General features: G+C 36.2%; 50 protein-coding genes (1 of these 50 cut by a window edge). 25 read left to right on the forward strand and 25 right to left on the reverse strand.

What is annotated here, in order from left to right:
* The first annotated feature begins 193 nt into the window (after positions 1–193).
* Both ACQUQZ_RS19905 and ACQUQZ_RS19910 read left to right on the forward strand, forming a co-directional pair.
* Positions 194–823 (forward strand): NAD(P)-dependent oxidoreductase, encoded by a 630-nt coding sequence (locus tag ACQUQZ_RS19905; RefSeq protein WP_435356838.1) that lies wholly within the window; start codon positions 194–196, stop codon positions 821–823.
* 111 nt (positions 824–934) lie between these two features.
* Positions 935–1,081 (forward strand): hypothetical protein, encoded by a 147-nt coding sequence (locus ACQUQZ_RS19910; protein WP_435356839.1) that lies wholly within the window; start codon positions 935–937, stop codon positions 1,079–1,081.
* Positions 1,082–1,084: 3 nt separating this feature from the next.
* On the opposite strand, the gene ACQUQZ_RS19915 is transcribed toward ACQUQZ_RS19910, so the two are convergent.
* Complete coding sequence (locus ACQUQZ_RS19915; RefSeq protein WP_435356840.1) at positions 1,085–2,740, reverse strand: LlaJI family restriction endonuclease; 1,656 nt, start codon at positions 2,738–2,740, stop codon at positions 1,085–1,087.
* 31 nt (positions 2,741–2,771) lie between these two features.
* Complete coding sequence (locus tag ACQUQZ_RS19920) at positions 2,772–3,137, reverse strand: hypothetical protein (protein ID WP_435356841.1); 366 nt, start codon at positions 3,135–3,137, stop codon at positions 2,772–2,774.
* An 88-nt stretch (positions 3,138–3,225) separates the two neighbouring features.
* On the opposite strand from ACQUQZ_RS19920, the gene ACQUQZ_RS19925 reads away from it, so the two are divergent.
* A complete protein-coding gene (locus ACQUQZ_RS19925) occupies positions 3,226–3,459 on the forward strand; it encodes a helix-turn-helix domain-containing protein (RefSeq protein ID WP_435356842.1) in 234 nt (77 codons plus the stop codon).
* 4 nt (positions 3,460–3,463) lie between these two features.
* Here the strand turns inward: ACQUQZ_RS19925 and ACQUQZ_RS19930 are convergent, their stop codons facing one another.
* Genes ACQUQZ_RS19930 through ACQUQZ_RS19945 form a run of 4 tightly spaced genes read right to left on the reverse strand, consistent with a single transcriptional unit; the run spans position 3,464 to position 5,222 of the window.
* Positions 3,464–4,234: an HNH endonuclease gene (locus tag ACQUQZ_RS19930; protein ID WP_435356843.1), complete on the reverse strand. Its 771-nt coding sequence runs from the start codon at positions 4,232–4,234 to the stop codon at positions 3,464–3,466.
* Positions 4,235–4,255: 21 nt separating this feature from the next.
* Entirely contained in the window at positions 4,256–4,651 is a 396-nt protein-coding gene (locus ACQUQZ_RS19935; RefSeq protein ID WP_435356844.1) for a type II toxin-antitoxin system VapC family toxin, read from the reverse strand.
* Positions 4,651–4,875, reverse strand: coding sequence for a hypothetical protein (locus tag ACQUQZ_RS19940; RefSeq protein ID WP_435356845.1), 225 nt, complete (start codon positions 4,873–4,875; stop codon positions 4,651–4,653). The genes ACQUQZ_RS19935 and ACQUQZ_RS19940 overlap by 1 nt, the downstream gene beginning before the upstream one ends.
* A gap of 11 nt (positions 4,876–4,886) precedes the next feature.
* The gene (locus tag ACQUQZ_RS19945; RefSeq protein ID WP_435356846.1) at positions 4,887–5,222 is read right to left on the reverse strand and encodes a helix-turn-helix domain-containing protein; all 336 of its coding nucleotides are present in this window, start codon (positions 5,220–5,222) and stop codon (positions 4,887–4,889) included.
* 213 nt (positions 5,223–5,435) lie between these two features.
* On the opposite strand from ACQUQZ_RS19945, the gene ACQUQZ_RS19950 reads away from it, so the two are divergent.
* From ACQUQZ_RS19950 to ACQUQZ_RS19965, 4 genes are all read left to right on the forward strand, one after another.
* A complete protein-coding gene (locus ACQUQZ_RS19950) occupies positions 5,436–6,461 on the forward strand; it encodes a glycoside hydrolase family 43 protein (RefSeq protein ID WP_435356847.1) in 1,026 nt (341 codons plus the stop codon).
* Between the two features lie 110 nt (positions 6,462–6,571).
* Positions 6,572–7,225: a carbohydrate-binding protein gene (locus ACQUQZ_RS19955; RefSeq protein WP_435356848.1), complete on the forward strand. Its 654-nt coding sequence runs from the start codon at positions 6,572–6,574 to the stop codon at positions 7,223–7,225.
* A 1-nt stretch (position 7,226) separates the two neighbouring features.
* Entirely contained in the window at positions 7,227–8,087 is an 861-nt protein-coding gene (locus ACQUQZ_RS19960) for an alpha/beta fold hydrolase (RefSeq protein ID WP_435356849.1), read from the forward strand.
* Positions 8,088–8,181: 94 nt separating this feature from the next.
* The gene (locus ACQUQZ_RS19965) at positions 8,182–8,586 is read left to right on the forward strand and encodes a hypothetical protein (RefSeq protein ID WP_435356850.1); all 405 of its coding nucleotides are present in this window, start codon (positions 8,182–8,184) and stop codon (positions 8,584–8,586) included.
* 62 nt (positions 8,587–8,648) lie between these two features.
* Here ACQUQZ_RS19965 and ACQUQZ_RS19970 read toward each other — a convergent pair whose 3' ends face one another.
* Complete coding sequence (locus tag ACQUQZ_RS19970) at positions 8,649–11,804, reverse strand: PVC-type heme-binding CxxCH protein (protein WP_435356851.1); 3,156 nt, start codon at positions 11,802–11,804, stop codon at positions 8,649–8,651.
* Positions 11,805–11,920: 116 nt separating this feature from the next.
* Positions 11,921–12,781, reverse strand: a complete 861-nt coding sequence (locus tag ACQUQZ_RS19975; RefSeq protein WP_435356852.1) for a ThuA domain-containing protein — start codon at positions 12,779–12,781, stop codon at positions 11,921–11,923.
* A 218-nt stretch (positions 12,782–12,999) separates the two neighbouring features.
* On the opposite strand from ACQUQZ_RS19975, the gene ACQUQZ_RS19980 reads away from it, so the two are divergent.
* Positions 13,000–13,509: a CAP domain-containing protein gene (locus ACQUQZ_RS19980; RefSeq protein WP_435356853.1), complete on the forward strand. Its 510-nt coding sequence runs from the start codon at positions 13,000–13,002 to the stop codon at positions 13,507–13,509.
* 113 nt (positions 13,510–13,622) lie between these two features.
* On the opposite strand, the gene ACQUQZ_RS19985 is transcribed toward ACQUQZ_RS19980, so the two are convergent.
* Entirely contained in the window at positions 13,623–14,489 is an 867-nt protein-coding gene (locus tag ACQUQZ_RS19985) for a LysR substrate-binding domain-containing protein (protein ID WP_435356854.1), read from the reverse strand.
* 149 nt (positions 14,490–14,638) lie between these two features.
* On the opposite strand from ACQUQZ_RS19985, the gene hutH reads away from it, so the two are divergent.
* From hutH to ACQUQZ_RS20005, 4 genes are all read left to right on the forward strand, one after another.
* Positions 14,639–16,144: a histidine ammonia-lyase gene (hutH, locus tag ACQUQZ_RS19990; RefSeq protein WP_435356855.1), complete on the forward strand. Its 1,506-nt coding sequence runs from the start codon at positions 14,639–14,641 to the stop codon at positions 16,142–16,144.
* 24 nt (positions 16,145–16,168) lie between these two features.
* Positions 16,169–17,860 carry a urocanate hydratase gene (hutU, locus tag ACQUQZ_RS19995; protein WP_435356856.1) on the forward strand — a complete coding sequence of 564 codons (1,692 nt, stop codon included), beginning with the start codon at positions 16,169–16,171 and terminating at the stop codon, positions 17,858–17,860.
* Between the two features lie 112 nt (positions 17,861–17,972).
* Complete coding sequence (hutI, locus tag ACQUQZ_RS20000; protein ID WP_435356857.1) at positions 17,973–19,202, forward strand: imidazolonepropionase; 1,230 nt, start codon at positions 17,973–17,975, stop codon at positions 19,200–19,202.
* A gap of 3 nt (positions 19,203–19,205) precedes the next feature.
* On the forward strand, positions 19,206–20,174 hold the full coding sequence (locus ACQUQZ_RS20005) for a formimidoylglutamase (RefSeq protein WP_435356858.1): 969 nt from the start codon (positions 19,206–19,208) through the stop codon (positions 20,172–20,174).
* On the opposite strand, the gene ACQUQZ_RS20010 is transcribed toward ACQUQZ_RS20005, so the two are convergent.
* The 4 genes from ACQUQZ_RS20010 to ACQUQZ_RS20025 all read right to left on the reverse strand — a co-directional run bounded on the left by ACQUQZ_RS20010 (position 20,171) and on the right by ACQUQZ_RS20025 (position 24,365).
* Positions 20,171–21,178: a bifunctional heptose 7-phosphate kinase/heptose 1-phosphate adenyltransferase gene (locus ACQUQZ_RS20010; RefSeq protein ID WP_435356859.1), complete on the reverse strand. Its 1,008-nt coding sequence runs from the start codon at positions 21,176–21,178 to the stop codon at positions 20,171–20,173. The two genes, ACQUQZ_RS20005 and ACQUQZ_RS20010, sit on opposite strands and share 4 nt — an antisense overlap.
* 87 nt (positions 21,179–21,265) lie before the next feature.
* Positions 21,266–22,156 (reverse strand): hydroxypyruvate isomerase family protein, encoded by an 891-nt coding sequence (locus ACQUQZ_RS20015; RefSeq protein WP_435356860.1) that lies wholly within the window; start codon positions 22,154–22,156, stop codon positions 21,266–21,268.
* Between the two features lie 121 nt (positions 22,157–22,277).
* Complete coding sequence (locus tag ACQUQZ_RS20020; RefSeq protein WP_435356861.1) at positions 22,278–22,955, reverse strand: hypothetical protein; 678 nt, start codon at positions 22,953–22,955, stop codon at positions 22,278–22,280.
* A 141-nt stretch (positions 22,956–23,096) separates the two neighbouring features.
* The gene (locus ACQUQZ_RS20025) at positions 23,097–24,365 is read right to left on the reverse strand and encodes an AGE family epimerase/isomerase (protein WP_435356862.1); all 1,269 of its coding nucleotides are present in this window, start codon (positions 24,363–24,365) and stop codon (positions 23,097–23,099) included.
* Between the two features lie 172 nt (positions 24,366–24,537).
* Between ACQUQZ_RS20025 and ACQUQZ_RS20030 the strand changes: the two genes are divergently transcribed.
* Both ACQUQZ_RS20030 and ACQUQZ_RS20035 read left to right on the forward strand, forming a co-directional pair.
* Positions 24,538–24,696: a hypothetical protein gene (locus ACQUQZ_RS20030; protein WP_435356863.1), complete on the forward strand. Its 159-nt coding sequence runs from the start codon at positions 24,538–24,540 to the stop codon at positions 24,694–24,696.
* Positions 24,697–25,104: a type II toxin-antitoxin system VapC family toxin gene (locus tag ACQUQZ_RS20035; RefSeq protein ID WP_435356864.1), complete on the forward strand. Its 408-nt coding sequence runs from the start codon at positions 24,697–24,699 to the stop codon at positions 25,102–25,104.
* 93 nt (positions 25,105–25,197) lie between these two features.
* Here ACQUQZ_RS20035 and ACQUQZ_RS20040 read toward each other — a convergent pair whose 3' ends face one another.
* The 6 genes from ACQUQZ_RS20040 to ACQUQZ_RS20065 all read right to left on the reverse strand — a co-directional run bounded on the left by ACQUQZ_RS20040 (position 25,198) and on the right by ACQUQZ_RS20065 (position 32,843).
* Complete coding sequence (locus ACQUQZ_RS20040) at positions 25,198–26,220, reverse strand: hypothetical protein (protein WP_435356865.1); 1,023 nt, start codon at positions 26,218–26,220, stop codon at positions 25,198–25,200.
* A 271-nt stretch (positions 26,221–26,491) separates the two neighbouring features.
* Positions 26,492–27,295 carry a 2-oxo acid dehydrogenase subunit E2 gene (locus ACQUQZ_RS20045; protein ID WP_435356866.1) on the reverse strand — a complete coding sequence of 268 codons (804 nt, stop codon included), beginning with the start codon at positions 27,293–27,295 and terminating at the stop codon, positions 26,492–26,494.
* Between the two features lie 17 nt (positions 27,296–27,312).
* The gene (locus ACQUQZ_RS20050; RefSeq protein ID WP_435356867.1) at positions 27,313–29,466 is read right to left on the reverse strand and encodes a TIM-barrel domain-containing protein; all 2,154 of its coding nucleotides are present in this window, start codon (positions 29,464–29,466) and stop codon (positions 27,313–27,315) included.
* 24 nt (positions 29,467–29,490) lie between these two features.
* Positions 29,491–30,657 (reverse strand): alpha/beta hydrolase family protein, encoded by a 1,167-nt coding sequence (locus tag ACQUQZ_RS20055; RefSeq protein ID WP_435356868.1) that lies wholly within the window; start codon positions 30,655–30,657, stop codon positions 29,491–29,493.
* A 28-nt stretch (positions 30,658–30,685) separates the two neighbouring features.
* On the reverse strand, positions 30,686–31,030 hold the full coding sequence (locus ACQUQZ_RS20060; RefSeq protein WP_435356869.1) for a cupin domain-containing protein: 345 nt from the start codon (positions 31,028–31,030) through the stop codon (positions 30,686–30,688).
* Positions 31,031–31,181: 151 nt separating this feature from the next.
* Positions 31,182–32,843 carry an FAD-dependent oxidoreductase gene (locus tag ACQUQZ_RS20065; protein WP_435356870.1) on the reverse strand — a complete coding sequence of 554 codons (1,662 nt, stop codon included), beginning with the start codon at positions 32,841–32,843 and terminating at the stop codon, positions 31,182–31,184.
* A gap of 199 nt (positions 32,844–33,042) precedes the next feature.
* On the opposite strand from ACQUQZ_RS20065, the gene ACQUQZ_RS20070 reads away from it, so the two are divergent.
* On the forward strand, positions 33,043–36,183 hold the full coding sequence (locus ACQUQZ_RS20070; RefSeq protein WP_435356871.1) for a S41 family peptidase: 3,141 nt from the start codon (positions 33,043–33,045) through the stop codon (positions 36,181–36,183).
* A 223-nt stretch (positions 36,184–36,406) separates the two neighbouring features.
* Positions 36,407–36,904, forward strand: coding sequence for an REP-associated tyrosine transposase (locus tag ACQUQZ_RS20075; RefSeq protein ID WP_435356872.1), 498 nt, complete (start codon positions 36,407–36,409; stop codon positions 36,902–36,904).
* A 44-nt stretch (positions 36,905–36,948) separates the two neighbouring features.
* On the opposite strand, the gene ACQUQZ_RS20080 is transcribed toward ACQUQZ_RS20075, so the two are convergent.
* From ACQUQZ_RS20080 to ACQUQZ_RS20090, 3 genes are all read right to left on the reverse strand, one after another.
* Positions 36,949–40,635: a PVC-type heme-binding CxxCH protein gene (locus ACQUQZ_RS20080; RefSeq protein ID WP_435356873.1), complete on the reverse strand. Its 3,687-nt coding sequence runs from the start codon at positions 40,633–40,635 to the stop codon at positions 36,949–36,951.
* A gap of 128 nt (positions 40,636–40,763) precedes the next feature.
* Positions 40,764–41,879, reverse strand: coding sequence for a Gfo/Idh/MocA family protein (locus ACQUQZ_RS20085; protein WP_435356874.1), 1,116 nt, complete (start codon positions 41,877–41,879; stop codon positions 40,764–40,766).
* Positions 41,880–41,884: 5 nt separating this feature from the next.
* A complete protein-coding gene (locus tag ACQUQZ_RS20090) occupies positions 41,885–42,697 on the reverse strand; it encodes a sugar phosphate isomerase/epimerase family protein (RefSeq protein WP_435356875.1) in 813 nt (270 codons plus the stop codon).
* A 229-nt stretch (positions 42,698–42,926) separates the two neighbouring features.
* Between ACQUQZ_RS20090 and ACQUQZ_RS20095 the strand changes: the two genes are divergently transcribed.
* Positions 42,927–43,793, forward strand: coding sequence for an AraC family transcriptional regulator (locus tag ACQUQZ_RS20095; protein WP_435356876.1), 867 nt, complete (start codon positions 42,927–42,929; stop codon positions 43,791–43,793).
* 11 nt (positions 43,794–43,804) lie between these two features.
* On the opposite strand, the gene ACQUQZ_RS20100 is transcribed toward ACQUQZ_RS20095, so the two are convergent.
* Entirely contained in the window at positions 43,805–44,893 is a 1,089-nt protein-coding gene (locus tag ACQUQZ_RS20100; RefSeq protein ID WP_435356877.1) for a M43 family zinc metalloprotease, read from the reverse strand.
* Positions 44,894–44,898: 5 nt separating this feature from the next.
* Complete coding sequence (locus ACQUQZ_RS20105) at positions 44,899–45,927, reverse strand: hypothetical protein (RefSeq protein ID WP_435356878.1); 1,029 nt, start codon at positions 45,925–45,927, stop codon at positions 44,899–44,901.
* Between the two features lie 264 nt (positions 45,928–46,191).
* Here ACQUQZ_RS20105 and ACQUQZ_RS20110 point away from each other — a divergent pair, with 264 nt between their 5' ends.
* Positions 46,192–48,078 carry a beta-N-acetylhexosaminidase gene (locus tag ACQUQZ_RS20110; protein WP_435356879.1) on the forward strand — a complete coding sequence of 629 codons (1,887 nt, stop codon included), beginning with the start codon at positions 46,192–46,194 and terminating at the stop codon, positions 48,076–48,078.
* Between the two features lie 108 nt (positions 48,079–48,186).
* Here the strand turns inward: ACQUQZ_RS20110 and ACQUQZ_RS20115 are convergent, their stop codons facing one another.
* Entirely contained in the window at positions 48,187–50,199 is a 2,013-nt protein-coding gene (locus ACQUQZ_RS20115; protein WP_435356880.1) for an LruC domain-containing protein, read from the reverse strand.
* Between the two features lie 422 nt (positions 50,200–50,621).
* On the opposite strand from ACQUQZ_RS20115, the gene sucD reads away from it, so the two are divergent.
* From sucD to gldM, 7 genes are all read left to right on the forward strand, one after another.
* Positions 50,622–51,497: a succinate--CoA ligase subunit alpha gene (gene sucD, locus ACQUQZ_RS20120; protein WP_435356881.1), complete on the forward strand. Its 876-nt coding sequence runs from the start codon at positions 50,622–50,624 to the stop codon at positions 51,495–51,497.
* Between the two features lie 151 nt (positions 51,498–51,648).
* The gene (locus tag ACQUQZ_RS20125) at positions 51,649–52,827 is read left to right on the forward strand and encodes a DUF4271 domain-containing protein (protein ID WP_435356882.1); all 1,179 of its coding nucleotides are present in this window, start codon (positions 51,649–51,651) and stop codon (positions 52,825–52,827) included.
* Positions 52,828–52,918: 91 nt separating this feature from the next.
* On the forward strand, positions 52,919–53,704 hold the full coding sequence (locus ACQUQZ_RS20130; RefSeq protein WP_435356883.1) for a uroporphyrinogen-III synthase: 786 nt from the start codon (positions 52,919–52,921) through the stop codon (positions 53,702–53,704).
* 161 nt (positions 53,705–53,865) lie between these two features.
* Positions 53,866–54,807, forward strand: coding sequence for a PorP/SprF family type IX secretion system membrane protein (locus ACQUQZ_RS20135; protein ID WP_435356884.1), 942 nt, complete (start codon positions 53,866–53,868; stop codon positions 54,805–54,807).
* Positions 54,808–55,198: 391 nt separating this feature from the next.
* On the forward strand, positions 55,199–56,287 hold the full coding sequence (locus ACQUQZ_RS20140; protein ID WP_435356885.1) for an SUMF1/EgtB/PvdO family nonheme iron enzyme: 1,089 nt from the start codon (positions 55,199–55,201) through the stop codon (positions 56,285–56,287).
* A 218-nt stretch (positions 56,288–56,505) separates the two neighbouring features.
* Positions 56,506–57,318, forward strand: a complete 813-nt coding sequence (gldL, locus tag ACQUQZ_RS20145; RefSeq protein ID WP_435356886.1) for a gliding motility protein GldL — start codon at positions 56,506–56,508, stop codon at positions 57,316–57,318.
* A gap of 119 nt (positions 57,319–57,437) precedes the next feature.
* Positions 57,438–57,671, forward strand: partial view of a gliding motility protein GldM gene (gene gldM, locus ACQUQZ_RS20150; protein ID WP_435356887.1) — the 5' portion only. It continues 1,359 nt past the right edge of the window; only the first 234 of its 1,593 coding nucleotides appear in the window; the start codon lies at positions 57,438–57,440; the stop codon falls past the right edge of the window.

Below are 57,671 nucleotides of genomic sequence, written 5' to 3' on the forward strand. Positions count from 1 at the left end.
AGAAGGTTCAAAATTAGATAAAAAATTTGGTAAAGTGCTTGCAAGAACTAAAAAACGACTAAATTTGAGACATTAAAATCTCTTTATAAAATATTGATTCGCTCATAAAGGCCCTTTGGCTTTTATAATTTTCGGTTTGTCGCTCCGACAAACACGAGATAATTGTGTATTATCAAATTTTATAAAGAAGAAAATGGAACAAATAACAAAAATCGCTATTCTTGGCGGTACAGGCAAATCAGGCAAATACCTTGTAAAGGCCTTAATAAAACAAGGTTTTCACTTCAAAATGCTTGTTAGAAATGCAGACTCTCGCCCAACAAGTAACCTTTCCACAGAAAATTCATTAGTTGAAATTCTCAATGGCGATGCCAATGATTATGAATCCATTCACTCATTGATTGAGGGTTGTGAGGCAGTTATTAGCACTTTAGGTAGTAGTCAAGCAAGCACACATCTGATTCGGGCAATGAATGAATGTCATATCAAACGTTACATTTTTTTGGCTGGCATTAATATCAATACACCTTTTGATAAAAAAAGCCCTAAAACGAAATTTGCTACTGATTGGATGTATGAAAATTACCCTATTCCAACAAAGAATAGGCAAATAGAGTATGAACTTGTAGCTGCCAGTAATCTTGATTGGACTTTAGTAAGGCTGCCATTAATTGAGCAAACTGATACAAGAAACACCATACAAACAAGTTTAGAAGATTGTGAAGGCGACAAAATCAGTGCAACAGATTTAGCTCATTTTCTGATTGAGCAGTTGAATGATAAATCTTTCATTCGACAAGCTCCTTTTTTGTGGAGTTTGTAGAGAATTTTGGCAGTGAGTCTTTTGGCTCACTGTTTTTTTTAGAGGTTTGAGTCGAAATTAAAATTTATAAAAATATGTTTTATATTTATATTAAATAAACTGCACCATACGATGAAAGATTTAACAAAAACAAAAACTTCAAATAAGGCTACTCATAGCATCAGAAAACCCGAAGGCTCTCCGAAAGTTATTTTCGGGGGTGGAAGAAATTTGGGTTATATATCTGATACGCTATTTGATGAAGATTTGAAAAATTGATTATCAAATACTTAAATCATAAAACTCAATCTTACAATTTTCTAAATCTCCAAACGCACTTGTTCCTTTTTCCACCGCCAGCAGTAGTTCATTTTCCCAACCTGCTGGGCGATAGATTTTGCCTTGTAACTTCCTAAAATTCTGCTCTACAAATTGCTCAATATCATCCGAAATGATTTTTTTGAACTCAAAATTCTTATTCAAATAAGCAATTAGTTTTATTCTAAAAACCGTTCTTGTATTTTTCTTAAAGAGTTCTTTTTGTGTTGTACTACTCTGAATATAAGCCGCTACCACAAACAAAAAATTGATATTATAGGCTTGCAGTATCAAGGTATCTCTATCAAAAAGTCGGTTGATGAAATGTTTATTACGCTTGAAATTTTCTTTAAAATCTAAACCATCATTCCGAAAATCAAGGTTGTCATTCACAAAGGCACTAATGAAGAAATTGGGTGTGATATTATAGCCTTCGGTGAGTTCGTCACAGTAGCGAACCTGCTTAGTATTTTCGCCCGAATTGAGCCAATTGATATTATACTGAATCACATTTTTGGCATACGTATATTGCTTTTCACGGTCATATTTGCTCAATTTGGCATTTGCTCCGTAATATTTACTATCTGCTATGTGATAAATGGTGTCTTGGTTGGTAAGCAAATCTTGATACTCATAAATATGGTCTAAAATCTTTCCATCGTCTTGTTCTTTCAAGCCTTTGGGTAGGTTTTCCTCCGCCAAAAGGCTATCAATCATGTCTTCAAACACAATATTAAAATCTCTGACCAGCAAGACTTCTTTAAACGATTTCTGAGCTTTAATTTTTTCGTTTCGTTCACAAAAAACGTATAACAAATGCCATAATTTCAACAATTTATCATTAAAATACTTGTATTTGATGCGTTTAAGAGTGCGAGTGCCATTATTGAAAAAATTCTTAAACTCAGCAACCGAGAGGGTTTTATAGAGCGAATTGATTGGTATTTTCAGAAAATATTTTTGGTTGAATGAATCCAATACACTCATAAAAAGTACAATCAACTCTTCATCGTAATGAACCATTTTTTGTTTATTGAGAGTATCGAGATAGTGAGGAGAACCATTCTGAAAATAGGCGGTTTTTCGGCTAATGGTTTTTGACCAATCGGTTTTGTGGTTTTGCGAACTATTTGTTTTCTTGATAAAAGTAAAAAGTTGTTGATGCTCTTGGTTGAAACGAATCAAACTCCGCATGATTTCGAGTTCAGAAATAGCCTGCTGACCAATATTTGAAACCACTTGGGCGAGGTCAGAGGTTTCGCTGATGCTACTCTGTGTATTGCGTTCTTTAAATTTTTTGATTGATAAAAACAGCCAAGTATTCATCTCGTACAGAAAACCCAGCTTATTTTCTGCTTTCAGAGCATTGCGTGTTTTTTCATTAGACATTAAATCTAAGAAATCGGTAGGGTTAAAATTACCAAATACTTTTCCCGAATCATCAAGAAAAACTTTTGGTAAAATCATCACTGGTTGTGCTTGGCGGCTGGCATCAAAATAATACCCTACGTAGTTGATTTTGCAACGAAAACCATCAGCCAAAGGCAAATAATAGCGTTCGCTCAAAATCGGCTCAAGTTGTGAGATTTCGTAATGATATTCTTCAAAAAGGATAATCATGCAATGATGCCATTAAATGTCAAAAAGCCTTTCAGTTTTTCCAAAACTTTGTTCGCCCTGTTTCTATATCCAACAATCTAAAAGCCGCCAACGAATAAAACTTTGTTTTTCCAAATTCATTCGTTAATTGTATTTTTATTTTGTTCGTATTAGCATTTATATCAAATTTGAATAACTCAACTAAATAAGACTTTCCCAAAGATATGCCGCCTTCTGCAATCTCATTCATGAGATGGATATTTTGAAACATCACATAAGTCAATAATGCTTCATAGTCTTTAGTGTCACGATAGATATTAAAAGTAAAACTTTCAATTATTTTTTCCTCAATTACTTTACCTGTTAAAGGTTCATAAATAGCCAGATTTTTGGTTACAATTACATTTTTGTGGTTCATAATAAGTTAAAATTTAAGATTCGGAAATTATTCCATTTTGGCATAACGCAAACTTATAAATAATTATTGCAAAATGGAATAATTATTTATGAAAAAAACTATTTATACAGAGCGAAGAAAATTTTTATCGGCAAGATTGATTGAAGCACGTGAAAGTGCAGGCTTGTCTCAACAAGAAGTAGCTAAGACTGAAATTATATCTCAAAGTGAAATATCGAAAATTGAAAATGGTCAGCGAAGAGTTGAGTTTTTATTACTTTTAGAATTAGCAAAACTATACTCAAAAGGTCTTGATTTTTTTATACCAAATGAAAATACATAAAGGTTTATTTAAAATTTTTCGACTCTAAATGTTTACGTAAAAATTCTTTACTTGGAAGAAATCGGTCAGGTAGATTTATAACTTTGCCTTCAAATCGTCCAAAAAATGGTTGATAGTAATCTCTTTTTATATTTCCTTTGAGTTCCGAAGAAATCAAAATTTTGTAGTTTTCATCAATCCCAATAAAACCTTTCTCAAAAGCTTTGTCATAAATTGAAGAAAGACAAATTCCATTTTCTGGATTTAGTCTTTCTTTTTCATGCTCAGCCCAAGGTAAAATATGACCCGCAACTAACATCTCTGAAATGTCAATACCGGAAATCGCACATTTTTTCTGATAAATTGAGAGAATAAGTTGTCTGAATAAATTTTGATTTACACGTGTTTTTACCTCTCGAATCTTAACTTCACCTTTCTTGTCTGATAAATCAACTAAAATAGGCTCATATTTTTTTTCTATTGTAGTTTCTTCATACTGAGTTAATAATCGTTCACTTTCAAAAAGCATTTCATCCCAATTATTAATAAATTCGTTGTATACTACTTCATCTAATTTACCCCCATTTGCCAAACCTTTCACTCCTCTTGCTTGATGATATGGGTCAAATCTTGCAAAATTACATAGCTTCATTGCAACTGCTCCAGCAGTTCTGTTTAAAAGCTTACTTAACTCTTGCACTTTGGGATTACTACCCGTAATAGTACCAAATGGAATTCTACAATATAAATTAAAAGCAACCAATAGTTCTTCTCGAGTCCAATTATTTCTTTGCATAGCTTAGAAAGTATATTATAATCAATTTTCAATCAATTGAATCTGAGAAGTATATTCTTTAAATTTCTCATCGGCAGAAATGATTGGAATATTCTCAATTAATGAAGTTGCAAGTAACAAACGGTCAAATGGGTCTCGGTGAGTATCTATTAGTTGTATTCTTTCATATGCTTCAATATGAGAATTTTTCAAACTCAAAATCTCAAAACCATCTTTCAGTAAACAGTTTATTAAATCACTTATTGATAAATCCAATTCTGAAAGCTTACCAATTTTTTGTTTGATGGCTATTTCGTAAAGACTTATCTGACTAACACCAATACTATTATTTTCTAAAATCTCTCGAACCTTAGAAAACAACTTATTTGGGGATATAATTGACCAAATAAGAATTTGAGTATCAATAATAAAGTCCATTACATGTAGTCTTTTAAATCATCTAAAGGTTCATTAAAATTATCGGGTATATTGTAGCCTTTTCCTGCTAAACTTCCCAGTTTTACACCTTTTTTCTTATTTTTAGGTAAAGTTTCTACTTCCTCCATAAACATAATTACTACTTTCGTTTTTTTGCTGGTCGGAGGAGTTTCGGCCAAAACAAATTGCCCGTTTTCGTAAATACCATTAATAGCCGTGTACATAAGCTTATTTTTTAAAACCCTAAAACACCCTGCACCGTATTTTTAGAGCGTATGTATTTAATTTTTTCTTCGGCAACTCTTAGCACTTGCTCAGAGTTGGTTTCACCCACAAGGTCATAGGCAACTCGGTCGGAGAGATACAGTACCAACAATTCTTGTTCGTCTAAGGCAAGCATATCGGCCAACTTCGTTATATGTTCACGGTTGGGGTGACGAAGGTTTTTCTCAAATTTGGCAAGCGTACTGGTATCAATATCTAACTGAGCTGCTACTTTCCGTAAAGGTAAATTTTGCTGTTCACGGTGCTGCCGTATTACTTCGCCAAACGTCTTTTTTATGGCATCCATAAGTTTTGGAATTTATATTTTGGACAAAATTTGTCAATAAAAACAATATTTCAAAATTTCACTTTGCTTTTTGCTAAAAAAATACCCAAATACAAAAACATACACACAAAATTACCCACAAATACCCAAATCATATTTTAGAGGCATTATAGGTTTAGGCAGAAATATCTCATAAATTAGCATGAATTTTACAACCTCAGCCAAGCAATAAAAATGCAAATCAAACCTAAACTATTCATTATTCTCTGTTTCTTATTTATTACTACCACAATCTCTGCACAAACACCAAAAACCACCTCAGGAAATCCAATTGTTGATGGTTGGTACGCTGACCCTGAAGGTGTGATTTTAAACAATGAATTTTGGATTTTTCCAACTTTCTCTGCTAAGTACAAAGACCAAGTATTTTTGGATGCTTTTTCTTCAAAAGACATGGTAAATTGGACAAAACACGCCAAAATTATTGATACTTCGGCCGTAAAATGGGCAAACAAGGCAATGTGGGCTCCGAGTATCGTCAAAAAAGATAAAAAATATTACTTATTTTTCTCAGCAAATGACATTCAAAGTTCGGAGCGTAAAGGCTTTGGAGCGAATAATCCTGAGAAAGATGATAAAATCGGAGGTATCGGTATTGGCGTGGCGTATCGTCCCGAAGGGCCTTATAAAGATTATTTGGGCAAGCCACTCATCAATCAGTTTTATAACAAAGCTCAACCAATCGACCAATATGTTTTTCAAGATAAAGACAAACAATACTATATCATCTACGGCGGTTGGGGACGCTGCAATATCGCCAAACTCAATAAGGATTTTACGGCTTTAGTGCCTTACGAAAATGGCGATTTGGTGAAAGAAATTACTCCAAAAGGCTATGTTGAAGGGCCAACGATGTTTATTCGCAAAGGAAAATATTACTTGATGTGGTCGGAAGGAGGCTGGACAAATGGTACTTATAAAGTAGCTTATGGTGTTTCGGACAATGTTTTTGGGCCTTTCGAGAAAAAATCTACTATTTTGGTGGCCAACGAAAAGGTAGCCACTGGTGCAGGGCATCACTCAGTCATCAATATTCCGAATAGTGATGAATGGTACATCGTTTATCACCGTCGCCCAATTCCGAACCTCGACCGTGACCATCGTGTGGTGTGCATCGACCGAATGTATTTTAATGAAGATGACACCATCAAAGATGTAAAAATGACATTTGAGGGTGTACAAAAAGTAATATTGAAGTAGGTATAAGTGTGGCAGGTCTTCGCATATTTTTCTAAAACATTGACAAATCTTAAGACGTGCCACACTTTATCCTCCTTTGCGGCAAAAAACTTAAAATACAAAGATATTCCATGAAAAACATTTTATTTTTTCTATCAATTTGCTTAATAAATCTCAACATATTTGCCCAAAAGCATTACAAAGGCAAACCTTGGGACGGAACTTTTCAAACCATTCCTGGAAAATTGGAATGTGAGAAATATGATTTGGGTGGTGAAAATATTGCCTATCATGATAAAGATAGCATCAATAATGGTAGCGGAAAACTCAACCCAAATGATGGTACTTTTTTAAATACTTTTCGCATCAAAGAAGGTGTAGATATTTCCTATACAAAGGCACGAGATATAGACAATAATCCATATAATGTGGTTGAACCGCTGATGCAACAATTATATGTAGGTTGGACAGAAGCAGGTGAATGGATAAAATATTCGATTGAAGTAAAGGAATCTGGTGAATACGAAGGTACTTTGATGTTCACAGCCAATGCAGACGCAAAAATCGCCATTGATATTGATGGAAAACCTTGGCTCGAACCAGTTTTAATTAAATCGACTTTTCATGAAAAAGAAACCATCCCTTGGCGGCAATGGCATCATTGGAATAAACAAGTAATTTTTAAAAGTCAAAAACTACGCAAAGGAAAGCACATTCTTACACTTAGAACCGTAGAAAAAGGTAATATGAATTATGATTTTATTGAGTTTATAAAAGTGAAATAATATGAAAACAACCCTTTTACTTACCCTATTCATATTTTGTTCTTTGCAAATACAAGCACAAAATGATATAGAAATCACCAAAGACATTGTGTTTGCAGAAGCTGATGGCAAAAAACTTCAACTCGATATTTATAAACCAAAAGCACCCAAAGAACCTTATTTGATTGTTTGGGTGCATGGTGGGGCATGGAATACTGGAAGCAAAGAAAATCCACCTTTGGGTCTATTGCCTTTTGGCTATGCTTTGGCAAGTGTTGATTTTCGGGCGAGTACCGAAAAACCTTTTCCTGCCGATGTACATGATATTAAAGCTGCCATTCGTTTTTTGAGAGCCAATGCCAGTAAATATGGTTATAAATCTGATAAAATCATCATTTGGGGAAGTTCTTCGGGCGGTCATTTGGCGGCATTGGTTGCTACGACCAACAATAATACTGTCTTAGAAGGTAATCTTGGCAATTTTACCAATACATCCTCCTCTGTGCAAGCTTGTATTGATTTTTTTGGTCCAACAAATTTCCTTACCATCCTCAATCAATCAACGCCACATGGCTTAAATGTGCGTTTGCCAGCATTGGCTATTTTGCTTGGAAAACCTTTAGACCAAGTGACTGAATTGGCAAAATCAGCAAGTCCTGTTTATCAAGTTGATGCCAACGACCCACCTCTTTTTATTGTTCATGGCGAACAAGATATTCAAGTGCCGATTAATCAATCCATAGAATTGATGAGTGCTTATAAAAGCAAAAACCTCAAAGTTCAAATTGAATTTATTCCCGATGCAGGGCATTCCAGTCCAGCTTATGCTAAAAAAGAATTGATGGAAAAGATTGATATTTTTTTAAAGGGAAGCGGTTTTTAAATAATTTTTATACAATTTTTTATTTACTTTACGCAACCTCATTTATTCAAATGCCGTATTGATTGCATAAATTTATTTAAAAAAACAGTTATTCATGAAAAAATTAGTAATTTTCTTCTCTTTCTTAACCATTCTAACAAGTTGTACTTCAAACGATGTAACTCCCAGCAATACTGGCATTAGTGGTATTTGGAAAATCAAATCATATATTGATAATAATAACCGTGATCGCACAAGTAGCTATACTGCATATAGTTTTGAATTTAAATCAACTGGTGAAATAATCGTTACAAGTAATGCTACCAAATACAATGGTACTTATGCAACAGTGATGGATAGTGGTAAACAAAAATACAATATCGTCATAGCTACTACTGATAATACATTGGCTGAAATAAACGAAGACTGGATTTTGAGCGAACAAACAGATACCACTCTCAAATTCACCAAATCAAGCGGTGGAAATGGTGGTGCTAAAACTTTGATTTTTGGCAAGTAATCAACAAAAAAAGGCACGTTTTAATAAAAACGTGCCTTTTTTATGCCTTTTACAAGAAATTTTTATTCCATCGGATGCTCTAAAAGCAATTTTGAAACATTATAAATATCTTTCTGTTTCACAACTGAAGCTCTCACTACTTTTACTTTTTCTGGCGAAATTGCGGAAGCTTTATTACCAAATGAGTTTCTTACATAAGTCAATACTGCTGCTACTTCTTTGTCATTAAGCAAGCCTTCAAATGGTGTCATTGGTACTTGGCCAGGGTATGTTTTACCATTGACGTCAATTTGTCCAAGCAAACCTTTCAGTACGATTTTGATCGCTCGGTCTTCATTGCCTGTTGCCCATTTTGTACCTGCTAATGGCGGAAATCCCGAAGCTGAAAGCCCATTTCCATCTGCCTGATGGCAAGTTGTACAATATCCTTCTTTGGCGTAAATTGTTTTCCCTAATTTAAAAAGAGCCAATTCTTCACCTTTTAAGACAGATACCACCTCAGCTTCTTTTTTCTTCATAACAGATTCGCCTTTTAGATGTGCAAGGGCAGTTTCGTAAGCATGAATCATCCAATCATCTAAAGGTTTCTTTTTGGCTTCTGCCAATATCGGTAAACCTTTTTCTTTGCCAATCCATGATGCTGCAACAATTGCATCTAAACGAACCCTGCTATTTTCATCTCGCACGGCTTGCATCAACAAAGCAGCTTGGTCAAGTACTTGATGCCCCGTAAAACGCAATACTTCAACTGCAGCAGCTCTTGCATGATAATCTTTAGCTTTCAGCATTTGGCGAAGCAATTTTTGGTCAACTTTATTTAAACCCCAACTTACCCAAAGAGCTTCTAATACATGATGCTCGTAGCGAGGGTCATTTTTATCTAAACTTGCAACCCATTTGGTGATTTTCGGTAAAACCTCTGCGGCACTTCTACCTCTCAATTCACGGCGAGTGCGGTAACGAGTACGGTATTCTGGAAGTTTTAAATTATCCAAAAGTGTTTCTACACTTGCTCCGTCAATCTTTGCGGGTGTCACCAATGGTCTTGAAGGATAAGTAATGCGATAAACTCTCCCGTGTGAATGGTCACGCAAAGGGTCACGAGCATTGTGTTGCATGTGACCAATCAAAATATTGTGCCAATCAATCAAGTAAAGTGACCCATCAGGTGCAAATTCCATGTCAACAGGGCGGAAATTTCTATCTTCACTTACCACCAAATCTACCCGATGTTTACTTTTATAGCCTGTGCCATCATCTACCAAAGAGTGTTCTTTCATTCCTAAAAAACCAATGGTATTATTGATGAGTAAATCACCTTGAATTTCTTCAGGAAAATGACGACTTGATACAAATTCAAGTCCAGAAGTTGGGCGAACCATGTGGTCTTTTTCTATGAGTTGAACACCTTTATGAGTGGCTTCTCCGTAACGAGGAAGCACCGTCCCCGGCATCATCCAACGCACATCAGGACTTGATGTTTCAGCAAAAAAAGGTTGTCCCCAATCATCAAAAGCAATACCCCAAGGATTTGGAATTGAAAGTTGAGCAGTTCGTTCTAATTTATGTAATTGCGGACTATATCTATAAAAACCACCATTCGTTGCCCGCACAGTTCCGTAAGAAGTTTCCACATTTGTATGTAAAAACACACCTTCACCCGAATATATTGCTCCTGATGGATCAACACAAAAAGCATGGCTATTATGGTGGGTATCGTGGTCATCAAAGCCACTTAGTAGGATCTCTACTTTATCAGCTTTATCATCACCATTGGTATCGGTATAAAGTTTCAGATTAGTTCCTTGAGAAATATAGACACCTTCAGGAGCAATTTCAAAGCCCAATGGCAGATGCAAACCATCAGCAAAAACGGTCTGCTTATCAGCTTTACCATCATTATTTGTATCTTCCAAAATTAAAAGTTTGTCATTAGGTTTTGCATCGCCTGGCTTATAATGCGGATAACTCGGCATAACAGCAACCCAAAGTCGACCTTTATTATCAAAAGACATTTGCATGGGTTTTGAAAGGTCTGGAAACTCTTGTTCAGAAGCAAACAGTTCGATTTTATAACCAGTAGGTACTTTTAGCTTATTTAAAGCATCTTGTCCATAAAGGTATTCCAAACTACCATTTTTTTCAGGATTAAAATTAGTCGTTACTGGTGGCAATGTACGTGTATTTTTATCTGCCGCAGCCACATCCATTTTTTCTCCCTTCGAGGCTGCCAACCAAATAGCCTTGTCACGAATATCAGTCATTTGACGAATCTTCTCAATTTCAGCAGGGTAATTATCTGGGCCAAATGGGTTATAGCGGCGACCATACGCATGTACGCCATTGGGAATCTTTATGTCGTTATGCCACATCCAGTTTTTTTCCATCACCGCATCATAAATCTGCTGACGGCGTTCTTCTGCTTTCGCAGGTGTTTTACCAAAAATTTTGTCCGAAAGTAAAACACCTAATTTTTTATATCCTTCTTCATTGAGTTGTGAGCCATCAATGGTCAAAGGTTCGGTAGTGCTTGCATACCAACTTTTTGAAGGCGTAAAAGCATCGACAAATAACACCTTATTTTGACTACAAACCTCACGCACGGCATTGGTATAAAGCAACAAATTTTCGTTTTCTTTCACACCATTTGGCAAATCATACTTACTTGTCAAATCTTCAAAAGCAATAGGTGAAACAATCGCCAATCGAGGAGCAGCAACACCATTATATTTTTGACTTAATGTATATTTAATGAAAGCATCCAATTCAGCTTTAAAATTAGCTAAGCCTGCTTTACCTTGAAAGGATTCGCTGTAACCAAAAAATGCAATGATAACGTCGGTTTTTAGGCGAGTAAGCCATTGGTCAGGATAATCAAAATGTCCTTCACTATTTGAATTTGTAGCATATTCAGTCTGAAATTTTTCTGCTCCGGGAAAAGCCCACGGTAGATTTCGACTGGCATGTGGACGAAAACCTGGCGTATCGCCACCATCGCACATATTACGAATGAATAAAGAATTATCAGGATAACGCACGTGCATTTCGGTCTCGAAATGGTCGTAGTTCATCATCCGTGAACCAAGATTTCCACCAATGAGCGATATATGACTTCCTTTTTCTATTTTGATAGTTTCTGGTGGAACAGGAAGAAACGAACTGACCAAAAAAACTGTCAGTACGAATATGCTAAGTAATATTTTGATATTGAGCTTCATGAGTTTTAAGATTATTTTTCGAGTGAAAACTATTAGATAGTAATGACGAATTATTCAATTTACAGCACTCTATGAATATTCACTCATTCTCTCATTCATTAATTCACTCATTGGTTTTATTTGACCATGCCACGATAAGGAACATTAATATCTATTCTACCCTTCCATTTTTTAGGAACTTTTTTACCTAATTCCCAATGGATAGCATTAATAACAAGTCTTTGAAATGCTTCCACTTGAAAATCTTCAGGATGACCCATTGTAGTAGTAAAAACCTTCGCACCAAAAGAATTTGTGCCAGTCCATGCTACAGGGTTTTCGATAGCTGCTTTGTCAGGATTGACTGATTTTCCCATCAATAGCCACTCAGAGCCTTTGGTTGGATAATCGGGTAAAACTCGATAAAGCCATGATCTTACATGAAAACTTGGAGCCACGCCTGTGAGAATTGGATGATTTTTTGCAGCAGGAATAACAGAAACATCAGTACTACTTTCATGACCATAGTGCGTGTGAGCGGCTTTCCCACCCCAGCCTGGAGGAGCATTCAGAGCAAATTCGCCAAAAGCATTCCATTTTTCGGAAGCATCGCCAGTGGGATAATTAAAAGCATGGGTTGTTGTTCGGAATCCCATGATGGGTTTTCCTGATTTTAAATACTTATCAATGTATTCGAGTTGGTCGGGAGGTAATTGTCGCCAACGGAGATAAAAAACCGCCAAGTCCGCTTCTTGTAAAGCCTCCAAACCCGGGATATTTTTCTCGGCATTTTGATTAGGGTACGCCTTCAGAACTTTAGTTCGAAAACCATAATTTTTTTCAAGTTCAGCAGCAATGAGCGGAAGGGTAAATTCGCCACTATACTCGTGGTCACCAGTCACAAACACAATGAGTGGTTTGTTTTTTGCTTGAGCTAAAGTTTTATTGACAATAGCACCAATCAGCAGAAAACTTAATAAAATGAAAGTCTTACGCATTAGGTTTTTATAGATTGAGGTTGATTAGAAGGCTTTTACCTTTCTTCCCATAAAAATAAACTATAAATTTTACTTAAAACAATTTGTGGAAGAAATTAATAAAAAAATTTAAAAATGACTCTGTTATCATCCTTCTAAGCTTTTTTATTTATAAATTACAAAACACACAATAGACAACCCTATCAATTACGTTAGGACTAAGAACTGAAATTCCTATTATGAAAAAAACGATTGCTTTTGTCCTCATTTCTGCTTTATTCTTTACTATTCAGGCGTGTTCTCAACCTTCTGAGCAAACTAGCGAAGGCGAATCACTACAACAGCAAGCAACACCTCTTCAACAAAAAGAAGAGCTATTACAGCAATCTGTTTTAGATTATGTAAATCTATACCGAAAAAGTAAAGGTTTAGCTCCTCTTCAAATGTTTCCCTTGATTACGGCAGAAGCGTTGCGACATAGCCAAAATTTAGCTGATGAAAAAATAGCTTTCGGACATGATGGTTTCGACGGTAGAGCTAAAAGGATAATGAGTCAGATAACAGGCTCAAATGCTATTGCTGAAAATGTGGCTTATGGAAAATTTACAGCACAAGAAGTAGTCAATCGCTGGATTCAAAGTCCTGGTCATCGCCAAAATATTGAAGGGAAATATACCCTTACAGGTGTTGGTATTGTACGTAGAAATGATGGTTATTTATATTTTACGCAAATATTTATCAATAAATGAGTAAATGTAAAATGCTAGGAAAATTACAGGAAATTTGCTATCAAAATAGTATCAATCAATTAAATACCTACATCTTCAAATTTCCAAATCTCCAAATTGTCAAATTATTCGTATTAAATCATCTCCAAAAATCTCTTTAAACTCGGATTTGGGCTTTGAGGGTTCCACAAAGCTGTTATTTCTGCTTTTTGAGGAATATTTTTCAACTCAATGAATCTAATATTAGCATTCGTAACACGACTAAAAGAAATCGGAATCAGCGAAATACCCAGATTATTTTCAACCAATTTCAATGTCGTATAGCCATGCACAGTTTCATGCGAAATCTGTGGCAAAAACCCTGCATCTTCACAAATACTCCACTGAATATTATGATAAATTTCACCATCAGATTTAGTAGGCAAAATAAACTTTTCATTCGCCACCTGAGCCATTGATTCAAAATTTGATTCATTCAAAAAATGATTTTGGGGCAAAACTAAAGCAAAGTTTTCTTGAAAAACCAATTGCTGTTGAAAGCGTTTATTCATTGGTGGATTTCGTAAAAAAGCAATATCCAACTCGCCTTTTTGGATAGCCAAAAGCTGCGAAGCCGAAGTCATTTCTGATAGATAAGTGTGAATTTCTGGAAATATATTATGCAATTTAGCTAATAAATCAGGCAAAAAAGTATGAATACACGAACCTACATAGCCTATTTTAACTTCGCCTTTTTGTCCCAATTCTACTTGTTTTACTTCATTCTTTGCTTTTTCTAAACTCTCAAATACTTTAGAAATTTCATTTCTAAAAAACTCACCTGCTACCGAAAGTTTCACATTACGTTTGTTTCTGTCAAAAAGCTTAATACCCAATTCTACCTCCAAATCTTGAATCTGTTTGGTGAGTGCTGGTTGCACAATAAATAGCTTGTCAGCAGCACGTTTGAAGTGCAGTTCATGGGCAAGCATCAGAAAATAGCGTAATTGTCGAAGTTCCATTAATCAATAAAAGTTATTAATAATATACAAAAATACTATTTTTTATTATTAAATGAAAGCTCGAATTTTGTATTCAGAAAGATACGAGATTCGAGATAAGAGAATCTGAAATCTCCAGTCTCGAATCCCATATCTTATATCTCAAAAAAATGGTAGCAACAACAATCGATAAAGCCCTTCATTTTATCAATAATGATTGGTTAGATATAAAAACTCTACAAAAAATAGCTCATCACAAGCATGATTTGGTACTTTCAGAAGAAGCACGCCAGCAAATCAATACTTGTCGCAATTACCTTGATGAGAAATTAGATAATTCTGATTGTCTTTTTTATGGCATCAATACTGGGTTTGGTTTCTTACAAAATGTGGCGATTGATAAAACGCAGATTGCCCAATTACAATATAATTTATTGCAATCTCATGCTTGTGGCTTAGGTGAAGAAGTGCCGCATGAAATCGTTAAATGGATGCTTTTTCTAAAAATACAATCACTTTCTTATGGACATTCGGGCGTGCAAGAGCAAACTGTTCAGCGATTGATTGATTTTTATAATTATGATATTACGCCTATTATTTATACACAAGGGTCGCTCGGTGCTTCGGGCGACTTATCTCCACTTTCACATTTAGCTTTGCCTTTGATTGGTTTGGGAGAAGTATATTTCAAAGGCAAAAAACGAGCATCAAAAGATGTTTTAGAGCAATTTGGTTGGCAGCCTATCGAGTTACAAAGCAAAGAAGGAATTGCTCTTATCAATGGCACACAATTCATGGCAGCTTATGGCATTAATGTCTTATTAAAAGCACAAAAATTACTAAAAATAGCCGATTTAATTGCCGCTATTTCAATTGATGCTTTTGATTGTTCCTTACAACCTTTTCATCCAAAAATTCATTCCATACGCCCACATCAAGGACAAGTAGAAACGGCTGGAGATATTTGTAAAATCCTGATAAACAGTCAAATAGCACATCAAACAAAAACACAGGTACAAGACCCTTACTCTTTTCGTTGTATTCCACAAGTACACGGAGCAAGCAAAGATTCGATTGATTTTGTGAATAAAACTTTCTTACAAGAAATCAATGCTGTAACCGATAATCCAAATATTTTCCCTGAAGATGATTTGATACTTTCTGGCGGAAATTTTCATGGACAACCATTGGCTTTAGCATTTGATTTGATGTGTATGGCAATGGCTGAAATCGGTAGTATTTCAGAAAGACGCACTTACCAATTACTTTCAGGACAACGGGGTTTGCCTTTGTTTTTGGTTAAAAATTCAGGTTTACATTCTGGCCTGATGATTCCACAATATACTGCGGCTGGTATCGTAAGCGAAAACAAGCAACTCTGTACACCTGCTTGTATTGACTCAATTGTCTCATCAAATGGGCAAGAAGACCACGTAAGTATGGGAGCAAATGCTGCTACTAAATGTATGCGGGTGTTGAATAATGTAGAGCGAATTTTAGCAATCGAATTGCTCACAGCCACCCAAGCTCTTGCATTCAGAAGACCTTTAAAAAGTTCAACAATCGTGGAAGATATTTATGAAGATTTCCGTAAAAAAGTGTCTTTCAATGATTCCGACCGAGTACTGCATAATGATATAAAACAGGCGGTTGAGTTTTTGCAAGACATTGTATAAAAATTAATTTTTCTATCAATAATTATGAAACCCATAGCAAACACCTACGATTTTGTAAAATATAAAACCCCAACTGGAAGTAAACTCACTTGCAAAGGTTGGGTACAAGAAGCAGCATTGAGAATGTTATTGAACAACCTCGACCCTGATGTTGCCGAACGTCCAGAAGACCTCATTGTTTATGGCGGTAGAGGAAAAGCGGCCCGTAATATTGAAGCTTTAGATTTGATTATCAAGGCTTTACAAAATTTAGAAGACGATGAAACTTTATTGATTCAGTCAGGGAAACCTGTAGGGATTCTGCCTACCCATAAAGATGCTCCAAGAGTATTGATTTCCAACTCTCAGCTTGTACCCAAATGGGCTAATTGGGAACATTTCAATGAATTAGAGCAAAAAGGTTTGATGATGTATGGTCAAATGACTGCTGGTTCATGGATTTATATTGGCTCGCAAGGCATTGTTCAAGGTACTTATGAAACTTTTTCGGCAATCGCCAAAAAGCATTTTGAACGGGCGGCGAACCGCAACACCTTAAAGAATACCCTTTCAATCACCGCAGGTTTGGGTGGCATGGGTGGTGCTCAACCCTTAGCAGTTACGATGAACGATGGTGTATGTTTAGTAGCTGAAGTAGAAGAATGGCGAATTCAAAAACGTATCGAAACTCGCTATTTAGATATCTATTTTACCGATATTGATGAGGCAATCGACCGAGCCATTGAGGCAAAAATCAACGGTGAAGCTTTGTCTGTTGGTGTAAAATGTAATATTATTCACTTGCTACAAAGATGTATTGAGAGAAATATTATACCCGATATTTTAACAGACCAAACTTCTGCCCACGACCCAATTATTGGCTATTTTCCTCATGAAATTTCTTTGGAACAAGCCAATGTTTTACGCCAGACAAATCCTGCACAATACCTCGAAATGGCGAATCATTCGATGCGATTACACGTAGAATTAATGTTAGAATTGCAGCAAAAAGGGGCCATTACCTTTGATTATGGCAACAATTTACGAGGAAGAGCTTATGAACAAGGTCTAAAAAATGCTTTTGATTTTCCAGGATTTGTACCTGCTTACATTCGTCCGTTGTTTTGTGAAGGCAAAGGACCTTTCCGTTGGGCAGCCCTTTCAGGAGACCCTGAAGATATTAAAGTAACCGATGAATTAATACTTTCTTTATTTCCTGAAAACGAATCTTTGAAACGTTGGATGAGGATGGCACAAGAACGCATTGCTTTTCAAGGACTTCCTGCAAGAATCTGTTGGTTGGGACAAGGAGAAAGAGAAAAAGCAGGTTTGGCATTCAATGAATTAGTCAAAACAGGCAAAGTAAAAGCACCTTTGGTAATTGGCAGAGACCATCTCGACACAGGTTCGGTTGCATCGCCTAACCGAGAAACAGAAGCTATGCTTGACGGTTCAGATGCGATAGCTGACTGGCCAGTTTTGAATGCTTTAATCAACACTGCGGGCGGAGCAAGTTGGGTTTCGCTGCATCACGGTGGTGGTGTGGGTATGGGTTATTCGATTCATGCAGGAATGGTCATCGTAGCTGACGGCACTGAAGATGCAGCCAAAAGGTTGAAACGAGTACTCCACAATGACCCTGCGATGGGTGTCATTCGTCACGCCGACGCAGGTTATGATATTGCCAAAGATATGGCTCGCAAGCATCGTTTAGATTTGAAAGAAAGACTTTCGTAGAAAATTGTGGCACATCTTTGAGATGTGCCACAATTCACTCCAAACCAAACCTGCATGGTCTAAAAATGACGGGGTCGCCCAGACCTTTCAGGTTTTTCGCAGCGTATAAAAAATGTTAATAATCAATATCAAACAATTAGTTGGAATAAGAAGAAACCCTCAATTGCTGAGAGGTAAAGAAATGGCTATTTTACCGTTTCTTGAAAACGCTTTTTTAAGAATTGAAGGTGAAAAGATAATAGATTATGGTTTGATGAAAGACTTAGATTTGAGTAATGAAACCAACGATATTTATGATGCTAAAAATGCTTTTGTAATACCTGCTTGGTGCGATTCGCACACTCATATTGTGTATGCAGGAAGTAGAGAAAATGAGTTTATTCAAAAAATAAAAGGTGTAAGCTATGAAGAAATTGCAAAAAATGGAGGAGGTATTTTAAACTCTGCCAAGAAACTCAATGAAACTTCAGAAGAAGAGCTTTTTGAACAAGCATGGAATCGCATAGAAGCTATAAAAAAATTAGGTACTGGAGCAATCGAAATCAAAAGTGGATATGGACTAAGTGTGGCAGGGGAATTAAAAATGCTTCGAGTGATTAAAAAACTCAAAAAAGAGTCAGATTTGCTTATAAAAGCTACATTTTTAGCAGCACACACCTATCCTACTCTATTTAAAAACAATCATCAAGGTTATATCAGACAAATAATTGATGAAATGTTACCTATCATTGCTGAAGAAAAGTTGGCAGATTATATTGATGTTTTTTGTGAAGAAGGCTTCTTTTCCATAGCCGAAACTGAGCAAATTTTAGAAGCAGGCAAGCATTATGGTCTAAAACCAAAAATTCATGCCAATCAGCTACATCTTTCAGGTGGGGTGCAAGTGGGAGTAAAACACCAAGCCATTTCGGTTGACCATTTAGAAACCATGGGAAATGAAGAAATCGAGTATTTAAAAAACTCAAATACAATCGGAACACTTTTACCATCGGCAGCATTTTTCCTGAGAATGGCTTATCCCCCTGCTCGGCAAATGCTTGATGCAAATGTAGCGATTGCCTTGGCAAGCGATTACAATCCTGGCTCTTCGCCAAGTGGAAATGTGCCATTTTTGATAGCTTTGAGTTGTATCCAAATGAAAATGACTCCCGAAGAAGCCATCAATGCAACTACTTTAAATGGAGCCTACGCCATGGAAGTAGCTAATGAAGTGGGAAGTATTACGAAAGGCAAATTAGCTAATTTGATTTTTACCAAAAATATGCCTTCACTAGCTTATCTCCCCTATTCTTTTGGTGAAAACTTAATTGATCAAGTCATGATTCGAGGAAAATTTCAGTAAAATATGCCAAATCTAAAAATATATCAGCAGGGAGATTTAAGCCAAATCACCAAAACTCGTACGGGAGAAACAAAACTGGGTGAAAAAATCAGTCTTGATTGGCGAGCAGAGAAAGTACAATTTGTACTTTTGGGCATTGCCGAAGATATTGGTGTGCGAGTCAATCAAGGTATTGGTGGTACACATACAGTTTGGGGAAGTTTCTTGTCAGCACTGCTAAATATTCAAAGTACAAATCTATTGACAGGCTCTGAAATCGGCATTTATGGTAGCATTTCTTTTGGTGAATTGAATGAAAATATTAGCTCCGCAAGCGTTGAAATCATAGATAATGAGGTCGTTAAAATAATTAATGAAATAGCAAATTTAGGCAAGATACCGATTGTTATTGGCGGTGGACATAATAATGCTTATCCCATTATTAAAGGCATGAGTCAATCAAAAAAACGAGCGATTAATGCGATTAATTTAGACGCTCATAGTGATTTTAGAGCAAAAGAGGGACGACACAGCGGCAACGGTTTTAGATATGCTTATGAAGAAGGTTTTCTACAAAAATATGCTATTGTAGGTTTACACGAAAACTATAATTCTCAAAATATCCTTGATGAGATTGAAAAAAATCCAACTATTCAATTTTCGTTTTGGGAAGATATTTTTTTAAGAGAAAACCTGACTTTCAAAGAAGCTATTCAACAAGCAATTGCATTTACGAAAGATGCTCCAACAGGCATAGAATTAGATTTAGATTGCATCGAAAATGTCCTTTCCAGTGCCATGACACCTTGTGGAATCTCTACAACGCATGCACGTAAATACATGCACCAAACTGCTATATCAACAAACGCTGCTTATCTACATATATGCGAAGGAGCAAGTAGATTAGCCACAGGCCAAGAAAGTTTCTCTACGGGTAAACTCATCGCCTATTTAGTAAGTGATTTTATGAAAGGGCATTTATCACAAAATTAATTTACAGCAATCTGCTCTAAAATCTCTTGTAAATTGGCAGTACCTGTTTGTCGTAATTTCTGAACTGTTACGGCTGCAGCTAAATTAGCTATTTCAAGCGATTCAAGTATCGTTGCTCCTGCTCCCCTACTTGCTGAAAATGCTGCTACAACCGTATCTCCTGCACCTACGGTGTCGAGTTCGCCTTTAAGTGGTAATGCCTTTACACTTTGACTTTCATTGGCATCTAAACATAAAATCCCATACTCACCTCTTGTAATGACAAGCGAACCGCCTAACTGGTCTAAAAGTTTTTTTCCATACTCAATGCAAGTTTTTTCATCAGCTTCATCTATTTCCGAAATACTTACCAATCGAGCTAATTCTTCTGTATTAACCTTTAAAACTACATTTTTAATATGCAGACCATAAGCACGTAAATCTGCTACATAAAGGCAATCTGGGAATTGTGTAATAATGGCATTGAGCTGCTGGATACGCTGTGGCGTAAGCAATGGATTGGGGAATTGTTGATTAATAATCAGCACATCCAATTGCCGCAATGATGCTTGCAGTTCTGCAAGAATTTCTGTAAAAATATCTTCTGAAAGTTGATTATTCGTACCAAAATCTAAACGATTTTCTTCGCCATTCTGCGACATGGGCTTGGTATAAGTACAAGTATCCCAGCCATTTGAGATAGTTTTGAGATGCTGAGAATTAACACCTAAAGTTTGGAATAAATGTCGCATTTCACGACCAAAAATATCATTCCCAACACATCCAAAAACCTGAACATTTTGAACGCCTAAAGCTGTCAAATTTTGAACAACGTTTCCTGCTGCACCTAAAGAAGTATAAGGTTGAATTCCCCAAAAAACTTCCTTATTTGTTTCTACCGAAAACTCTTGGGTTTGTTGATTGATTCCATAATAAAAATCGACAGCAAAATCACCTATCACACCGATGCGGAGTTTACTTGTTTGCTGAAAAATTTGTTCAATTTCTTGGGTTTGAATAGGCATTTGTTAAGGGTTGGATTCTGTCAAACAATAAACTGGTACACACTCGAAAAGCATGTACCAGCATAAGATTTATTATTATTTATCTTTTTAAGCTATATCACAAATCGTTACTCCCTGTTTGAGCGAAGCAAGTGCATCGGGGCGTTTTGGCACAAATTCTTGTCCAATATAGCCTTTATAACCTGTTTCAACAATAGCTTTGATGATAGCTGGGTAGTTTAATTCTTGTGTATCATCAATTTCGGCACGTCCTGGTACGCCACCTGTGTGATAATGAGAAAAATACTTATTATATTTTTTTATCGTTGCAATTACATCACCTTCCATGATTTGCATGTGATAAATATCATAAAGCAATTTGAATCTATCAGACCCAACTTTATCACACAAAGCCACACCCCATTTTGTCAAATCGCACATATAATCTTTATGATTTACTTTGCTATTGAGTAGCTCCATGGTTACTGTAATGCCATATTTTTCGGCCGAAGGCATGAGTCTTTTGAGTCCGATAGCACAGTTTTCAAGACCTTGTTCGTCAGACATTCCCTTTCGATTTCCTGAAAAACAAATGACATTATTTAAACCTGCTTCTTTTAATTTTGGAAAAATTGCTTCATAACTTGCAACGAGTTCATCATGAAGTTTGAGTTCGTTGAATCCATCATTGATACCTTTGCCAGCACCCCATGCCATCGCACATGTTAAACCATATTTTTTCAATATTGGCCATTCGTCAGGACCTTGCAACTCAATTGATTTAAGTCCCATTGCTACTGCGGCTTGGCAAAGTTCTTCCAACGGGATTTTGCCATAACACCAACGACAAACCGAATGATTGATTTTGCCATTTAACTCAGCTCCAAGCACTTTTTCATTGGCTGCAAAGGCTTCGCTGAAAGTCATTGGAGCAGAAATAACAGCCGCACTGCCTAAAATATTTTTTAGTACCGAACGACGTGAAGAGTTTGTATTCATTGTTTATGTAATTTTTGGTTGAATAATTCAGTATTTGAACAAAAAATAGTTGTTATTATTACGGTTAGAAAATTAGTAAATTAGTTTGGTTTTATCTTCATGGATTGAGTAAGAATTACATTCATAATCTATTAAGAGATCTTGATGTTTTAAGAACGCCTTCTACAAACAGAATTTTGGAAATATAAACAAGTCCCATAATCCAAAGATAGTCATAGATAAGAGGCTTTAGAAAAACGATACTTACTGATAAAATATTGGATAAAATATTAGCCATAATGCTCCATGAAATATTCATATTAATTCCCTTCTTAAATAATCCATAAATACAAGTAAGACCCAATTGTAACATTACAATCATTGATAAAACTTGAGTAATTGTGGCAAACTTAGGGAAAATTATATAAATAAAACCCAGTGCAACTATTAATGACACACCGATTCGCCATAAATCATAGTCATTATTTGTGCCTAAATAGCTATTAAGTTTTGATAGAATAAAAAGATTTATTTGACCTTCAATAATGAAAATAATTGTTATAAAATTGATGAGAACTGCATTTTGATTGAATAAATAGCTTACATTGATACCAAAGCATGATACACCCAAATATAGTAATAAAAGTTTATCTAAAATCTCTAATTTAGGAGCTTTTGCTTGATAATAATAATAAGCGAGTAAAGGCATTTCCAATGCTTTAAAAATATAGACTAACCAATAATGTTTGCTTATATGACCATAAATATCAAGAGCCACCATTATAAAATAAAGCAAGAAAAGCACTTTTTTTAAATTCATGACTAATAGAATTACATATTTTTAACTCAAGAGATCTAATTTGAACCAATATGTAAGATTGAATGCTTGTAATATACAAGTTCAATCAATTCTATTGCTTTTTAAAAAATTTAATTTATTGTTTAGACGCCAAAAATATGCTTATTTTCCCAATAATTTATCTAATCGTACGACTGATTGAACCATTGATCGCACATCGTGGTAGTTGATTTTCCATGAATGACTCATGTGTCTCCAAATTGGTTCGCCTTGGCGAGTCATCAATGGCCACCATTCACCCAATTTGTGGTTGATCATTTTATCAAAAACAAAGCGATGCACATTTACATAGGCATTCCAATATTTTTCATCTTTCAGATAACGGTAAGCATCTAACATACCAATCAACATTTCGGCTTGTTGCCAAAATTCTTTTTCTCGGTCATACACTTCACCTGCGTGAGAGCCTTCTACAAAAACACCACCAAATTCCCAATCAATACCATTGTCAACTGAATGGCTAAATGATTTTTGGATTTGTTCGTGGTGCAAATCATAAGGCAATTTCAAAATATCGAGTGCGTGCATCAATAACCATGCAAACTCGGCATTGTGTCCATAGCTGGTATTATCTTCGGCAGATGCTTTTTGTCCATCTTCACTGAATCTATCCCAGCCCCAAACAATATCAAATTTTATCTGTGGAGCAACTGTCCAATCTGCCCAAAACTGTGGAATTCCTGTGCCATATTTTGGGTGCATGATTTTCTTGGTCAATAATTCTATTGATTCCAATAATTTACGGCGATGTACTTGTTGACCTGTACATTCATAAAGTGTTGTAAATGCTTCCATCAAGTGCATGTGAGCATCGAGCGTTTTGCGGTCGCCACCTGCAGCACCTGGCCCTTTTAATTCCCAGTTTCGATGAAACATTTCCCAATAGCCACCATAAAATGTATCAACGGCATGTTTTTGTAACAAATCGAATACTTTTTCGGCATATTCACGACCTCGTGGGTCGCCAGTAGCGAGGGTGTATTCGCTCAAACTATAAATAGCAAAACTATGTCCATACACGATTTTTTCATCAATCACTACTTCGCCTTTGCGATTCATCATCCAATAAAAACCGCCATGTTCTTCGTCCCACATTTTATTGAGGAGGAAATCAACACCGTGGCGAGCCATTTCTGCCAATTTTCCACCGCCATAGCCTGCACGATGGGCAGAAGAATAAGTAAAAACCGACCGAGATTGAGCAATCAATGATTTTTCATCTTCGCCCGAATCATTTCCAAATTCGTCAAAATGTGTGAGAAAACCACCGTATTGTGTATCAACAGTGCGGGAAATCCAAAAAGGTAATAAACCATTGTTTAAATAAGAAACGATTTCTTCTCGAAGTGCTTGAGCCTTGGCAATGTCCATGATAAGTTTGTTAGATTTTAGGTTGAATACGTAAATCTAAGAAGCTCTTGGAAGATATGAAAGGGGTGGGGAAAATAATAGTAAAAAAGGTATTAAAACTATTTCTTAATCATCTGATTATGGAACAATTATCAATAAAATTTGTTTTCTTTGCAAATAAAATAATGAAAAGATGGAATTATTATTCAAACAAATGAATGAGTTACCTAAGCAAAAGGTATCAGTCAAAAATAAGAAAAATAAAGTTGATGGTTTGCCAAAAAGGAATTTTGGATTTGCAAAACATTATGTTACAATTACAGATGAACTTTTTGAAGAAGATTTGAAATAAATGAATTTACTTTTAGATACTCATATTTTTCTTTGGGCTGTAACAGAAGAAGAAAAAATTGGTAGAAAAACAAAAAAAATTCTTGAAAATCCAAACAACAACTTGTTTATAAGTGCTGTTTCCATTTGGGAAACTGCTTATTTGTTTGAAACAAAACCAAAAGCACTCAAAATCAAAAAGCCATTAGCAGACTTTTGGGATGAAGCTCTTATTGAATTAAGAGTTCAAGTGCTTAATATTACTACACAACATTGTCAAAGATTTTATGAAATTCAGCCTGTTGAAAACCATAGTGATATTTTTGATAGGATGATTATTGCTCAATCTGCAAGTACAGGAATATCCGTTGTTTCTGCCGACCAAAAATTCCCTCTCTACAAAATGATAAAGGTGATTGCTAACGATTAAATTTTTGTTTCACTTTAATACCTTTTTATAGATGCCTTTGCAACAACGGCTAGCACTATAACGGAATTAAAATTAAACCTAACTGGAATACAATTATTTTTCCTCAGGTTTGAATAGTTCTTCAAAACGAAGAATTTCTATTTTTCTAACTGGAAAAGCTAAATTTATATTTTTATTATAAGCTATTGTTGTATCTTTATCTAATCCAATAAAAATATATTGATCATTGAAATAAAGAAGGTTATATTGTATGTTTTGAGTTTTATATCGATTATGTAACTTAATAAAATTTGTATTGTTGGGTAAATTTGAATTTTGAGTCTCTTTATATCCATCATAAATTGAATTAAAGAAAATTGTTGAATTATAAATAAAAGCCCCAAACCCCAGAATCAAAAACAAAAGAATCATTATTGCACAACCTTCTTTATATTTCAAATTTTCAAATCCATTTTCTTCTAAGTTAGTTTTTTTTCTTTTTTTTCTTTTAAAAAATATCCTATAAAAAAACGATATTGAATAGCCAAATGTAGCTAATGCATATACATTTTTTAATTCTTCTGGGGATGAATAAAATTGTTTTAGTAAAACCATTATTATTAAAACTTCACTAATTAATTCAAATAAAATTAATGCAAGTTTCTCATCATCAAGCTCCGAAAGCTTCACGTTAGGTACAATGAGATTTCTTAAATAATTAGATACGAATGAGTATAAAAATCCTAAAAAGAAGGGAAAAGTTTTGCTTATAATAATCGAAAAAAAGAATAAACTATCAGAAAGTAGTTGCGAGTAAGAAAAGAAGCGTATATACGATTTTCCAATTGAGTTAAGAGAGTTTATTTGTAGTGATGCACCTATGGTAAGAAATATAAACGGGACAAAAATAGATATTGAAGCCAATGTTTTATGGATAAAATCAGGAATAGATAATACATCTTTGGCTTTATTGGCAAGTTTTTTTATTGAGTTCTGATCAATAGGTGTTGTAGGGTTTGGTTGTAATTCTTCTTTTATTGCTTCATCTTTAGATTTTGGAACTCCCTTTTTTAGTTTGAGTTGAGTAGTTTCTTTAGTTTGAATAGGCGGAATATTAGGTTGATTTTCAGCATTCATTGTTTTAGATTTAAACAACCAAATTTAACTGTTATTTAGTTGAAATGTAGGTATTCCCGTAATAAAAAAGATATGTACAAATTTCCCGTCTATTTATCAGAATTCGATATTGAAACATATTAATTTATCTATTAGATATTTGAGTCAAAAATTATTTGACAATATTTTTTCGGTACCATTCCACTTGAAATTATTTTTTTAAATTCATTATCTATTGTAAACTATTTTTTATTTGAAAGCAAGATAATCAAAAATCTTTAAAATATTCAAACTAAACCCTCTCCAACAACTCAGGATTATTAACAATCTTCTTCAAATATCTAAACAATTTTCCGCCATGTGAGGCATCAATAACTCGGTGGTCGAGGGCGGCACCGAGCGTTAGAATGGTTCGAGGAACGATTTCATTATTGACCACCCACGGTTTTTTGTTAATTCCTCCCAAAATCAGTACGAAGGAAATATTTGCCGAAGGCATCAACGCTGGATAGCCAATATCCAAACCAATACTACCGATATTAGACAAAATAAACGAACCAAAATTATTGGCAGAAAGCCCCAAAGGTGGAATCGAAATGCCCATATTTGTTGTGAGATATTTAATCAATTGATATACCCAACCACGTAAAGGCCACGGAATACGAGCCAGTTTTTCTTTCATTTGCATCGTTGCATTTTCATCACCTTGATATGATTTCTTGATTTCTTCTTTCAATTTGATAGCCGATTCTTGCAAGGTCAATTGATCGACATTGTGCATTTTTACTGAACCCATTTCGCCATTTTGTAGCAATACACTTACGGTCGCATCAATCTGTTCATAAGAGTAAATATTGCCACGTTTCACATAAGTATTGAGTTCAGGCACATGCTCTTTGATTGCCCGAGCGGTTGCCAATAGAAAAAAGTGTGTAAGCGTAATTTTTACGCCCGCTTTTCTCTTTTCGTTGATGTATTTTTCTAAGTCTGTAATATCAATTTCGACCGAACCAAAAATTTTAGAATCGACAGGTTTTTTATAAATCGTAGAGGCAGTTTTTCGCCAAGCTGTATTCAGTGGGTTGTTAGTTTTCATTCGCTCGTTTTTAGCTGCTATTTCGTCATGAATTTCCAAGAAACATTGCCAATTGTATTAGGTTTATTGATTTCTGGAGCAGAAATTGTGCCTTTCAATTGTCCATCATTTTGTCTTTCAACCTTGATTTCTCGCCAAGAATAAAGACCGTGTTCGTAATCGAAAGTTTCTCCGTCGTCATCGTATAAGTGAGAAACACTATTTTTTTGTCCATAATGACGAATTTCCAAATCAACTTTTTGCTTGGCTTTTGGAGCATGAAGCATCGGCTGCATCATCGGAATAATTCCACCGTCTTTTACAAAAACTGGAATCTTTCCTAAGTTGGAATTAATGGTTATCACCTCACCATCTCCTGCGTAATCACCTGTATAAAAATCATACCATTTACCTTTAGGCAAAATCACCTTGCGGGTGGTTTGTCCTGCAAAAAAAGGAGCAACCAATAAATATTCTCCTGCCATGTATTCATCTTTTATTTCCTTTGCAATTGCTACTTCGTAAGGGTTTTCTTCTAAACTTGTGTTTACTTTTTCTTTTTTGTTTTCTTGAAAAAATCCATCTTCTAAATTAATTGCTCGAAACGGTGGCGTACCTTCAAAGTGATATTTGGCAAATTCGGTGTACCAATAAGGCATCATTTGCATTCGGAGTTGAGCCAATTCTTTTACATCATTTGCCACGTCGGGAAACGACCACGGTTTTGTGCTACTTGCCCAAGCATTTATCATTGCCATCGGCGAAAAACACACCGTTTGCATACGTCTGAGCCATTCTTCACTTGTCTTGGAAGCTCTCACTTCGGGTGTCCAAAGTACACCCGAAAATCCACTATTGATTAAGCCAGTAATGAAATCTTGGTGACTATAATTATCGTTATAAATGACATAAGGAAACGAAACACCGCCGCCGTTGGACGCTCGCACCAAACCATAGGTACGGCTATTCTTTTTATGAAAAACCTCAGTGCTGTATTTCTGAACGAGTAAGCCATACGTTTGTCGCATTTGCTCGGCACTATGCCCCGAAGGAAAAGTAGTTACATCAGGATACAAATAAGAATCGTAGCCGTCAACCTCATCAATTTTATAACCACTTACACCAATATTTATATGGTCTTTTTCAAATTGCGAGAAAAGTATTTTGCGAGCCTGTGGCATACTCAAATCAGGAATCGCACCTACCCAAACAGTGTGAGAAGCAGTAAAAGGGGCAATTTTTGAATAAATTGAAGCTTGTGGAGAAACATAGGGGTTTGTCCAGAGGTTAATTCTAACACCCATATTACTCATTTCTTGCACAAATTTGGCAGGGTCAGGAAAGCGAGTTTTGTCCCACTCAAATGTACAAGGATAAGATTTACTTTGCCAACCTGGCTCAAGTCCAATAAAATCAAGTGGGTATTCTTTGGCTTCAAATTCTTGGGCTTCCTTCTTCACATCTTCATCGGTATAAAGTCGGTTTACTCGTTGTGTAAAACCAAGCCCCCAACGAGGAGGCAAACAACCACCACCATTAAAAAGATTGAAACGCCGAACAGCGTCAAGAGGCTTTGGCCCTGCAAACACATAAAATTCAACGCCCTGTGCAGGAACTAAGATTTCGACTGCATCAGAATAAGGTTGTGCCGACCAATTTTTATCAGTATTTCTGTCTTGCAATTCAGGTGGATTTTTACTATCCTTTCTCACCGCCGAACCAACATATACATCTAAATAACGAGCCGAATTAATAAAAACCCCATAGCCATTGGACGAAACATAGAATGGCACTGGTGCGTGCGTGCGACCATTGTCAGTATTGCCATAATGGTCGACATGAAGACGTAAAATTCGTCCTCGCTGATGAACAGTTTGGAAGTTTAAGCCAAAGCCATAAATCTGTTCTTTTCGTTCCAAAGGGAAGTGTAAATAGGTTTTCCCATCTTGAAATCTAACAAAAATATCATTTTTAGGCAATGGAAAAACTGCTTTGTCCATTTTAGTAAGAGCCGCCAAATTGGGTTTTACATCGGCAGCTTTAAGCAAATCATAGCTTTCGGGCTTTCCGACTGAAACTTTCCATACGCCATTGGCTACTGCTGTCCATTTAAGCACTTGGGCGTGCGTATTGAAAACCAGAAAACTGGCGATAGCAAAAACGCCAGTTTTCAAGCAATTATTTTTTTTCATTTGAATTTCAAGAAAAGAATTGATTTATTTTTTCGCTAAAAGTGCCATTACTGCCTCATTTCCTTGCACGGCATTGGCTGGACGAGGGTATTTTTCGTCAAAAACTTGAAGTTCTGTCTGAGAAAGTATTTTGTTGGCACTTTCATCTATTTTGCCATCAACCATTACTTTTTGGAGGTCTAATTTTAAATGTTTCGCCAAAAATGGATAAGCAGCCAAACGTTTTGAAATGCCATAATCATGCTTTTCATTGGCGAGATGCACATTTTCTACATTACTTTCTGCTCCATAAAAAGAATAAACATTTTTGATGTAAGGATATTCCATGTTTGGTGTATTTACTGTCCAATCGCCTCCATCGGAGATTAATATCATTGGTTTGGGAGCAAAAGTTGCAGCAATTTCAACATTGGTCGTTTGGTGAGTAGGACGTTTATGAATGGGCATCCCACTTTCACAAACACACCCTCCAAAAAAGTATCCCGAAACCATCACCACAGGCACCGATACCTTGATGCGGTCATCGAGAGCAGATAGAATAAAAGTTTGGGTACCTCCACCAGATTCTCCAGTCATACCAATACGATTTTTGTCAATATTGGGCAAGTCAAGCAAGAAATCAAGTGCTGCTTTGCCATTGATAATTTGGAGTTTTAAAGCTTTTTCAATCTTATGGTCGCTTTGTTTGGAATCACCCATACCAATCATATCATAAGCAAAAACTGTTGCTCCCATGCGAGCAAGAGTCGCACAACGTTGTTGGGTATAGGCTGCGAATCGAGGGTCAGTTCCATGTCCATGTGGACAAAGAATCCCTGCCGTTTTGCCTTTGGTTTCAAGTGGTCGATAGAGGTTTCCTGTAACATAAATGCCTTCTATGCTCTGAAAAGATACATTTTCTACCGAATAGCCATTCAAGTCTTTTTTGCTATGAATAACAATATTTGTAGGCTTTTTGAAGGTAAAATCACTCAATTCAGCACCATCCAAGATTCCTTGACGAATTTCTTTGGCATGTTTTTCCCAACTTTTTTTGTCAGAATATCGCTTCGCAAAATCAGCGTGAAGGTTTTTTGCATCTTCTTCAGTAAAAAATTTACCTTGACAAAGATCTGGTTTTTCGGGGTTATATTGAGCGAATCCCATTTGTCCAACGAGTAGAAGGACAGGAATCAAATAAGAAATTTTCATAGTTATAAGGTTGAATTTTTGAATATTGTTAAGCTTTTACAAAGTCTTCACGCATTGGATTAAAAACATCAATCAGCACGCCATCTTCGAGACAGACTGCCCCATGAAGTACATCAGACGGCACGAAATAAACATCACCTTCTTTTAAAATTTTGCTTTCGCCACCAATTGTAACTTCAAATGCTCCGCTTGCTACATAGCTGATTTGTAAGTGTGGATGTTTGTGTACAGCTCCCACGCCTCCTTGTTCAAAAGCTACTTTTACCAACATCAAATCGTTGTTATATGACATGATTTTACGTTTGATTTTTGGGTCAACTTTCTCCCAAGGTAGTTCATCGTCTGTTACTAATGTTTTGTTGAATTGTATCATAAATGTCTCTTCTTTGTCTTAAAATTGCTTCCAAATATAATGTTTCTTCTAATACTTTTACGACTATTTTTTTCATGGAAATATCAGAAGAACCATAATTGTCCTATAAAAGATTTTACTTAGTTATGTAAGAACTTCGGAGAAGTTACTATTATAACTCCAAGCGTTGTTTATCTTTCAGTAAAAAGGTTTGTAGTTTTTCATAAGGTAATTTTTGTGGAGAAACGTTGTTTTCGATAGCTAAAACTGCCGCCGTCGCTGCCGATTGCCCTAAAATCATGAAAACTGGTTCCATTCGAATCGAGCCATAAGCAATATGCGAACTTGAAATACAAACAGGCACTAAAAGGTTGTTGCATTCACTCTCTTTAGGCAAAATTGAGCCATAAGCAATCGAATAAGGCTTATCAGGATGTACACCAATATCGCCTTCATTTTGCACAAAACCATCGGGTTTTACATAACGTTGAGCATTGTGAGCATCTAAAGCATACGAACCCATTCCCACAGGATTTGGCACTTTTGTTTTGCCCAAAGCATCTGCTTCTTTCATCACAAACTCACCAATCATTCGGCGTGCTTCTCGAATATATAATTGATGTGGCCAATTGCCATTGTCTTTAAATTCATCTTTGGGCAAACCCCATTGTTGCATTTTTTCATGCACATCGGCAGGTACACGAGGGTCATTTTGCAAGAAATACATCAAGCCTTTTTGGTATAATTCATGTTCTTTGATGATTTGTTGGCGACGAGCATAAGTTGCTTCGGGGTAATCATAATTTTTGCCAATATAATCAGTGCTGAATGGCCCATGATTATTGGTATCGGTTTTTCTATTAGGGATTGGGTCAAATTTATCAAACGTTTCTCTCCAACCTGCTGCAAAAACCCTTGCATACAATTCATAACGAGCTGGGTCATAGCCTTGTGGTTTGGCAAACGGAATGCGGTTATCAGGATGATTGCTCAAACACATTCTGAAACAATAAGCTTGAATTTTATTATCACCTGAGCCATATTCTCCTGCTGGTTTATCTGAAACTTCTGGCAAAAGTCCACTTTTTGGGTCATTGGCAATTTTGTAAGGACTAATCTTAGTTTTAAAATGATGTCCATGTTGAAAAACTTCAGTCTGTACACCATTCCATTTTTCACCATAAACACTATTGGCTTCACGTCCAACGTGGTATTTCACACCAGCCAAAGCCATAAGGTCGCCTTCATAAGTAGCATCAATAAACATTTTTCCTTGATAAACATTGCCACTCAAAGTGCGAAAAGAACGAATACTTCCGGATTCTTTCACCATTCCTTTTGCCGAACGGTCGAGCCATTCATTGCGATAAATGGTCAGGTTATTTTCTTTGGCAAAATCCTCAAAAACTTGTTCGGCAGCATGAGGCTCAAAAATCCACATTGTACGATTTGTACCATCCAGAGCAGGTGTTCCTTGTCCTTTATTGCCATATTCGTCTTTTTTCTGCCATTGCCAAGATTCTGTTTTCTGATAATGTTGATATAATCTTTGGTAAAATTCACGTGAAAGACCGCCAATGACTTCCTTGTTTCCTGTGTCAGTAAAACCCAATCCGCCAGACGATAAGCCACCTAAATGTTTATCAGGCGAAACAATAATGACGGTTTTACCCATTTTTTTAACTTGTACTGCTGCAATGACGGCCGCAGAAGTGCCACCGTAAATAATCACATCAGCTTGGCGGATGGATGCAAGATTTATTTTTTTTGAAGTATAACTGGGCAATAAAATGCTTATCGCTATGAGCCATGTAAGGAGTTTTTGTTTTTTCATTGGTAATGGTTGAATAGAGTTTTTTTACACTTAAAGTGATTTAATCAGGTGATTTGATTTTCTTAGTTTGAAATAGGTAGGAAATAATCTTTAAAGATAAATATTTAGCTTTAAATTATTGGTAAAATGTTGATTCTGTTTTTTGGAAAAAACTTTTTTCTTAACTTTCAAAAACTAATCATCAAACATCAAAATTTATATGAAAAAAGCTCTTTTACTTTCCAGTTTCTTTTTCTTACTTTTCTCTAAAATAAATGCTCAATCCAGCGAGGTTTATTTTGCTTCTTATCCAAGTATTAGTCCCGATGCTAAAACAGTCGTTTTTTGTTATGAAGGAGATATTTGGAAAGCGGATTTATCTACAAAAATGGCGACTCGCCTCACTGCCATGACGGGCAACGAAACTCGGCCACGCATTTCACCCGACGGCAAATGGGTAGCTTTTTCGGGCGTACAGTATGGCAATAATGATGTTTACGTGATGCCTTTGGAAGGCGGAAATATCCGTCAATTAACTTATCACGATGCTGCCGATTTGGTAGAATCATGGTCATGGGATTCAAAGAGCATTTACCTCACTTCAAGTGCGTATAATGGCGGAACAACTTATACAATTGGCTTGAATGGTGGTACACCGAAGCGAGTTTTTAAGCATTTTTTCAACCGCATTCATAATGTAGTAGAGCATCCAAGCTCAGGTGAATTATTCTTTAATGATACTTGGGAAAGCGATAATCAAGCTTATCGTAAAGGTTATAAAGGAGAATTCAACCCAGATATTCAATCGTATAATCTTCAAACAAAAGCTTATAAACGTTACACTGATTATATTGGAAAAGATTTTTGGGCAACTATTACACGTTCGGGGAAAGTGTTTTTTGTTTCTGATGAAGCCAATGGAGAATATAATCTTTATACTTTTGACGGCACTAAAAAAGCAGCTTTAACGAATTTCAAAGAGTCAATCAAACGCCCGCAAGTGAGTGCCAATGGCGAAAAAGTGATTTTTGAAAAAGATTATCAATTGTTTTTATATGATGTATCGAGCAAAAAAACACAGCCTTTGCAGCTCACAATGAATCGTAATTTTACTTTGCCCAAAGCACAGGACTTCAACGTAAGAGGCAGTATTGTTGATTTTGATGTAGCTCCCGATGGCAAAAAAATGGCGTTTAGTTCACGTGGACAACTTTTTGTATCGGATTTAGAAGGAAAATATATAAAACAACTCAACACTCGTGTAGATGGTAGAGTTTTGGAAGTCAAATGGCTATCAGATAGTAAAACTTTGGTTTTCAATCAAACGGTAAATGGCTACCAAAATTGGTTTTCGATTGCTGCCGATGGAAAAGGTGCAGAAAAACAATTGACCAATGATTTACAGAATAACCGAGATTTGACACTCAATAAAGACCGCACAATGGGTGTTTATTTAAGCGGTAGAAGTGAAGTAAAAACGATTGATTTAAAGACTTTTACCACAAAAACTATCGCCAAAGAAGAAATATGGGCTTTCCAAAATTCAACACCTTATTTTTCACCCAATGATGAATATGTAATGTTTACGGCTCATCGCAACTTTGAAAGTGATATTTTCTTACATCATTTGGCAAAAAATGAAACTATCAATTTGACAAATACGGGTATTACCGAAGAAACACCTTATTGGTCGCCTGATGGAAAATATATCTACTTTGCCTCTAATCGCACTAAACCAAGTTATCCTTTTGGACTTGAAAAAGAAAGAATTTATCGTTTGCCACTAAGCAAAATCGATGCACCATTCAAGTCTGATAAGTTTAATGATTTATTTAAACCTGCTGAGAAAAAAGCAGAAACAAAAACTGATTCAAGCAAATCTAAGAAAATCGAACCGATTGTGATTGATACGGATGGTTTAATAGAACGTTTGGAGGCTATCAGTCCAAATAATGGAGCGGCTGATTCTCCTATCGTTATTCAAAAAGATACTAAAACTTTTGTTATTTATCCATCCGACCACATAGAAAGCAAGAATAATCTTTATAAAACAACCATCGAGCCTTTTACGCCTAATAAAACCGAAAAAATAGAGGGTGCAGATGCCTCAAGTGCTAATATTGTGCAAGCCGATGGCAAATATTATGTGTTGGTCAATGGCACAATTTGCAAACTGAATTTGGATGGCAATAAGGCTGATAAAATAGATATAAGCTTTGTATTTCGTAAAAATTTAGTAGATGAATTTAAGCAAATGTTTTACGAAACTTGGGCAAATGTGGAGGAAAATTTTTATAATGAAACCTTCAACAATGTCAATTGGGCATCTATTAAAAAGAAATATGAGACATTTCTGCCTTATATCAATACCCGTGCTGATTTTCGTACCATGCAAAATGATATGTTGGGAGAACTGAATGCTTCGCATACTGGATTTTCGAGCAGTGGTTCGGAAGAAAGCATATTTTTCAAAACCTCCACTTTGACAACTGGTATTATATTCGAAGAAGAAGACCCTTATAAAGTGAAATATATTGTCAAGAAATCAGCTGCCGATAAAACAGGGAAAGGCATTCTATCTGGTGATATTTTGACAAAAGTGAATGGAGAAAGCATAGATAAGAATCAAAACCGTGATTTTTATTTCCAAAAACCGTCAATGGATGATGAAATTGAACTGACTTTTGCAAGAAAAGATAGCACTTTTTCATTAAAATTACATCCACAAAGTTCGGGAGCTTTAGTAGATAATTTGTACGACGAATGGATTCAATGGAACCAAAACTATGTTGACCAAAAAGGCAAAAAACGCATTGCTTATGCCCACATGCGAAACATGGGAACAGGAGAAATGGAGAAGTTTTTGATAGATATGACTTCTGAAGCCTATAATCGTGAAGGTTTAATTTTTGATTTACGTTACAATACTGGTGGAAATGTGCACGATCTGGTGCTTAACTTTTTAGCACAAAAACCCTATCTAAAATGGAAATACCGTGAAGGACAGTTTACTATTCAACCTAACTTTAGTCCTGCTGCCAAACCTTTGGTTTTACTCATCAATGAGCAATCATTAAGTGATGCTGAAATGACGGCGGCTGGTTTTAAACAATTACAATTAGGTAAAATTATTGGTACAGAAACTTATCGCTGGATAATTTTCACCTCTGGGAAAGGCTTGGTTGATGGGTCATTTTATCGTTTGCCTTCGTGGGGATGTTATACATTAGATGGTAAAAATATCGAAAGAGAAGGTGTAAAACCTGATATTTATATCAAACAAACTTTCAAAGACCGCCTCGAAGACAAAGACCCACAATTAGATAAAGCGATTGAGGAGATTTTGAAGGAATTGAAGTAACACAATTCTCCGAATTGTGAACAGAGAAAAAGTACAATATAAAGTACAATTCGGAGAATTGTGCTACTAAATCCGTATGAGAACATCATTCCACAAACGCAATTTACCTCATATTCAGCCACTTGGAGGAACATTTTTTGTAACTTATAATTTAGCAGAAAGCATTCCGAGAGAAGTGTTAGACCAATGAAAGGCTGAATATGAAGAAGAAAAAATGAAGATTATGCAGTTTTCTAAAGACATAGAGAATGATTTAGAACGACTTGGTAAATTGGATTTTGCGAAAAGAGATAAGTTTTTGGATACTTATGATGGCAGCAATCATTTTCTAAAATCTGATACTTTGGCTAAGATAGTAGCCGATACGCTGCTTTATTGGGATAAAAAGCCACTTGAATTGTACTGCTATTGTATCATGTCGAATCATGTGCATACTGTTTTTCGGCTTTATAATGAAGAAGAAATTGCAGGAAAACCAGTGTATCTGGAACAGATAATGCACTCAATTAAGCTTTATTCAGCATCGAAATGTAATCAGTTATTGGGTTTAGAAGGTGCCTTTTGGCAACATGAAAGCTACGACAGATTAGTAAGAAATGATGAGGAACTTCGTCGTATCATGACTTATGTTTTGCAAAACCCTGTAAAAGCAGGGCTTTGCAAACAAATGTCGGACTGGAAATGGTCTTATATAAAGCCTGAATATAATGATATTATGTAATACAATTCTCCGAATTGTCTATAAGCACAATTTGGAAAATTGTGTTACTTCACAACTTTCATCACACCATTCATGATACTCCAGTGACCTGGGAATGTACACACAAATGGATAATCACCAACTTGGGTTGGGGCTGTAAATTTCAAACGATAAGTTTCACCTGGATTTACTAATGGTGTTGAAAATAATATCTGCGGAATAGCAGGGACATAATTTTTTTCAACTGCATCTTTCTGCGTAATCATTTTATTAGCAGCATTTCCGATAATTTCAAGGCTTTTGGGTTTACCAATTACCAAATTATGTTGCATAGCATCTGGGTTTTCAAGTACCAAAATAATGGTTTTACCTGCAGGTACAGAAAATTCTTTTTTATCAAATTTCATTGCCTCTACCACAGTCTTAATATTGATAATAATGGCATCTTTTTCTGCTTCGCTGGCCGAGTTATTCAAGTTCCAAGCCTGCATTAATTTGTTGATTCTCACCAAATTATCATCGCTTAATCTATTACTAAGATTTGCCATAAACTCTTGATTAGCAGCATTTACAGTTCCTTTTTTACGAGGATTCCAACCACTTGATAGACCTTTCAATAAAGCAGCATTTTCAGTGCTTGGTAGTTTATCCCACAATTTCAAAAGAGCAACAATAGAATCAGGAGCAGAAACCGAAGCATAGCTACGAGCCGCTCTTTCGAGTGCAAAAGTACTGAGTTTTTGTGCTTGTTGGTAGGTTACTTTTTTTACGAAAGTATTGTTTCTTTCATTACCTTCTGCAATTTTATTTTCTTCATCAACCATCACCGTGAAAGTATATTCACCAGCTAAGTCGGTAGAAAAACCAAAATCACCTGACCATGGACCGTTGGTGTTTTTGCTAATCGTCACGGTTTCGTTTGGTGCAATGCCGGTTGTATGTACTTTACTCCAAACAGTTGATTTTTGTCCCATACCAGTAATGTCAATTTTCAAAGAAGTTACTTGACCTTTTTTTAACGAATCCATTCCGATATTTTTTACTTCTACGAAATATCTCATGCCTTCACGCACAAACGGAGAAGTTGGCTCGGTACGCACATTTGTAATAACTAAATCTATGCCTTGCGACGCCGTTTCTGCCGCAGTTGTGGCAGCTTTAGTTTCGGTCATGGCAGCACTATGATTCATCATCGAATGGTCGTGCGACATTGTCGCAGGTTTGCTCATTGTGAGATTACGTAAATGTTTCTTTAATAAAACCGATTTGTGGCTTGTTAAAGCAGTAGCAAACGCATCTGGAAGCCAGCGGTCGGTGGCCTCCGTTGCTAGGTCGATGCGTGTTAAAATCGTTTTTTCGGCTGCTGGTGTTAGTGGCATTTGGTTGAGTGCCAAAACACTATTTAAGATAACCAAAGGCTCCTTATCATTCAATAGATTATTTTTCAAGATCACATCAACCGATTTTGCATTGGTTGGTAAAACTTGCACTGCATTCTTGCGAACAGCCCATGATTGGTGTTTCAACGCTCCAACGGCTGCTTGCAATGCAGCAGGATTTTTATCAATTGCACCTAAGCCTTTCAATGTCCAAAGTGCATGAATCGCCGCTGTATTTAGTCCAAGTTCATCAACCGAAGGGTCGTTTACAAGAGCAATCAATGCAGGTACAACATCGGTGTTTCCACGTTCAACTAAAAGGCGTTGAGCGTGGTTTCTCCAAAACATATTATCGTTTTTGAGAGCTTTTAGCAAGCCATCTTTATCGTTTTTGCTGAGCGTAATTGGCTGGTAAGCGGGAGCATTTTTATAACCAACACGGTAAATACGTCCATGTGTGAAATCTCTCAAATCTGTGTCGTAGGCGTTTCCTTTACCATTTCCAAAACCTTGTGGTGTTGGATTGTGCTGAATGATATAACTATACCAATCGGCTACCCAAACTGCTCCATCTGGGCCTACCTCAGAGAATACTGGAGAAAACCATTCATCAGCACCTGCCATTAGGTTGAACGACTCTTGGTCTTCGTAGTTTGTACCTTTTTTTACCATTCGGTTCTGATGTAAAATATGCCCTGTTGGCTCAGAAACGAAAGCAATCTGATTCCAGTAGTTTTTTGGAAAAGCTCTTGCGGTATAAAAATTATGCCCAGATGCCGCAGTAAAACCACCAAAAACATCCACCTGACGAACCTTCTCAGTAATAGGTTTCATGTCTTTGTGCGTATCTGTTCCACGACTCCCATTATCACCATTAAAACCTGGATTCAAGAAATTTTGGTGTGGAATAGCCATGTACCAACCGTGTGAGTTGTTAGCAGTAGAACCAAATACATCTCCCGCTTCGTTGAAACCCATACCCCAAGTGTTATTTGAAGTGCTAGTTGTCCATTCCATTTTCGAGCCATCTGGTTTGAAGCGGAAAAACGCTTGTCCAAATTTCAATGAATCACCTTCGGCTAATTTCCCATTGAAACCAGAATAACCTACACAACCCCAAATCCAGTTATCAAAACCGTAGTGCAAGTTCGATGGCCCAGCGTGTGTATCGCCCGTACCGAAGCCAGTAAATAAAACTTTCTTTTCGTCGGCTTTATCATCGCCATCAGTATCTTTCAAAAACAACATGTGTGGGGCTTGTGAAACAAGCAAACCGCCATTGGCAAAAACCATTCCCGTCGGAATACTCAATCCTTCGGCAAAACGAGTAAATTTATCAGCTTTACCATCTTTGTTTGTGTCTTCACAAATCAAAATATAATCACTACCGCCTGATTCTTTGCGTTCGTTCGGGTAATCTTTTGTGATTAATACATACAAACGTCCTTTTTCGTCCCAACTCATCGCAATCGGGTGCATTACATTTGGTTCAGCAGCAAAAAGGCTCAAATCAAAATCAACAGGCACTTGAATATGTTTCATTGATTCTTCGGGCGTAAGAGCCAGTTGTTGTAGTTGTTCGCCTGGGCGTTTTTCGTAGTTGGGTAATTTTGCTCCACGATACTCAAACGGCTTCGGATTCAATGCCGCATGAACCGCACGAGCTTCATCATTTACTGCCCAAAGAATACCGTTTTCGATTAGTTTTTGAAAATTTGCATTTGTCCAAGTTCTTTCATCATGGCCGTAAGCTGTGTAAAAAACTCGACCTTTTCCATAGCTACGAGTCCAAGTATAAGGCTCAGTTTTAGCATCAGGTTTGTCTTTGGTTTGGTCGTCTTTTATTTCACGAGTCTGTAATACATTGTTATCAGGCTGTAATTGACTGTGCAAATAGGTTTCATCATAAGTACGAATCGTACCCAAATCTTTCAAGATAATATGATTGGGCTGAACGTTTACAACCTGAATCGTATCCATACGGTGTCTCCAAAATTGTCCACCAACCATCTTTACATACTCAGGAGAGTTACGGAAACAATACGAAGCACAATGAATCGGTAAAATACCTTTTCCCGAAGCGACATAATCAAGTAAAGCTTTTTCAGCAGCGGGCGTGATGTCGTCCCAGTTAGCAAAAATCATCAAGGCATCGTATTTCGATAAATTTTGGGCGTTAATATCTTCTAACTTATCGGTATAAGTAAAGTTGATACCTCGGTTTCCCAACGCCGCCATGATTGTAGGAACTCGCTCAATGGGTTTGTGATGCCCATTATCACCGAGGAAAAGGATTTCGAGCCTTCGGCCAGTTTGGGCGAATATGCTCGAAAAAGAGAGCATGAGAGTTAGAAATAAAACGATTTTTTTCATTTGATTTTTAATTGGATAGGGTGGTATTGCAACCTATGAATATTGAAAACGTTGGTCAAGATGCGAAACGTTGGTAGAGACGTTGCATGCAACGTCTCTACGTGACGATTAATAATTTTTCTAATGTTTTAAAACTCAGGCAAATAAATAATCTCCCCACCTTTCATTGCCGACTCGTGAGCCAAGATTCCAACCGATGTCCAGTTGGCCGATTGTACTGCATTCGGGAATGGGTCACGGTCTTCGATGAGTGCCGAAATAAACTCATGAGCCAAATGCGGGTGAGAGCCACCGTGTCCGCCACCTTGTGCAAAACTTAGGTGCGTGTTGTCGTCATGGTCATATACACCTTTTCCTGTGAAAGATTGAATTTCCTGCGGAAGTAAGTGGGCATAATCAGGTGTTTCAACCTTTTCTGGAATTTCTGGCTCAGGCTTTTTGGCAGTGTGAATAACGTTTGGTTCGTTTTCAATCAAAGCCCACTCGAAAGATTTTTTCGAGCCATAAACTTCAAAACTCTCACGGTATTGGCGTGCCACATCAAATAACGAACGGTAAACGTAAGCACTTAAATCACTATTTTTGAATTTTATGTGTGCAGATTCAACAGCAAATGGTGAATTATGTATTTTTATCAAATCTTCCGAAATTGTTCCCGAGCCAAAACACGAAACATATTCAGCTTCTAATCTCAATAAACCAGCTACTGGCCCAACGCAGTGTGTAGCGTAGTGCATTGGTGGCAATCCCGGCCAATAGTCAGGCCAGCCTTCCATATCTTGTTGGTGCGATGCCTTCAAAAATTGTACTTTTCCGAGTTCGCCTTTTTCGTACAATTCTTTTACAAACAAAAATTCACGGGCATAAACTACGGTTTCCATCATCATGTATTTCTTACCTGTTTCTCGGCAAGCGTTTACGATGGCTTTGCAATCTTCAACCGAAGTAGCCATCGGAACTGTACATGCTACGTGTTTTCCTGCATAAAGTGCCTTCAAAGTTTGCTCGGCATGGTTCGGAATGGGCGAATTGATATGAACCGCATCAATATTCGGGTCTTTCAATAATTCGTCATAATCTGAGTAGCGAACACCAACTCCAAAAGTATCACCGATTGCATTGAGTTTTTCAACGTTTCTTTGGCAAATGGCATACATATTTGCGTTTGGGTGACGCTGATAAATAGGAATAAATTCTGCTCCGAAGCCAAGTCCAACGATGGCTATGTTTATTTGTTTTGACATATTATTTATAGGTGAGATTTTAAAAACGATAGACTATCTTTCATTAGTTGTTCTTCTGAATCAAACATTTTTCGCCAAATATTGGCCGCTGGAAGCTTCATGCTGAATGCTTCGATGCTTAGCATTCCATCATAATTGATTGATTTTAGGGCGGCTAAAATTTCAGTAAAATCAATTCGGCCTTTGCCAAGCGTACTGCGGTCGTTTTCCGAAAGTTGCACATGAACGATGTGTTTGGCCAATTTCTTGATGGCTTCGGTCATTGATTTTTCTTCGATATTGGCATGGAAAGTATCAAACATTATCTTACAAGCAGGGTGGTTAATGTCTTCGACCAAAGCCAAAAGCTCGTCCGATGATGAAACCAAATAGCTTTCAAAGCGATTCAAATATTCGAGCCCGAGCGTAATGCCCATACTGTCGGCATATTCGGCCAAATCCCAAAGATTTTCTCTAGCCCAAAGCAATTCTTCTTTGGTTGGTGGCACGCCAGTAAACACACCCAAAGCTGAGTGAAACGGCCCCGTGAGCAAATCCGAACCTAAAATCATAGCACAATCTACGGCACGTTTGTTTCGTTCCAAAGTCGCTTTCCGCATTTCTGCATCACCACTGATTTGATTAAAATCTGGGCCGTTTATTGTTACAGCGATGCGTTTCAGGCATAACTCATCTAATTTTGCTCGCCAAGCATACCATTTTTCGGGATTTACATCGAAGATAGGAATCTCTACGCCATCAAATCCAATCTCTTTGATTTGCTCTAAAACTGGAAAAAGGTCTTCATTAATTTCTGTTCCCCATAAAAGGAGATTCATTCCGTAGGTCATAGCCCCTAACCCCTAAAAGGGAATTCTAATTTAGATAAAAATAATAATACAAATTTATCGTAATAAAATTATATAAAATGTGCGTTGATTAACTAATTTTGACTGTATTTTGATATTTTTAAATATATTTACGGAAAAATAAGCAAATATACGTATATATAAATATTACTTAATAAAACCACAGTGGACTGTTGACTACGGACTGTGGACTTTTTTAATGAAACTACTAAAAAAAACGCTCGGAAGTCAAGTTTATTCGTTTGAAGTGCAGGAGTTGCGTCAATCACATTTTGATTCGAGTTGGCACTTTCATCCTCATTATCAACTATTTACGGTTTTTGAAGGAAATGGCACTCGCTTTATTGGTGATGATATTCAACATTTTGAAGCGGGCGATACTGTTTTTTTAGGCCCAAATGTACCGCATCTTTGGCGGAACGACAAAGCCTATTTTGAGCAAAATTCTGAACTTCAAACCCACGGAATTGTGGTTTATTTTACGGAAGATTTTCTTGGAAATAATTTCTTCGAAAAATCAGAGATGTACAGGCTCAAACAGCTTTTGCAGAATGGCCAGCGTGGAATGGACATTGTGGGGGAAATGCGTGAAAAAATCAGAAAAGGTTTGGTTGAACTAAATAAATTAGAAAGCTTTGAGCGAGTTTTAAAATTACTTTCGATGCTACACGAGCTTTCTCAATCAGCTGATTATGAATTTATTACGAGTTTGGGATATGTGAATATGCACAAGATTTCGGAAACCGAGCGAATGCAAAAAGTGCATGACTATGTAATGAAACATTTCAAAGAAGAAGTCAGGTTGAGTGAGTTAGCTTCACTTGTAAGTATGAGTGATGCTGCTTTTTGCCGATATTTTAAGAGCAGAACTAATAAATCTTTCTTCGATTTTATTGCCGAAATTCGTATCGGTCACGCTTGTAAACTGCTTCACGAAGGCACGCTCAATGTTACCCAAATTGCCTACGAAAGTGGCTATAATACCATCTCAAATTTCAATCGACAATTTAAGACAATTGTCGGAAAATCACCTTTGGTTTATCAAAAGGAATATCGTAGAGAATGATTTAAGCTATATCAGTTGGGTATGCTTGTAATTTGGATTCTTCCACTACTCGGCTGTAATTTTGTTCCAGATTTTAATGATATTCGTTTTGCTGAGATTTGCTGAGTAGCTGTTCCAGATACATTATAGGTATTATTATTGAATTGACAAATTCCTATAAAATCAATAGCTGTAAAAATTAAATTGCCAGAAGCATAGAATAAACTCAAATTATTAGCCGTTGGTAAGAGTAGTATGTTTTGAGCAACAATACTTTGGAATTGCGTTTGCTGCAACCAGTAACGCATATTTTCTCCCTGACCACTCGTAAACACAGTTCTACATTCTCGTGGACCATAAGCCATTATGTTATTGGTCATCGGGGTATAGGCGGCTCCACAGGCGTCAAGTTTTGTACCGATATATTCACAGTCATTATTTACATCTATGTCTAAGTCGGCAGGGGTATCACAAAGGTTATCTCCGTTGTTATCACAGTTTTTACAACTTCCACTTCGGGCAACTTTTTCTTTTCTTGTGCCTCGAAAAGTTTCGAATGTATGATAGAGACCTAAGGCATGCCCAAGCTCATGTCCCATAACTGTCAGGTTTGTTGGGCTTGTTATTGCCAATCCCCACTCACTTATATCAAAGTTGGTATTTGGGATCATATAAGCAGTACCATTTAGACCACCCGAGTCATCAATTAAGTTATTATGAATAAATACATTAAAACAATTTGATCGTCGATATGGACTTAATTCATCATACTCGGTACTCGCATTATGGTTATTCAAATCGGTATTGTTATATTGTTTGATATCCATTAGCGTAAAATAGATATTATGAGCAGCATATTGGTTTGCCATATTCTGAAACTGACGCAATATATCTTTGTTAGACGCCGCTAACTTACTGCCATCATCATCCGCAAACACATTAATTTGTATCCTTATTAAATAGTAGTTATTTACATTTAGAGCTTTGATTGTATTAAGGCTATCTTTTATTTTTTGGGTAATAATGAATGGATTAGCAGGGGTTTTTGTTCCGCAATCTCTTTGAGCCATTGAGGGCAATAATAAACCTATCGAAAAAAACATTAATAATAGATATTTCATAACAATCAATTTTTAGCTTTTAAAACATCAATTTCTTTCTTTAACTGAATAATATACAAGGCCAATTCTTCAATTTTTTCCATCATGACTTTATTGGTTTCGCCCACTTTCAAACCATTTTTTTCGATTTCTGATGCCTCTGGAATATTAGGTAAATGCTTGTTTTTCTTTAAAAATGCTTCCATTTCATCAATGCTGCGAAGTTTATATTTTTCATCAAAAACATAATCTGCCCAGCCTGTTTCTACAATTACCTCATTTGCTCTGATTGTACCATTAACTGCCAGTTTATAGCCTAAAGTATTGAATGTACCAATGCCTACTTCACCTGTATTATTTTTTACGATAAAGTGTGTATTTCCACTATTGCTAAGGTTGGTTTGTTGAAATATCCTAAAATCATTGTTGTAATTATCCATTGCCCAAATTGGTGTTGAGGAAGGGTCAGAGCCAGATTGGTTACTTAATATGAGCCGTTTTCTAGTCATTAATTCGCCAGCAACATCAAGTTTTGTAAGTGGGGTTGCCGTTCCTACACCCACGTAACCAGCGATAAAATTTGCAAAAGGGCCGATAGTGCTTACTTGCAATGCGAGATTATCAGGCGAAAAAAAAACTGAGGGGCTTGTCTTTCCATTGATAACCAATGCCCCATTAGTTGGATTTTTGCTTAATGAACCATAAAAAACATTTGATTCTGATAAGCCTAAACCTCCGTCAACCGTAAGTTTATAGGATGGTGTTTGTGTGCCAATACCGACATTACCAATATTGGTATTATATTGATTTGTTCCATTATTTTGCCATGCGTTTGAACCACTCATATTTTGCCAAGTAGTTCCATCCCAATATTTCATAGTATTAAGTTCATTATCGAAAACTACAGTACCTTTTGACTGATTTGTCATTGAACCGATAAATGACGTTGAAAACTGTGGTACTGAAATTCCTTGATTTGGGATAATCGTACTGCTTTGAGAAAAAGCATATAGATGTACAAAAATTATAAATGATGCTATGCTTATTTTCTTCATAAATAAATTGAATTAAGACTAGAATGAGTAAGTTTCATCCAAACTTATTCCTGAAAATAGATTAACCCAAAATTGGGTCTTAAAAATCTACTAAACGGTTCAGTTTTTTATATTACGGTCAAGGTTTTATAAAAACACATCGTTTCAAAACTAAAATACGCCTTATCAAGATAATAAAAGCATTTTGCTATATTTGCAAACAGGTACGCTTCATTAGCATATTAAAATCAACCCATTAACCAATAAAACACTTCAATATCTTCTATGAAAAAAGTTCTTTTTTCGGTACTTAGCTTTGCCTTTCTCAATCTAAATGCCCAAAACACATCAATAAATCTCATTCCTCAGCCAGTTGAGGTGCAGCAAAATACTGGAAGTTTCGCTTTAACAGTCAAAACAACTATCTCTTTTAATAAAGCTGAAGCAAGTAGTGTAGCCGAAATGTTGGTGCAGAAACTGAGCCTACCGACGGGCTTGGCCTTAAAAGCTCAAGAAGGAAAAACTGGCTTGATTCAACTCAATTTGAATGATACACCAAATGCTCAGTTGGGCAAAGAAGGTTATACTTTTGAGTCAACACCAAAGGGCGTCATAATCTCAGCTAATCAAACAGCAGGTTTATTTTATGGCATGCAAACTTTGCTACAACTTTTACCAAAAGAGATTGAAAGTAAATCACTTACAAAAGCAACTTGGGCGATTCCTTCAGTAAAAATCACAGATTATCCAAGATTTGCTTGGAGAGGGATCATGCTTGATGTAAGTCGTAATTTCTTTACAAAAGCGGAAGTAAAAAAATACATTGATGATATTGCACGCTTAAAATACAATACTTTCCATTGGCATTTAACCGATGATGAAGGTTGGAGAATTGAAATAAAATCTTTGCCAAAACTCACGGAAGTTGGGGCTTGGAGAGTTCCAAGAGCAGGACATTTCGGAGACCGTGATATTCCAAAAGCGGGTGAAAAAGCAACTGTTGGTGGTTTTTATACCCAAGAAGACATCAAGGAAGTGGTGAAATATGCCCAAGAACGCAATGTCACGATTGTTCCTGAAATTGACGTTCCAGGTCATAGCATGGCGGCTATCGCGGCTTATCCTGAGTTAAGTACAAAAAAAGACCCAAATACCTTTGTGAATCCAGGGGCAATGATTGCAGATTGGTATGGAAACGGCACTTTCAAGATGCGTTATGAAAATGCGTTAAATCCATCCGATGAAAAAGTTTATGAGTTTTTGGATAAAGTAATGACAGAAGTAGCCGCTCTTTTTCCAAACCAATATATACACGTAGGTGGAGATGAATGCTACAAAGGTTTTTGGGCGGCCGATGAAGGTTGTCAGGCCTTAATGAAAAAATTAGGCATTCGTCATGTAGAAGATTTGCAAGGATATTTCATGAATCGTTTAGAGAAAATATTAGAATCGAAAGGTAAAAAACTAATCGGTTGGGACGAAATTTTAGAAGGTGGAATTTCACCAAAAGCAACGGTTATGAGTTGGCGAGGCATAAAAGGCGGAATCGAAGCAGCACATTTAGGACATGACGTTGTGATGACTCCAACTACTTTTGCCTATATCGACTATAATCAAGGTGAAAATACAATCGACCCACCCATCTATGCAGGTTTACGTGTAAGCAAATCATACAGTTTTGAGCCAGTTCCTGATGGTGTTGACGCTAAATATATATTGGGCGGACAAGCAAATCTTTGGAGTGAACAAACACCAACTTTGCGTTATGCCGAATATATGACTTATCCTCGTGCTTGGGCATTATCTGAAGTTTATTGGTCGCAAAAATCAGCCAAAAACTGGGATAACTTCAGTAAACGCATGGAAAACCATTTTGAACGTGCCGATGTAGCAGAACTTGGCTTTTCAAAAGCAGTTTATGATGCCATCATCACAACAAGTTATAAAAATGGCAAGTTAACACTTGAATTAGGCAGTGAAATATCAGATTTGGAAATTTACTATTCGATTGATGATACTATGCCTGACAAATTTTCGACAAAATATACACAACCTGTTGCGTTACCTGACGGAGCGATTACACTTCGAGTAATCACTTACCGTGCAGGAAAACCAATCGGTCATTTGATTACGCTTAAAAGGGCAGAATTAGAACGAAGAGCAGGAAAATAACATCCAAAAGCAGTGTTTTCATAGGAAATTTTCAATTTTTGAATAATATTAAAAAGCCTCAGATTTCACAATCTGAGGCTTTTTGTCAATAAAAGAAGAAGGTATTATTTAATTTGATAATTTAGTTGCATCTCGATAACCTTTTTTATCTAAATACCAATCTGGATAATTTTTTCCATCACTTTCTACCCAATCCTTAAAGAACAGATATCCTTCTACAATTGGTTTTGCCTCTAAAGGATGTTTGAAATCCTCAGGTATATTGATTGACCATGGCAGACGAGCATCACTTCTATAGAAAATATTTGATGATCCATTTGAACGGTCATCTCCTGTTCCCAAAAGACTTTTGTTAGCTTTTTGTGTTGGAGCTTGGTTGATTAAATGAACTTCATTTCCACGATCTTTAGTTTGAAAAATAAATGGATTATAAGGAGCTGTTCCCAATGTCGATTTATTGATAGGGGTGCTAAGTATAATTCTCAAATTAAGCTCCTGAGGCTTAACAGCATTGTATATGTCAACACCATTATCAAATGCAATAATAGTTGCATATTCTTGTCCACTTTCAGTCCCGTTTCCACCATTCGAAATAACATTATTCTTCAGATATTGGCCTGTTACACTTTTAACAGCGGAAGCAGGAATAGGTAATTGGAAGCCCCATCCGCTTTGAATATTAGCTAGTATTGCTTTAACATATACTTTTGCTCTTATCTCTATAACTTGATTAGCTGCATTGAAAACCTCCTCAAACTGGTAATTTACAACCATATCATTCATGTCATAATCACCCTTGAATGGCCATAAATCTTCATAGGCAAGCGAACTATAAGTATCACTCGAAGGAGTAAAATTACTATACGACTTATCTGAATCTGTTGGGTATTCGTCGTTATTATCACTTAGCCCATCACCATCAGTGTCTTTGGGATTTATAATTACAGGAATATCATCTCTACTAATAGCTTTTACCGGATTTGATGTAGCATAGAAAATTGCATCATTAAAGTCCTGATCACAGCTTGCACTTTCACGATTAACATCCTCAAATGATAGAAGTAAACGATTGGTTGTAGGATCATTCAACACAATTAAATGACGACGAAGCTCTTCTTTAGATTCGATATTCAAAGCTTCATGACTAAAATGTGCATAACTACCATCAGTAATTTCGCCTTTTGAGCCATTAAAGCCACTTGCAAATAATACGAAACCAATACCTGTTCCAGCAGGAAATTGCCCAATTTTCACTTTATCTCCTGATGTTAGTCCACCACCACTACCACTATAAGAAACATTTGGAAAAACAATTGTTATAGCAGAAATATCTGAAACATTGGTCGGTGGTTTTTTCAAATCAAAAGTATAAAAACCAAGCGTATTAGTCCAGCCTGCTCCTTCATGAACGAATGTAATCCATACATCAGCCAGCTCAGTAATAGTCAAAACAGTTTTGTTAGTTGATTTTAATAAACCTGGGTTTACCTCTGTAACTGGTTTTCTCTCAGGCACACTGGCATCAATATTCGCTAAGAATTCAGCAGAGATATCATCTCTTTTCCCTTCAAGATAATTGGGTACTCCTTCTTTAGACCAGGTTCCTAAAGTCTTTATTGGATATTTGCCACTGATCTCTCTGGCATTTCTTAAACTAATGGTTTCATCATCGCTGCTTACTCGAAGTGTTTTTGGAGTTGTCTGGTTTTTGCCTCCAAAAATAGCTTTTACTCCATTATTGCTTACATCAACAATGAATTCGTTTGGTAAACCAATACGATTTGGTCTAACAGATACTTGTTTGACAGCAGTCGGAATAGCTTGATTAATCTGTAATACACCTGATGCTGAAGTAACTCCTTTCAATAATAACTTATCTTCAGGATAGCTATAAATAGAAACAACAACACCCTTCATTGGTTTATCTAAATTATCAAAGGTTCCAATATCAAACTTAACATCCGCAGTCGTTTTGAAAACAAATGTTGACGGAACATTGAGCGATTCCATTGCCGATTTGGGTTTGGTCAAAGTTGTTTCTTCGAAATCTCTAACGCAACTAATTAACCAAAAGTTTAATCCCAAGAAATAGATGAATAATAGATAATTTTTAAATTTCATAATGAATTGACAGTTTAAACAAGATTTAATAATGTTTAAAATTACGAGCAATTTTTAGACCATTTTTTTAAGGAATTGATGTAGAATAAAGGAAATCAAAGCAGTTTTGTCCATTATTTACCATTTTCCATACGAATTGGCTAACTTTTTAAAATAAAAAAAAAGTACCTTTTAGTTATTTTTTTTAAATCAAAAAAAAAATAACCAAAAGGCAACTTTGGCACGCTCAAATGCAATTCATCAATTTATTTAAAGTTTTCAAAGACTTATATAATTTTAATAAAAATATTTTTTCATTTAAAATACTTATAATCAAATAGTTATACTAAAAAAAAGAAACTTAAAATTCATAACTTACATTTTTTTTTTGCACTTTTCTCATTTCGGACTACTTTTACGTAAAATTAAAAATAGACGAAAGAATGAGCGTTCTTGTAAATAAAAACTCCAAAGTAATCGTACAAGGTTTTACTGGCTCGGAAGGTACTTTCCATGCGGGTCAAATGATTGAATACGGCACTAATGTCGTTGGTGGTGTAACACCAGGTAAAGGTGGTCAATTACACCTCGACCGTCCTGTTTTCAACACTGTTGAGCAAGCAGTTGTAACGACAGGAGCAGATGTCTCTATTATTTTCGTACCACCAGCATTTGCAGCCGATGCTATTATGGAAGCTGCTGATGCCGGTATCAAAGTAATCGTTTGTATTACCGAAGGTATTCCAACCAAAGATATGGTAATGGCAAAATCTTACATTCAAGGCAAAAAAGTAACTTTGATTGGGCCAAACTGCCCTGGTATTATTACTGCTGAAGAATGTAAAGTAGGTATCATGCCTGGTTTTATCTTTAAAAAAGGTTCAATTGGTGTAGTTTCTAAGTCTGGTACTTTAACTTATGAAGCGGTTGATCAATTAACAAAAGCTGGTTTAGGCCAAACAACTGCTATTGGAATTGGTGGTGACCCAATTATCGGAACAACTACCAAAGAAGCTGTTGAGTTATTGATGAATGACCCAGAAACTGAAGGAATCGTAATGATTGGAGAAATTGGTGGCGGAATGGAAGCAGACGCTGCCCGTTGGATAAAAGAATTTGGTACAAAACCTGTTGTTGGTTTCATCGCTGGACAAACTGCACCGAAAGGTCGCCGTATGGGACATGCCGGAGCAATCATCGGCGGTGCTGATGATACTGCCGCAGCCAAAATGAAAATCATGGCAGAATGTGGCATTCATGTAGTTGCCTCACCAGCAGACATCGGAGCAACCATGTTGAAAGCTCTCGGAAAAGCATAATTCTAAATGAGTGATTAAAATAAGATTTGGGAAATACGAGTATAAATACCCATAAATTGAGGTAAATAATCTTATAAATCTTATAAATCTTTTTAATCGTGCTATAAAAACAAAAGGTCAGACTTAACAATCTGACCTTTTTTGTTTAATTTTGCAAAAAAATACCAAAGAACGTTTGAAGAAGAGTCTTTACATACTTTTGCTATTTATTTCATCAAGATTGTTTGCTACCACAGTTGGGCCAAACAATCAGTACTTCTTGGTACATGATTACCACGATGATTGGCAAGTGTACAATGATAAAATGAAAGCCTATATTCCATACATTACGGAACAACATTTGGCTTATCCTTCTCACACACTTTTTTGCGATATTCAAAGTAACCGAGGATATAATTTATTGGTTTTTTCAAAAAAAGCTGATAATTTCCTATTTATCAACGGTTCACTTCGGCAGAAAATTCCTGTTGGCAAATGGATTGTTCTCAACGTCGATAGTCTATACAAAGTCTATGAACAACCAACCATTTATATTACACTCTATGGCTCAAATAGCATTGATGACAAAATCCTTATGCTGGGATACAAGCGTTCGCTTGACCAAAAACCAATTGTATTATCTGAATCAGGAATAACCGCAAAGCCTCGAACACCAGCACCTTACCGAAATTATTTGGTAATGGTTTCCATGTTTATTCTGGTAATGTTTTCATATTTATCAAACTCTTATGTACGTGCGTTTCAACGATATTATAATTTACGAGATTTGTTGAATACTTTGGTTAGAGAGCAATCCTTTTTGATTAATAAACCACTTAGTCGAATGAATGTCATGTTCATCATTTTACTAAGTTTGATAATGGGGCTTTTCTATATGTTATTACAAAGCAAAGGTATATATATATTTGGTGGTAGAACGATTTTACAAGAAGGAGAGACTTTAGGTGTATTATCTTCCAATTATTTCCGAATTTGTTTGGTAGTGTTTGTGATACTTATTATCAAATATTTCTTTATTAACCTTGTAGGACAGTTATTCAATCTTGAGAAAGTGGTCGATATACACTATTTCAAAATCATCCAATCATCTATTATTTTTTATACCACTTTAGTTTTAGTGCTACTGGTACTTTTTATGGAATATTTTTCCCATGATTTTAATTGGCAAGTTTATCTCTTTGCACCAGTAGTCATTTTTTATTTATTACGCTTTTTTATACTATATTTTACCATAAATAGAAGTGTCCCTATACAAAGTCTTTATTTAATTTCGTACCTTTGTATTGTCGAATTGTTGCCAGTTGTACTTGGTATAAGGTTTGCCTTGTAATGACAAGTTTTTTGCAGAAAAATTATTTTGATTTTATTGTTAAAATGAACCGCAGTAACAATCGTTTTGTATTTGAAACCCCGCAATTTGGATGAGTGAAATAACAGAAAAAATTCGTCAAGATCGCCTCCGTAAAGTTGAGAGCATTTTAGTTACACAAGCGAGACCAACCGATGAAAAGTCTCCGTATTTTGAGATGGCAAGGAAATTTAATCTCAAGATAGATTTTCGTTCGTTTATCGAAGTGAAAGGCTTAGACCACCGAGATTTCCGCCGTCAAAAAGTGGATATTTTGGCTCATACAGCTATTATCTTGACAAGTCGCAATGCCGTTGATAATTTCTTTCGCATAGCCAAAGAAATGCGAATTGAAGTACCCATTGACATGAAATACTTTTGTATTTCCGAACAAACAGCTAATTATTTACAAAAGTACATCGTTATCAGAAAACGAAAAATTTTTGTAGGTCAAAAAACCGCAGCCGATTTGGAAGCCTTGATTATGAAGCATAAAACAGAGAAATTTCTATTTCCTTGTTCAAATATTCGTAGCAATGACATCCCAAATCTGATGAATCGCAATGATTTGCACCTCACAGAGGCTGTAATGTATGAAACAGTCCCTTCTGATTTATCAGATTTGACTGAAGTGTTTTACGATATTATTTGCTTCTATAGTCCTTCGGGAATTACGTCATTAGACCATAACTTCCCCGACTGGAAACAAAACAATACTCGATTAGCCGCTTTTGGCCCTACAACGGCTAAAGCTATAAGAGATGCAGGTTATATCTTGGATATAGAAGCACCATTACCTAATGCCCCTTCTATGACTGGAGCCTTAGAACTTTACATTAAGAAGGCAAACAATATCTAAAAAAATAAGTTATTAGGCTAAACCACAAGTTTAGCCTATTTTTTTTCGTTATGGTGGTATGAAATCGAATAATTGTTTAAATTGCCCGTACAAAACGGAGAAGTGGCATTTAATGCTATCAACCGTCGCCCATTGACCTTAGACTATTTTCATTGCCCATTATGAGAAAAATTTATTATATCATTGTATTGTTCGCCTCTTTCAAGGTTTCTGCCCAACAAGATGCCCAGTTTAGCCACTATATTTTCAATCAATTATTTGTCAACCCGGCTACAGCAGGTTCAGAGAATGTCACTCGTTTCCAAGCCATTTATCGAACCCAATACTTGGGCTACCAAAGCACTTTTGATGACGGTGGAGCTCCAGTTTCACAAGTAATTTCTGCCAATATCCCACTGAAAATGATTAAAAGTGGTGTCGGTATTACTTTTGTTAATGATAAAATAGGAGCAAGTACCCAAAAGGATATGAAACTTTCTTATGCCTATCACCTGCCCGTTGGTGGAAGCCAATTAGCTTTAGGTGTAAGTGGAGGTTTATTCACAAGAGGAATTGATTATAGCCGTTTAAGAGCAAGAGATGAAAACGACCCACTTTTGGCCACAGGGAGAGTGAGCCAATCTGCATTGGATTTAGGTGCGGGGGCTTATCTTTATAATTCAGGCTATTCAATTGGACTTTCAATGAATCATATCAATGAACCTACTTTTGGATTAGGCTCAAAAAATGCCACTAATACACTCAAAAGAAGTGCTTACTTGACAGGAAGTATGCTTTTAGGCGTTTCTTACATGATTGACATTAGCCCGATGCTAATCATTAAATCAGATTTAAGTACTTTTTCAGCAGAAGCGGGTGCAATGGCAACTTATGATAATACCTATTGGCTTGGGGCGAGTTATCGTACGGGTGATGCAGTTTCGGCACTGTTAGGGGCAAATCTAATGAATGGACACTTACGAGTAGGTTATGCCATAGATATTGTGATGGGAGGAGCAAATGCTAAAAGTGCTACATCACACGAAATATTATTAAGTTATGCTTTAGCTGCCTTACGAGCAGGTAAAAAATCAATTGTCAGAACACCAAGATATAGATATTAATAAAGGTGAATGATAAATTGTAAATAATGAATTCATGTTTATTATTCAATATTCTCAATTTATCATCGAATTTGGTATCCTTTGGCACAATTTGTGCCGTTTAATAATAAATAGCTCTTTATCCCACCCTTTTTTACGCAATTTATTGAAACATTGGATTTTCTGCGAAAATCCAATAAGTTAAGAACCATAATGTTTATAAATGACATTCTTCTACTTATTTTGGCTTAATAATTGCTTTATCACTTGAGAGTTCTCGGAAAAACTTAATTTTTTTCATAACTTTGTAGGCTAATGCAATATTATTTTCCTTAGTCACGTTTCTATAATAACGAAATTTAGTACCCAAAAAAAATAGATAACCAACTTGTTTTCAGCTATGAACAAGAAAATGTTAAAGACCTTTTTGAAAAGTCTCTTAGTGATTGCCCCAGTCCTGATGATGCAAAGTTGCGGTTCTTCAAGTAAGAATCCTTTGGGCAAAATGTTTGGAGGGAAGAAAAGCAGCAAAGACGGCGGCGGTAAAGAAGTCGGCATGGACGGTGTCCGTGACGGTGAAATCATTGCTACTTCCCGCAAAGGCTACAAACAAACTGCTCCGCATGGAATGGTATTGATTCCGTCTGGTTCATTAATGATGGGTCAGGCTGATGAAGATGTGATGTCGGCTCGAATTTCGATGAACAAACGTGTAACTATTGTTCCATTCTATATGGATGATACTGAAGTTACCAACCACGAGTACCGTCAGTTTGTTAATTCAATGACAACTGACTCTGTTTCGGTACTAGGTGAAGAATTTATCATGTCCACACTTTATCCAGACACAGCCGTTTGGAGCAAAGATTTTACTTATCATAATGGCGACCAGATGACAGAATATTATTTCTCATCTCCAGCTTTTGATACGTATCCTGTAGTGGGCGTAAGTTGGGATGCAGCCGTATATTTTTGTAAATGGCGTACTAAACTTTTCAATGATTATCGTTCACAACACAGCATGTTCAAATCACCTCGTTATCGTTTGCCTTCTGAGGCTGAATGGGAATGGGCTGCACGTGGTGGCAAAGAAGGAGCTAAATATCCTTGGGGAAATCCTTACGTTGCCAATGGAAAAGGGTGTTTCTTAGCAAACTTCAAACCTTATCGTGGAAATTACCGAGCTGATGGCTATCCTTATACTGCTCCATCGAATGCCTTTAATCCAAATGATTATGGTTTGTATAATATGGCAGGAAATGTGGCTGAATGGTGCCAAGACGCTTATGCAGAATCGTATATGCCAGTTACATGGGATTTAAATCCTGTCTATAATGACGAAAATGAACCACGTAAAATTATTAAAGGCGGTTCGTGGAAAGATGTAGCCTACTTCCTTGAAACAGGTACTCGAACTTACGAATTCCGCAACGAACGCCGCTCTTACATTGGCTTCCGTTGTGTCATGGATCGTTTGGGTAGCGTTCCTGGTAGAGAATAAAACAACATGGATTGCGAAGTAAAAACATTTGATATTCAATTAGGAATATCTTCTTTTTACTTCGCAATTCTTATGTTAAAAATAATAGATGCTCAGCTATTAGCATTTAGCTCTTAGTTATAAGCAAAAAACTAATAGTTCAATTGCTATTTAGTTGAAAGTAAACAAAACAAATTCCCTTAAAATTAAAGCATAATTCTTAAAACTCTTTTAAACACATGGCAGCAAATAACAACGGCACAAGTTTATTCTGGGACAAAATCATTCCGTTTTTTTATGGTGCAGGAGCATCAGTAGTAATTTTAGGAGCATTAGGTAAAATCATGCACTACGATTGGGCAAACTTTATGTTACCAATTGGTTTAGGTACTGAGGCAGCTATCTTCTTAATATATGCTTTTCAATCATTCCTACGCCCAAGTGCTGAATACCAATGGGAAAAAGTATATCCAGAATTAGCCGATGATTTTCAAGGTGAACTTCCAAAAAGAAGCGTTTCGACTCAAGGAGCAGGATTAACTGCCAAAATGGACGATATGCTCGCTAATGCTAAAATCACCCCTGATATTTTTGATGGTCTGAAAACAGGTATTCAGAGCTTAACTGGACAGGTCTCTAAAATGGCAGATTTATCAGATGCAACTGTGGCTACCAGTGAATACGCCAAAAATGTAAAAACTGCTTCTGGCCAAGTTGTAGCAATGAATACAGCTTATGGTACTGCAGTTACAGCAATGAATAGCATGGCTGATGCTACTAAAGACGCCCAAGAATATCGTTCACAATTCAGCAAAATCACACAAAATATGGGTGCATTGAACGCAGTTTATGAATTGGAACTACAAGATACTAACAAACACTTGAAAGCTATGAATGCTTTTTATGGCAATTTGACTACTGCTATGCAAGATATGTCTGATGCTTCAAAAGAAGCTCAACAATTCAAGTCTGAAATGTCAAAATTGACAAATAACCTTACATCATTGAACAATGTTTACGGAAGTATGTTGTCGGCAATGAAAGGAAACTAACAATAGTTGTGAGTTCTGAATTATTATGAGTGAGTAGTATTATTCTACTTCTTCTTATATCTTAAAACTCTATTTATAATTTAAAAAAATATTTACTAACCGTATAATAAAACAAGTATATGGCAGGTGGAAAAGAGTCGCCACGTCAGAAGATGATCAACATGATGTATCTCGTTCTGACGGCAATGTTAGCACTTCAAGTAAGTAATGCCCTTTTGCAAAAGTTTCAACTATTAAATAATAGTCTGGAAAGAGCAAATAGTGCAGCTAATAATAATAATGAAAAATCAGTAGGTGCGATTAAAAAGGAAATTGAGAAACCTGGAGGTGAAAAATATGCAGATGTTCTACGT

The organism is Emticicia sp. SJ17W-69 (genome assembly GCF_051209875.1).
Lineage (GTDB): Bacteria > Bacteroidota > Bacteroidia > Cytophagales > Spirosomataceae > Emticicia.

Coding starts and splice junctions, on each gene's coding strand:
- ACQUQZ_RS20105 (WP_435356878.1), bottom strand. CDS start 45,927: ATGAAGAAAATAAGCATAGCATCATTTATAATTTTTGTACATCTATAT.
- ACQUQZ_RS19955 (WP_435356848.1), top strand. CDS start 6,572: ATGAAAAACATTTTATTTTTTCTATCAATTTGCTTAATAAATCTCAAC.
- ACQUQZ_RS19965 (WP_435356850.1), top strand. CDS start 8,182: ATGAAAAAATTAGTAATTTTCTTCTCTTTCTTAACCATTCTAACAAGT.
- ACQUQZ_RS19980 (WP_435356853.1), top strand. CDS start 13,000: ATGAAAAAAACGATTGCTTTTGTCCTCATTTCTGCTTTATTCTTTACT.
- ACQUQZ_RS20035 (WP_435356864.1), top strand. CDS start 24,697: ATGAATTTACTTTTAGATACTCATATTTTTCTTTGGGCTGTAACAGAA.
- ACQUQZ_RS19905 (WP_435356838.1), top strand. CDS start 194: ATGGAACAAATAACAAAAATCGCTATTCTTGGCGGTACAGGCAAATCA.
- ACQUQZ_RS20095 (WP_435356876.1), top strand. CDS start 42,927: ATGAAACTACTAAAAAAAACGCTCGGAAGTCAAGTTTATTCGTTTGAA.
- ACQUQZ_RS19970 (WP_435356851.1), bottom strand. CDS start 11,804: ATGAAGCTCAATATCAAAATATTACTTAGCATATTCGTACTGACAGTT.
- ACQUQZ_RS20130 (WP_435356883.1), top strand. CDS start 52,919: ATGAGTGAAATAACAGAAAAAATTCGTCAAGATCGCCTCCGTAAAGTT.
- ACQUQZ_RS20040 (WP_435356865.1), bottom strand. CDS start 26,220: ATGAATGCTGAAAATCAACCTAATATTCCGCCTATTCAAACTAAAGAA.
- ACQUQZ_RS20085 (WP_435356874.1), bottom strand. CDS start 41,879: ATGTCAAAACAAATAAACATAGCCATCGTTGGACTTGGCTTCGGAGCA.
- ACQUQZ_RS19975 (WP_435356852.1), bottom strand. CDS start 12,781: ATGCGTAAGACTTTCATTTTATTAAGTTTTCTGCTGATTGGTGCTATT.
- ACQUQZ_RS20030 (WP_435356863.1), top strand. CDS start 24,538: ATGGAATTATTATTCAAACAAATGAATGAGTTACCTAAGCAAAAGGTA.
- ACQUQZ_RS20050 (WP_435356867.1), bottom strand. CDS start 29,466: ATGAAAAAAAATAATTGCTTGAAAACTGGCGTTTTTGCTATCGCCAGT.
- ACQUQZ_RS20045 (WP_435356866.1), bottom strand. CDS start 27,295: ATGAAAACTAACAACCCACTGAATACAGCTTGGCGAAAAACTGCCTCT.
- ACQUQZ_RS20070 (WP_435356871.1), top strand. CDS start 33,043: ATGAAAAAAGCTCTTTTACTTTCCAGTTTCTTTTTCTTACTTTTCTCT.
- hutI (WP_435356857.1), top strand. CDS start 17,973: ATGTTAATAATCAATATCAAACAATTAGTTGGAATAAGAAGAAACCCT.
- ACQUQZ_RS20010 (WP_435356859.1), bottom strand. CDS start 21,178: ATGCCTATTCAAACCCAAGAAATTGAACAAATTTTTCAGCAAACAAGT.
- ACQUQZ_RS19935 (WP_435356844.1), bottom strand. CDS start 4,651: ATGGACTTTATTATTGATACTCAAATTCTTATTTGGTCAATTATATCC.
- ACQUQZ_RS19940 (WP_435356845.1), bottom strand. CDS start 4,875: ATGTACACGGCTATTAATGGTATTTACGAAAACGGGCAATTTGTTTTG.
- ACQUQZ_RS20020 (WP_435356861.1), bottom strand. CDS start 22,955: ATGAATTTAAAAAAAGTGCTTTTCTTGCTTTATTTTATAATGGTGGCT.
- ACQUQZ_RS19925 (WP_435356842.1), top strand. CDS start 3,226: ATGAAAAAAACTATTTATACAGAGCGAAGAAAATTTTTATCGGCAAGA.
- ACQUQZ_RS20135 (WP_435356884.1), top strand. CDS start 53,866: ATGAGAAAAATTTATTATATCATTGTATTGTTCGCCTCTTTCAAGGTT.
- ACQUQZ_RS20075 (WP_435356872.1), top strand. CDS start 36,407: ATGCAGTTTTCTAAAGACATAGAGAATGATTTAGAACGACTTGGTAAA.
- ACQUQZ_RS19915 (WP_435356840.1), bottom strand. CDS start 2,740: ATGATTATCCTTTTTGAAGAATATCATTACGAAATCTCACAACTTGAG.
- ACQUQZ_RS20065 (WP_435356870.1), bottom strand. CDS start 32,843: ATGAAAAAACAAAAACTCCTTACATGGCTCATAGCGATAAGCATTTTA.
- ACQUQZ_RS20110 (WP_435356879.1), top strand. CDS start 46,192: ATGAAAAAAGTTCTTTTTTCGGTACTTAGCTTTGCCTTTCTCAATCTA.
- sucD (WP_435356881.1), top strand. CDS start 50,622: ATGAGCGTTCTTGTAAATAAAAACTCCAAAGTAATCGTACAAGGTTTT.
- ACQUQZ_RS19960 (WP_435356849.1), top strand. CDS start 7,227: ATGAAAACAACCCTTTTACTTACCCTATTCATATTTTGTTCTTTGCAA.
- ACQUQZ_RS20055 (WP_435356868.1), bottom strand. CDS start 30,657: ATGAAAATTTCTTATTTGATTCCTGTCCTTCTACTCGTTGGACAAATG.
- ACQUQZ_RS20115 (WP_435356880.1), bottom strand. CDS start 50,199: ATGAAATTTAAAAATTATCTATTATTCATCTATTTCTTGGGATTAAAC.
- ACQUQZ_RS19920 (WP_435356841.1), bottom strand. CDS start 3,137: ATGAACCACAAAAATGTAATTGTAACCAAAAATCTGGCTATTTATGAA.
- hutH (WP_435356855.1), top strand. CDS start 14,639: ATGGTAGCAACAACAATCGATAAAGCCCTTCATTTTATCAATAATGAT.
- ACQUQZ_RS19950 (WP_435356847.1), top strand. CDS start 5,436: ATGCAAATCAAACCTAAACTATTCATTATTCTCTGTTTCTTATTTATT.
- ACQUQZ_RS20015 (WP_435356860.1), bottom strand. CDS start 22,156: ATGAATACAAACTCTTCACGTCGTTCGGTACTAAAAAATATTTTAGGC.
- gldL (WP_435356886.1), top strand. CDS start 56,506: ATGGCAGCAAATAACAACGGCACAAGTTTATTCTGGGACAAAATCATT.
- ACQUQZ_RS20090 (WP_435356875.1), bottom strand. CDS start 42,697: ATGAATCTCCTTTTATGGGGAACAGAAATTAATGAAGACCTTTTTCCA.
- ACQUQZ_RS19985 (WP_435356854.1), bottom strand. CDS start 14,489: ATGGAACTTCGACAATTACGCTATTTTCTGATGCTTGCCCATGAACTG.
- ACQUQZ_RS20140 (WP_435356885.1), top strand. CDS start 55,199: ATGTTAAAGACCTTTTTGAAAAGTCTCTTAGTGATTGCCCCAGTCCTG.
- ACQUQZ_RS19945 (WP_435356846.1), bottom strand. CDS start 5,222: ATGGATGCCATAAAAAAGACGTTTGGCGAAGTAATACGGCAGCACCGT.
- ACQUQZ_RS19910 (WP_435356839.1), top strand. CDS start 935: ATGAAAGATTTAACAAAAACAAAAACTTCAAATAAGGCTACTCATAGC.
- ACQUQZ_RS20005 (WP_435356858.1), top strand. CDS start 19,206: ATGCCAAATCTAAAAATATATCAGCAGGGAGATTTAAGCCAAATCACC.
- hutU (WP_435356856.1), top strand. CDS start 16,169: ATGAAACCCATAGCAAACACCTACGATTTTGTAAAATATAAAACCCCA.
- ACQUQZ_RS20025 (WP_435356862.1), bottom strand. CDS start 24,365: ATGGACATTGCCAAGGCTCAAGCACTTCGAGAAGAAATCGTTTCTTAT.
- ACQUQZ_RS19930 (WP_435356843.1), bottom strand. CDS start 4,234: ATGCAAAGAAATAATTGGACTCGAGAAGAACTATTGGTTGCTTTTAAT.
- ACQUQZ_RS20100 (WP_435356877.1), bottom strand. CDS start 44,893: ATGAAATATCTATTATTAATGTTTTTTTCGATAGGTTTATTATTGCCC.
- ACQUQZ_RS20060 (WP_435356869.1), bottom strand. CDS start 31,030: ATGATACAATTCAACAAAACATTAGTAACAGACGATGAACTACCTTGG.
- ACQUQZ_RS20080 (WP_435356873.1), bottom strand. CDS start 40,635: ATGAAAAAAATCGTTTTATTTCTAACTCTCATGCTCTCTTTTTCGAGC.